The 43828-nt window shown below is 71.7% G+C and carries 22 protein-coding genes and 1 pseudogene; 2 read left to right on the forward strand and 21 right to left on the reverse strand.

The window, feature by feature from the left end; genetic code table 11:
• Positions 1–61 precede the first annotated feature (61 nt).
• The 4 genes from ADBZ5U_RS00980 to ADBZ5U_RS00995 all read right to left on the reverse strand — a co-directional run bounded on the left by ADBZ5U_RS00980 (position 62) and on the right by ADBZ5U_RS00995 (position 4411).
• Positions 62–628, reverse strand: a complete 567-nt coding sequence (locus ADBZ5U_RS00980) for a hypothetical protein (RefSeq protein WP_526261437.1) — start codon at positions 626–628, stop codon at positions 62–64.
• Positions 629–643: 15 nt separating this feature from the next.
• Positions 644–2128 carry a flavin-containing monooxygenase gene (locus ADBZ5U_RS00985; RefSeq protein WP_526261439.1) on the reverse strand — a complete coding sequence of 495 codons (1485 nt, stop codon included), beginning with the start codon at positions 2126–2128 and terminating at the stop codon, positions 644–646.
• A 9-nt stretch (positions 2129–2137) separates the two neighbouring features.
• Positions 2138–3529, reverse strand: coding sequence for a hypothetical protein (locus tag ADBZ5U_RS00990; RefSeq protein WP_526261441.1), 1392 nt, complete (start codon positions 3527–3529; stop codon positions 2138–2140).
• A 99-nt stretch (positions 3530–3628) separates the two neighbouring features.
• The gene (locus ADBZ5U_RS00995) at positions 3629–4411 is read right to left on the reverse strand and encodes an alpha/beta hydrolase (protein ID WP_526261443.1); all 783 of its coding nucleotides are present in this window, start codon (positions 4409–4411) and stop codon (positions 3629–3631) included.
• Between the two features lie 41 nt (positions 4412–4452).
• On the opposite strand from ADBZ5U_RS00995, the gene ADBZ5U_RS01000 reads away from it, so the two are divergent.
• Positions 4453–5244, forward strand: a complete 792-nt coding sequence (locus tag ADBZ5U_RS01000; RefSeq protein ID WP_526261445.1) for an SDR family NAD(P)-dependent oxidoreductase — start codon at positions 4453–4455, stop codon at positions 5242–5244.
• A gap of 4 nt (positions 5245–5248) precedes the next feature.
• Here the strand turns inward: ADBZ5U_RS01000 and ADBZ5U_RS01005 are convergent, their stop codons facing one another.
• The 3 genes from ADBZ5U_RS01005 to ADBZ5U_RS01015 form a co-directional block, all read right to left on the reverse strand.
• Positions 5249–5896: a nitroreductase family protein gene (locus tag ADBZ5U_RS01005; protein ID WP_526261478.1), complete on the reverse strand. Its 648-nt coding sequence runs from the start codon at positions 5894–5896 to the stop codon at positions 5249–5251.
• Between the two features lie 90 nt (positions 5897–5986).
• Positions 5987–6496, reverse strand: a complete 510-nt coding sequence (locus ADBZ5U_RS01010; protein WP_526261447.1) for a DUF2505 family protein — start codon at positions 6494–6496, stop codon at positions 5987–5989.
• A 2-nt stretch (positions 6497–6498) separates the two neighbouring features.
• Positions 6499–7176 (reverse strand): flavodoxin family protein, encoded by a 678-nt coding sequence (locus tag ADBZ5U_RS01015; protein ID WP_526261449.1) that lies wholly within the window; start codon positions 7174–7176, stop codon positions 6499–6501.
• Between the two features lie 76 nt (positions 7177–7252).
• Here ADBZ5U_RS01015 and ADBZ5U_RS01020 point away from each other — a divergent pair, with 76 nt between their 5' ends.
• Positions 7253–8083 carry a class I SAM-dependent methyltransferase gene (locus tag ADBZ5U_RS01020; protein ID WP_526261451.1) on the forward strand — a complete coding sequence of 277 codons (831 nt, stop codon included), beginning with the start codon at positions 7253–7255 and terminating at the stop codon, positions 8081–8083.
• Positions 8084–8085: 2 nt separating this feature from the next.
• On the opposite strand, the gene ADBZ5U_RS01025 is transcribed toward ADBZ5U_RS01020, so the two are convergent.
• The 14 genes and pseudogenes from ADBZ5U_RS01025 to ADBZ5U_RS01090 form a co-directional block, all read right to left on the reverse strand.
• On the reverse strand, positions 8086–9330 hold the full coding sequence (locus ADBZ5U_RS01025) for a phthiocerol/phthiodiolone dimycocerosyl transferase family protein (protein WP_526261453.1): 1245 nt from the start codon (positions 9328–9330) through the stop codon (positions 8086–8088).
• A gap of 23 nt (positions 9331–9353) precedes the next feature.
• A complete protein-coding gene (locus ADBZ5U_RS01030) occupies positions 9354–10118 on the reverse strand; it encodes an ABC transporter permease (protein ID WP_526261455.1) in 765 nt (254 codons plus the stop codon).
• On the reverse strand, positions 10115–10927 hold the full coding sequence (locus ADBZ5U_RS01035; protein ID WP_526261457.1) for an ABC transporter permease: 813 nt from the start codon (positions 10925–10927) through the stop codon (positions 10115–10117). The genes ADBZ5U_RS01030 and ADBZ5U_RS01035 overlap by 4 nt, the downstream gene beginning before the upstream one ends.
• Positions 10924–11913: an efflux ABC transporter ATPase subunit, DrrA-related gene (locus ADBZ5U_RS01040; RefSeq protein WP_526261459.1), complete on the reverse strand. Its 990-nt coding sequence runs from the start codon at positions 11911–11913 to the stop codon at positions 10924–10926. The genes ADBZ5U_RS01035 and ADBZ5U_RS01040 overlap by 4 nt, the downstream gene beginning before the upstream one ends.
• A 33-nt stretch (positions 11914–11946) precedes the next feature.
• The gene (locus ADBZ5U_RS01045; protein WP_526261461.1) at positions 11947–16368 is read right to left on the reverse strand and encodes a type I polyketide synthase; all 4422 of its coding nucleotides are present in this window, start codon (positions 16366–16368) and stop codon (positions 11947–11949) included.
• Entirely contained in the window at positions 16365–21749 is a 5385-nt protein-coding gene (locus ADBZ5U_RS01050; protein ID WP_526261463.1) for a type I polyketide synthase, read from the reverse strand. The genes ADBZ5U_RS01045 and ADBZ5U_RS01050 overlap by 4 nt, the downstream gene beginning before the upstream one ends.
• Positions 21746–27076: an SDR family NAD(P)-dependent oxidoreductase gene (locus tag ADBZ5U_RS01055; RefSeq protein WP_526261465.1), complete on the reverse strand. Its 5331-nt coding sequence runs from the start codon at positions 27074–27076 to the stop codon at positions 21746–21748. Before ADBZ5U_RS01055 ends, ADBZ5U_RS01050 begins: the two co-directional genes overlap by 4 nt.
• A gap of 5 nt (positions 27077–27081) precedes the next feature.
• Complete coding sequence (locus ADBZ5U_RS01060; protein ID WP_526261467.1) at positions 27082–31839, reverse strand: beta-ketoacyl synthase N-terminal-like domain-containing protein; 4758 nt, start codon at positions 31837–31839, stop codon at positions 27082–27084.
• Positions 31836–33545 carry a fatty-acid--AMP ligase gene (locus ADBZ5U_RS01065; protein ID WP_526261469.1) on the reverse strand — a complete coding sequence of 570 codons (1710 nt, stop codon included), beginning with the start codon at positions 33543–33545 and terminating at the stop codon, positions 31836–31838. The genes ADBZ5U_RS01060 and ADBZ5U_RS01065 overlap by 4 nt, the downstream gene beginning before the upstream one ends.
• Positions 33542–35260: a fatty-acid--AMP ligase gene (locus ADBZ5U_RS01070; protein WP_526261471.1), complete on the reverse strand. Its 1719-nt coding sequence runs from the start codon at positions 35258–35260 to the stop codon at positions 33542–33544. The genes ADBZ5U_RS01065 and ADBZ5U_RS01070 overlap by 4 nt, the downstream gene beginning before the upstream one ends.
• Positions 35261–35279: 19 nt before the next feature.
• Positions 35280–40709 (reverse strand): type I polyketide synthase, encoded by a 5430-nt coding sequence (locus ADBZ5U_RS01075; protein WP_526261480.1) that lies wholly within the window; start codon positions 40707–40709, stop codon positions 35280–35282.
• Between the two features lie 8 nt (positions 40710–40717).
• Positions 40718–42451 (reverse strand): fatty-acid--AMP ligase, encoded by a 1734-nt coding sequence (locus ADBZ5U_RS01080; RefSeq protein ID WP_526261473.1) that lies wholly within the window; start codon positions 42449–42451, stop codon positions 40718–40720.
• A 142-nt stretch (positions 42452–42593) separates the two neighbouring features.
• Positions 42594–43292 (reverse strand): thioesterase II family protein, encoded by a 699-nt coding sequence (locus ADBZ5U_RS01085; protein WP_526261476.1) that lies wholly within the window; start codon positions 43290–43292, stop codon positions 42594–42596.
• A gap of 149 nt (positions 43293–43441) precedes the next feature.
• Positions 43442–43828: pseudogene (locus ADBZ5U_RS01090) on the reverse strand (arylsulfatase); the annotation flags it as partial.

Raw genomic sequence — 43828 nt, forward strand, 5'->3', positions numbered from 1 at the left:
ACCGGTTCGGTCTGTGCGACGAGGAGACCCTGGTGGAGGTTCAGGCAGAGCCGGGCTGCTCCTAGCGTCCCAGGACGGCGTTGACGGAGCAGCGGACCTCGTCGCGGTCCTTGGCCGGCATCCGGAACTTCGGGTTGTCCTTGGCGACGGCGGAAGCCTGCTGATAGACGTCGATGCACGGCTTGGGCACCGCACGATCGTTCGCGGCCTTGTTGACGTTCAGGCTCCAGACGGCGAGCAGCGGAGCCAACAGAGCCAGCAGCAGCGGAACACCCGCCGCGCGCGCGTACCCGCCGGCGCCGCCGGCGTACTCCCGGTCGGCGCGCCGCTGAGCCACCGCGTAGAAGATCAGTGCCAGGCCGGCGAGCAGGCTGGCCAGCATCAGCAGCAGCGAGATGGTGGCGGGCACCGACTTCGCGAAGAACCAGGTCGGGAATCGGGCGACGACGAAGATGTCGGCGATCAGGAACACCACGCCGGCCAGCAGCGCGAGCGCGGACAGCGGACTACGGCGCGGGAAACGGTGTGCGGCGGTGGACTTCTCGCTCCCGATCACCACCTGTTCGACCTCGACGTCCGCATCCAATTCCGCGGCAAGGCCCCTACCGAGATCTCCTGAGTTGGTCATGCAGCAAATCCTATCTCAGGCGATCGCGTAGTCCTGCAACGGGAACCGGTCCTGCTCCCTGACTGCGCTGCGGATCGAGGTGGGCCGGAACAGCGGCGCCTCGCCGGAACCGTTGAACCAGTAGGAGCGGGATCCGGCACAGCTGCCCAGCACGAAGACCGAGTCGCCGAGCAGACCGGTCATCCGATCCAGGAAGCGCGAGTTGGCTTCCTCGGTGACCTCGAATGTACTTGCGCCGCAACGCTGTAACTCACCGAAGAGCCGGTTCATGTGACGCATCTGGCACTCGACGGTGTCGAACCAGGACATGCCGACCCACGCGTATGGACTCGACAGGGACAGGAAATTCGGGAAGGCCGGGATCGAAAGCCCCTCGTAGGCCTGGAATCTGTTCTCCCGCCACCACTTCCCGAGATTACGGCCGCCCCTGCCGATGATCTCGATCGCCGGCAGGTTCGCGTTCCACACATCGAAGCCGGTTGCCAGCACCAAGGTGTCGATGACGCGCTTGGTGCCGTCTTTGCCCACCACCCCGTCGGACTCGATGCGCTCGATACCGGCCGTCTCCAGGTGCACGTTGGGTTGATTGAAGACGCGGTAGTAGGTGTTGGACAGGGTGGGCCGCTTGCAGCCGTACGAATAGTTCGGCTTCAGCGCGCGGCGGACTCCCCGGTCCCGGATCGAGACGAACCGGTGCACTGCCGCCACACCGCCCACCAGTCGGCTGACCGGCTTGAAATAGCGGTACTTCCACATCGCCAGCAGAACCAGGATGTCGGTGAAGTTGTCGGTGGAGCGTCGCAGCACCTGTTGCGATCTCGGCGCGCGGGCGAAGGTCCGCTGCACCGCGGGCGCGAAGCCGAAGTCCAACTTGGGCATCACCCAGATGGGGGTGCGCTGATAAACGGTCATCTCCCCGGCCACCTTGGCCAGTTCCGGGATGAGTTGCACGCCGGTAGACCCGGTCCCGATCACCGCTATCCGCCGGCCGTCCATCGAGTAGCTGTCGTCCCACCGTGCGGCATGCACCACCTTGCCGCCGAAGGTGTCCAGGCCGGGAATGTCGGGCATCCGGGGCTGGCACAGGTAACCCGTTGCGGCGATGAGGAATTGCGCCCGCAGCGTCTCACCGCCGGCCAGCGACACCACCCACAGTCCGGCGTCCTCGTCCCACCGGGCGCTGTCCACGGTGGTGTTCAGCCGCAGGTAGCGGCGCAGGTCGTACTTGTCGGCGACGTGCTCGGCGTACCGCTTCAGTTCCACCCCCGGGGCGTACAGCCGTGACCAGTACGGGTTGGGTTCGAACCAGTAGGAGTACGTGGTGGAGGGGACGTCGACGGTCAGACCGGGGTAATGGTTCACATGCCAGGTCCCGCCCAGGTCGTCTTCGCGGTCGACGATGGCGATGTTGTCGTAGCCGAGCCGGTTGAGCTGGATTGCGGCACCCATCCCGCCGAAACCGGCGCCGACGATGACCGCGTCGAGCTGATCGGTAGTCACACCGGAAGGCTAGTCGGCGGCCTGGGACCGGGCGTCCTTGCCGGCGGCCCGGGCCGACCGCTGCGCCCCCGGCCGCTGCTTGCCGGAATCCGGCGTATCGGCCGCCGCCTTGGGCGCCGGGGCGGCGACTGCGGCCGCCGCGCGGGCCTTCGCGCGGTTCTTGTCCAGCCCGGCCGGGGCGTCCGGAGCGTCCGGAGCGGCCGGTTCGACGTCGGCCTTGGCGGCCGGGGCGGTCGGTTTCGGCGTGTCCGGGGCGTCCGGGGCGTCCGGGGCGTCCGGGGTGGTCCGTTTCGCGTCGAGCGACGGCGCCGCGGCCGCGGCCGCGGCGGGAACCGGCGCGGCGGCTTCCGCCGGAGCCGGCGCCACCTCGGTGGCGGCAGCGCTGACCAGGGTCGCCGTCGGGGTGGCGGCGGCCGGCGGCGTCACCTCGTCGAGTCCGGGACCGCCCGGATTCGCCGGGTCGCAGTCCGGGCACAGCTGCCCGATGAACGGCGTGAACAACGGGGTGAGCGCGGTGTAGGGCCAGCCCTTGAGCAGGAAGCTCTTCGGCACGAACGGATAGAAGCCCAGCCTCGACGCCGCGCCGAACCGGCCCAGCGCGGCACCGACCTCGGCACCGGTGACCGGCTCGGGGGTGTTCAGGGCCGGGTCGGCGTTGAGGTAGTTGGCCACCGAGTTGAAGGGGTCGGCCGGGTTGAGCTTGACGTAGGCGCCCGACCACGGCAGTTCGGCCCCGGTCGAGCCCGGGATCTCCTCGCCGACGGCGCCTTCCTCCTCGCTGATCGGGTCGTAGATCGTCGGGAAGGTGTAGCCCGACGTCAGCTTGCCGATCGGCGCTTTGAACATGACGTTGAGGATCGCGCCGAGGTCCGCGCAGGTCGGGCCGACGTTGCCCGTGCAACCGGGATTGGTCGGCAGGTTCGCCCGCGCCCACCAGGACAGCTGGTCGCCGAGCGGCTGGGACAGCGCCTTGAAGGGAATCGCCAGGTTGACCAGCGCCGCGGCCTTGAGCGGATCGGCCGGGTCGAAGCCCAGCGCGTTGGTCGGCGTGTAGACCCACCAGCTGCCGGTCTGCTCGAGCGCGTAGGACAGGTCGTTGAGCCCGTCGACGAGGGCCCGCGGGATGCTGGCGACCGCGGTGACGATGTTCGCCGCGATGTTGGCCGCCGAGATGGCGTTCTGGTTCAGGGCGACGGCGGTGTAGGTCTGCGGGGCCCAGATGTCACAGCCGTCGGTGTGGTAGCCCGAGCACGGCTGCCCGGCCGCGGCCAGGCTCACGGCCGCCCGCACGACGCGGGTCTCGGCCTCCTGAAGGGGCGGCGCCAACTGGGCGGCGGTCACAGCGAGGGCGCCCGCAAGGGCCGCGCCCGTCGAGACGTAGGAACGCGCAACAGCAGGCATGAAGGGGGCCTCCCCGGGACTTTGGTGAACAGGCGTCAGCTGGGACTCTAACGAAATTTTCAGAATCCGGCAAACCGCGGCGCGCCCGTCCGGCGCGCTTCAGAGCCCGCGGCCGGCCAGCCACGAGTCGATCCGTTCGGCCACCGCCGGCCATCCCGGTTCGAGCATCATGTCGTGCCCCATTTCCGGGAAGAAGACCGGTTCGGTGCGGTACGCCCGAGCGGTGGACCTGACCTCCTGCGGGGTCACGGCCCCGTCCGCCAGCGCGCCGAGGACCAGCATCGGGGCCCGCACCAGGTGCGGTCTGGGCAGCCTGAGCAAACCGTCCAGGCCGGACCTGGCGCTCTCCTCCTGCAGCCGTGCGGCGTACCGGCGAACGAGCGCCTCGGGGGTGTGCGGGGAGAAGAACCGCTCCCGGGCCAACTCCGGGGTGTTCACGTACCGCAGCGACGCCCCGGTGGCGGTCAGCTTGGCGAAGTGCCACGGATGCCGCCGGGCCCACCGCAGCCCGGAACGCAGGTATCCCTGGGGTGGCATCGAGGCCATCAGCACGCCGGCCGGGGCGTCGCGGGATTCCAGGTACTTCTGGACGATGACCCCGCCCATCGAATGGCCGACCAGCACCGGCGGGGCGGGCAGGGTACGGGCCACCGAGGTGAGGTCCTCGACGTAGTCGGCGAACGACCAGTCCCGCGGGCGCCCGGTGGCCGGGCTGTTTCCGTGGCCGCGGAAGCTCAGCGCCAGGGCGCGGTAGCCGCGGTCGGCGAAGTAGCCCAGGAAATGCTCGTCCCAGCACCAAGCGCCGTGCCAGGCCCCGTGGACGAAGAGCAGCGGGACGGGATGCGACGCACCGGCAGATCCCCTGTCGACGACTTCAAGCATTGCCGGCAGCCTACGTGGCGGGGCATAGGATCGACCGCACTATGAGCCTTCCCCCGCCGGACCCGGACAGGCCCGTCGTCGTGACCGGCGCGTCCTCGGGTATCGGCGCCGAGATCGCCCGGGGCCTGGGCCGCCGCGGCTACCCGCTGCTGCTGGCGGCGCGGCGCGCGGACCGACTGCGCGACCTGGCCGCCGAACTGGCCGGCCGGTACGCCACGCACGCCGAGGTGCTGCCGTTGGACCTCGGCGACGGCGCCGCGCGCGGCGAGTTGATCGACCGGCTGTCCGGCGCGGCCCCGGCCGGCCTGGTCAACAGCGCGGGCTTCGGGACCAACGGCCTGTTCCAGGATCTCGATGCGGGGCGGGAGAGCGAGCAGGTGCGGGTCAACGCACTGGCCCTGATGGAACTGACCCGGGCCGTTCTGCCCGGGATGATCGCGCGGGGATCCGGTGCGGTGCTCAACATCGGGTCGATCGCCGGATTCCAGCCGCTGCCCGACGCGGCGGTCTACTCGGCCACCAAGGCATTCGTGCAGACCTTCTCCGAGGCGGTGCACGAGGGGCTGCACGGGACCGGGGTGTCCTGCACGGCGCTGTGCCCGGGCCCGGTGCACACCGAATGGTGGCAGGTCGCCGGAGCCGCCCGGTCCGGACTCGGCGCGGTGACGACGCCGGTGGGCGAGGTGGCCGAGGCCGCGATCGCGGGGATGCTGGAGGGCAGGCGGGTGGTCGTGCCGGGCCTGGCCCCCAAACTGATGGGCGCCGGCGGGCGGTTCGCCCCCCGGGCCCTCCTGCTCCCGGCCCTGCGCCGGGCCGCGGCGCGGCGGCCCTAGACCGTCAGCGGTCCAGCCAGGCGCGGTTGCCGTAGCGGTCGAGGTGGACCACCTCGTTGACCGGACGGCGGGTGGTCGGGCCGTAGCGGCCCCGCGGCCATCCCAGCGGCACGATGCAGCACGGCGTCACCGACGTCGGCAGACCCAGCGTCCGGCGCGCCGAGGCCAGGCTCCACAGCGGCAGGGTGATCAGCGAGGCCCCCAGTCCCATGCTGCGGGCCGCCAGCATCAGGTTCTGCACGCTCGGGTAGATCGACCCGAAGAACCCGGACTCCGCCGCGTGCGGCATCGGCAGGTAGGGCACCCGGCCCTCGCGGACGGTCAGCCGCAGGCACGCCACCACCAGGACCGGGATCTCGGTGAAGTGGTCGACCTGCCACTGCACCGCGCGCGCCGTCTTCGCCATCGACTCGTCGGTCTCGGCGACCGCGCGAACCACGCTGCGGTAGTAGATGTTCCAGGCCTGGCGGTAGCGCCGCGCGAGCTTGGCCTTCACCGCCGGATCCTTGACGACGACGAACTCCCAGTTCTGCCCGTTGGCGCCGGTCGGCGCGCGCAGCGACAACTCGATGCACCGCAGGACCAGGGCGTCGTCGACCGGGTCGGGGCGCACTCGCCGTACCGCCCGCTGGGTCATCATCGCCTCGACCATGGTCCGGTCCAGCCGCGCTAGGGCCTCCGCGGTGGTGGGCACCGGCCCGGACCCGTCGGCCAGTGTCGGCTCAGCCACGCTCAGCCACGCTCAGCCCCGCTCAGCATTGGCGAGAATCCATCTGGTCGTGAAGCCCTGCACGCCGGGGATCTCGTCGTGGATCTTCGAACTGATGAATCTCTCGATCTGACCGCCGATCAGCGGCACCTTCGCCTGCACGTTGCCGGCGAACCGAAGCACCGATCCCCCGGCGGTGGGCGACACGGTGGCGTCCGCGGCGCCGGAGATGGGCGCCCCCGAGGCGGTGATGACGACGTCTCCGTGCAGGGTGCCGCCGGCCAGCCGCCAGGTCTCCTTGCGGACCACCGTGAGGTCGCCCCGGACCGCCTTGGCGATCAGGCCGGGCAGCGCCTGGTTGCGCATGTCCTGGGTGGTGGCCACGTACAGCGAGGCGTCGTCGAGGACGAGGGAGTCCAGTCTGATGCTGCCGCTGCCGTATTCGGTGAGCCGGGCCTGCCAGTAGCCCGGGTCGCGGAACGCGGCGTGCACCTGCTCGACAGTGGCCGGGGAGGCGGTGGAGACGTCGAACGGCCGGGGCATCGCTACCTCTCCGGCAGCCGGTCGGCGAGTCCGGCCGCGAAGCGGCGGGCCTCGTCGAGCTGCGCCGCGCTGATGTTGGTGGCCGGAATCCGCATGCCCAGGTAGCGCTCGCGGTATTCCCCCGAGCCCAGGTAGCTCGTCAGCGACAGCATCGAGCGCACCTGGTCACCCGGATACCCGAAATGGATGCCGCCCTGGTACCGCCCGCCGGCCTTCTCGGCGAGCTTGCGGACGGCATTGAGGTTCTCCCGCCAGTAGCGGCGGCAGACCACGAAGACCGCGAACGGCGTGCCGTTCAGCAGCGGTCGGGCCTCGCCGGACTTCAGGAACGACCGCAACGGCATGCTGACGTCGCGCCACCATGTCGGCGAGCCGATGCAGACGAGGTCGTAGTCGCCGCGACGCACCTCGTCGGGCGTGCGGATTCCCCCGGTGGCCTTCCGCGTCTGGGCGGGCAGCATGCCGATGAAATCCCGCCACACGTGGGTCATCGGGAACCGCGAGAACCGGTCCGCGTAGCGCGGGTCGGTGAACTCGATCGGCGCGGTGTGCACCTCGAAACCGCGCTCCCGGAAGACCTCCCCCGCCGCGTCGAGCACCTTTCGGGCCTGACCCGTGTAGCTGTAGTACAGCAACAGAACCCGGCGCGGCCGGTCCGGCTTCCCGGCACCGTCGGTCACGGGCGGACCCCCTCTCGCGGGTGTGGACGTTCGGGGGATTTCGCGCGCCCCGGCGACTACGCATACTCTCACACGGGTGAGCGACAGAGTTGCCGTGAACCTCACCGGCCCGGCCAAGACGATGCTGTCGACGCTGTACCTCAAGGCCCTCGACGCCGACCTCGAGCGCCCGGTTCTGGCCGACCGGTACGCCAGGGAGGCGATCGCCCGTATCGACTTCGACTGGAGCGAACTGGACATCAGCGGCGCGTGGGCGCCGCTGTGCACGGTTCGCACCGCGCAGTACGACATCTGGGCGCGCCGGTTCCTGGCCCGGCACCCGCACTGCACGGTGGTGCACCTCGGCTGCGGGCTCGACCCGCGGGTGTTCCGGATCGACCCCGGGCCCGACGTCGAGTGGTACGACGTCGACTTCCCGGAGGTGATCGCCCTGCGCGAGCAGGTGTATCCGGCCCGGCCGCACTACCACCTCACGCCCACCTCCGCCACCGACCCGTCCTGGCTCGACGGCATTCCGGCGGACCGGCCGGTGCTCTTCCTGGCCGAGGGCATCAGCATGTACCTCACCGAGGACGAGGGCATCGCCCTGCTCAACCACGTCGTGGATCGCTTCCCGGCCGGCGAGATCCAGATCGACTTCTTCAACTGGCTCGCCATCAGGTCACAGCGGACCCAGACGCTGGTCCGCAATTCCGGGTCGACGCTGCACTGGGCCGTCAACTCCCCCCGCGAGGTGCTGAGCCGGGTCCCGGGACTTCGGCTCCGCGAATCGGCCACCTTCTTCGACGCCAGCACCTTCGCGCGGGTGACGGCCCGCTACCGGGCCGTCAAACGGGCGGCCCGGCTGGCGCCCGCGCTGCGCAAGGCGGCCCAGTACCACGTCTACGAATTCGGCGACCTCGGCTGAGATCAGCTCTGCCGGCCGGCGACCTCGCGCAGCAGGGATTCGATTGCCGCGGTGCGCGTTTCCGGTTCCGGGCCGTGCGAGTGGTACTCGATGGTCAGCCGGCCGGCGAAGATCTTGCCGGTGTAGATCTCGATACCGGAGCCGACGGCGAAGTACAGCTCGCCGTGGCTGCCCGTCAGGGTCATGTCGGGAGGCGTCGGCATGGGCGGGACGACTCCGTTGTCGGTGAACATCACCACGTCCGGCAGACCGGGCGGGTTGCCGACGTACTGCGGGCTGAAGTGCAGGAAGGACTGCTGGATCACACCCTCGGCGATGTCGTTCTTGAAGGTGTCGTTGATGTCGCGGGCCAACTCGACGATGTCGGTGTCGCGGCGGATCTCGGCGAGATAGGTCGCGATGCCCACCGGGTTGGTGCACTCGGTGGCCGAAACCGGAGGCGACAGCAGGTAGCGCAGATCCACCGGGTAGACGTAGGGAACCGGGATGGTCGGGGTGTCCCGGACCCGCCACTCCGCGGTCAGGACCACCGCCGACAACAGCGCGTTCAGGCCCAGCTTGTTGGCCCGGCAGAAGGCGATGATGCGCTCGGTCTCCGGCTCGCCGAGGGTGCACGAGACCATCGGAACAAGCTGTGGCACAGCCGGATCGGGGACGTCGTTGGCACGCCGCGACGGGGGCAGGTCGTAGGCGAACATCGCCCCGAGCATGCGCTCGAGTCCCGAGCGGTTCTTCTTCTCCACCCCGCGGTCGGCCAGGATCTTCTCCATCGGGTCCGGCGCGGGATGCACGGCGACCGGGCTGGTGCTGCCGGTGGTCACCAGACGGGTGTAGGTGGCGAACAGTTCCTCGATCAGGCTGAACTGGTGGTGGCCGTCGGCCAGGCTGTGGTGGATGTAGAACGTCGGCTGGGCCTGGCCGTCGCGGACGAGCACGCGCAGGTGTGCCAGCGCGGCGGTCTGGTCGAACAGCGGCGCCGGCGGCCGGGCGTCCGGACCGTCGAGTTCGACCACCTCGATGCCCGGGTGCAGCAGGTCGTCCAGGACGATCTCCCAGCGTCCGTCCGGGTCCTTCTCCAGGTGCCCGCCCAGCACCGGATGGGAGTGCAGCAACTGGTCGAAGGCGTCGGACAGGGCGTCGATGTCGACGGGCCCGTCGACGTGGGCGGCCAGACCGACGAAGTTCTGCGTCTCGGCGAACATCTCCTCGCTGCGGGCGAGCTTGCGGATCGCCGACGACGGAAACACGCTCTGCCTACCTCCCCCGGCGATCAGTCACGCCTGCTGGCCCTTCGGTATCCGGCCGCCAGCGGGATCGCGATGACGGCGGCTATTCCCGCGGACCATAGCAGCGTGCCCAGCACCGGCCGCAGCACGGGTCCGCCCATCGACAGCCCGCGCATCGCCTCGACGACGTAGCTGCACGGCTGATGTTCGGCGAAGGGCTGCAGCCATTTCGGGAACTGGTCCAGCGGCACGAAGCCGGTGCTGAAGAAGAACATCACCGCCGCGATCACCTCGGTGGCCTGCGGCACCAGGGTGTTCTGCGCGTACAGGGCGATGGTCATCACCACCGCCGAGAACGCGACGCCGAAGATCGCGGGCATGAACAGCCAGGCCACGGCCTGCGGGAAGCCCTGGGTGAAGCGGAATCCCAGCAGCAGTCCGACGCACAGCACCGCCGACGTGATCAGGACGATGCGGACACCCTCGGCGACGAGCCGCGACAGCAGGCCCGACGCGCGGTGCGACGGGACGACCCAGAACCGGGACAGCAGGCCGTCGTCACGCTCCCGCATGACGCCGACCGCGACGATGATGGCCCCGGACGTCGCACCGATCAGGGACACCAGCGGAACGCTGCCGTAGAGCGCGCTGTGTCCGGTCACCCGTTTGACGCCGTCGCCCAGAACGACGTTGAGCGCCACCAGGAAGAAGGCCGGGAACAGCAGCGACTGGGCCACCGTGGCGGCGTCGCTGCTCCACCGCCGCAGGATGCGTGCGGTCAGCAGGGAGGTCTCGCTGATCAGGCTCACGGGCGCCTCGCCACCCGCGCGTGCAGCCAGGTGAACACCACGATGATGCCGGCCACCCAGGCCAGCGCCGGGCCGATGACCGACCAGGTGACCGGCGGAGCGGCCGGGGTGGAATCGCCGGCCAGCGCGCGCAGCGCGTTCAGCCACTGCGACAGCGGTTGGTCGCGCACGAACGGCTGGATCCAGTTCGGGAACCGCTCGACCGGTTGCAGGCCGACCGAGGCCAGACCGAGGGTCACCTGCGGCACCAGCAGCAGCGGTGCGGTCGCCTCCGGGTTGCGGGTGGCCGCCCCGATGAAGTCGCCCATCAACGCCAGCGCGGCGCCGATCAGCAGCGTCAGTCCGATGAATCCGGCGGTGTGCCAGAGACTTCCGTGGAATCGGAAGCCGATGATGTGGCCGCACACCAGCGACACCACCAGTGCCACCACGCAGCGGTACATGCTCGCCGTCATCCGGGCGGACAACGGCGTCAGCCGGTTCATCGGCATGGCCCGGAAGCGCCGGTTGATGCCGGCCAGGGCGTCGATCGCCGACCGGAACGCCGCCGAGACCGCCGCGAAGAAGATGGCTTGCAGCACGATCAGCGGGGTCAGGTACTGGGCGTAACTGCTCATCGGCTGCACCGCGCCGAGGATGTTCTTCAGCGGCAGGTAGAACCCGACGGTGAAGACGATCGAACCGATGACCTGGGTGGCCAGCTCGCCGTTGGCCAGGGTCGGGGCGATCATCCGGGTGGTCAGCGTCCACCACTGCCCGCGGGTGGACGGCACCGGCCGGACCGCCGAGGGGATCGCGCCGGCCGTCATGCCGGGACCCCGGCGTCGACGGCGGCGTGCCGGCCGTCCTCCTGGCCGGTCAGGCTCAGGAATACCTCGTCCAGCGACGGCCGCCGCAGCGCGATGTCCAGCAACTCGATGTCGGCCGCGCCCACCAGGTTCAGCGCCGCGATCAAGGTGTTGGCGCCGTCCGGGGCGGGCATCGAGACGCGGTCGGAGGCCTCGGTCAGCGCCGCCCGGTTCTCCTCCGGCAGCAGCGAACCGAGCGCGGCTGCCACCGCCGGGACGTCCTTCATGTCGCGCGGGACGATTTCGCAGTACGTTCCGCCGGTGCGCTCCTTGAGCGAGTCCGCGGTGCCCTCGGCGATGATGGTCCCGCGGTCGATCACGATGATGCGGTCCGACAGCGAATCGGCCTCCTCCAGATACTGCGTGGTCAACAGGGTGGCGATGCCTTCGGACTTGAAGTCCGACACCAGATCCCAGATGGCCATTCGGCTGCGCGGATCCAGCCCGGTGGTGGGCTCGTCGAGGAACACCACCTCCGGTCGCACCACCAGGCCGCAGGCGATGTCGGTGCGCCGGCGCATGCCACCCGAGTAGTTCTTCACACTGCGGTCGGCGGCGTCGACGAGGTCGAAGCGTTCCAGCAGTTCGGCCGCCCGGGACCGGGCCTCGGCCTTTTTGAGCCCCTGCAGGCGGCCGAACATCACCAGGTTCTGCCGGCCGGTGAGCATGTCGTCGAGAGCCACATGCTGGCCGGTGAGCGTGATCGCCCGGCGCACGCCGCCGGGATCGGTGCGCACGTCGCAGCCGGCGACCACCGCCCGGCCGGAATCCGGCGTCGCCAGCGTGGAGAGGATGTCGACCGTGGTGGTCTTGCCGGCGCCGTTCGGGCCGAGCAGGCCGAGAACCTCCCCGCGGCCCATCTCGAAGCTGATCCCGCGCAGCGCGGACACGGATCCGAAGGACTTCCTGAGGTCGTCGACGACGACGGCTTTGTCTGTGGCGGACATGGTTCTATGCGGCCTTATCTGGTGTCGAGTTTTCTATGCGGTGTCGATGGACGACAGGTCCACGAGCGCCAGTTCGTCTTCGGCGGAATCGATCTCGTTCTCGATGAACGCCTCTGCGGTCAGTTCCAGCAGCGCCGCCGAGAAGTGCCGGGACAGCGACTCCACATCGGCGCGGCTCAGTCGGCGGGTGTCGTACCACCAGTCGACGTGCAGCACGCCGGAGTGACGGTACGCCCGCAACTCGATGGCATGGCCCAGACCCGGCACCGCCTCCCGGACCGGCAGCGCGAGGTCCGGATCGAAACGGACCGGGGCCTCCGGCGACTGCCCGGGCGGCAGATCCGGGATGGTGCCGAGGTGGGAGAAGAAGATGTCGGCCGGCCGGCCGGCGCCGAACAGTCGCGCGGTCGGCGCGTAGACGTAGCGCAGCAGGCCGTAGCCGATCCCGTGGTGCGGGACGGCTTTCAGGGTCGCGGCGATGTCGTCGAGCAGTTCCCGCGCGCCGGCCTCCCGGGCCGTCGCGCACGGGATGGTCACCGGGTAGACGGTGGTGAACCAGCCGACGGTCCGGGCCACGTCGACGTCGGGCCGCAGCACCGAGCGCCCCTGTCCGCCCAGTTCGACGGCGACCCTGCCGTGGCCGACTGTGGCGCCGACGGCGCGGCCGAGTGCCGCCAGCAGGATGTCCTCGGTCGGCACCCCCAGCCGGCGCCGCAGGTCGTCGACCTCGCCGGTCTGCTCCGCGGTCAGCACCGAGGGCAGCCGGGCGAGGTCCCCGGCGCCGGGGGGTTCCGGTGCCGGTTCGGCCACGCTCAGCGAGGCCTCCCGCACGACGCCGAGCCAGTGGTCCCGGCTTTCCAGCACCGCCGGGTGCAGGGCCAGCCCGGCGCACTGGTGCAGCCAGTCCCGCCACGGCGTGCGCACCGGCTCGAGAACGATCGGATCCCCGGCCAGCCGCTGGCCGAAGGCGGTGAACACATCGGTGAGCAGGATGTCGCGGGAGGGGGGGTCGGCGGCGACGCCGTGCAGCCCCAGCATCAGGTACGCCCGGTCCTGCGCCCCGACGTAGGCGGCGTTCAGCGGTGAGCCGGGCAGGTGCTGTGCGCGCATCTGTTCGGAGAGGACGGCCATCACCGCTTCGCGCTCGGCGTCGCTGCCCGCTTCGATGCCCGCCGGCAGGGTGTGGGTGCTCAGCGCGGTGAACTCCTCGGGCCCGCCGAGCCGCTGATCCCAGTTCGTTTTTTTCGGCGTTCCGCCGTGATCGACGAGCCGAAGCCGCAGTGCGTCATGGTGATTCGCCACCGCGGTCAGCACGGCGCGGACGTCGTCGACGCTGACGTCCGGGCGCAGTTGGAGCACCAGGGGGACCCGCCAACCGCCGACGTCGCGCAGGCCGTGCTCGAGGAAGTGGGCGACGTTGGGCGGCACCGGCGGATGGCCGGAGTCGCCGCGGGTGCGACGGGCGAGGCTGCCCTCGGCGTAGCGGGCGGTGACCGCGCGGGCCAGTGCGGCGGGCGTCTGGTTCTCGTAGAGGTCCTGCGGGGTGAGGTCCAGGCCCTCCTTGGCGGCCGTCATCGCCACGCTGATCGCCACCAGCGAGTCGCCGCCCACCTCGAAGAAGTTGGTGTTGCGGTCGACCCCGGAGACACCGAGGCACTGCGCCCAGATCCGCAGCAGGGCGGCCTCCACCTGGGAGGTGCCCGAGACCGGCGCGGCGACGTCGGCGGCGGCCGGGGTCTCCCCGGCCGCGCCGGACATTCCGGCCGCGCCGGCCCGGCTGGCCGGATTGTGTTCGATCCAGTGCCGTTGCCGCTTGAAGGGATACCCGGGAAGCGACACCAGGGTCGGCTGGGCGCCGATGCGCGGGGTCCAGTCGACCTCGACGCCGGCCGCCCAGAGTTGGCCGAGGGCGAGCAGGAAGGTGTCGCGGTCGCTCCGGTTCTGCGCCTGGTGGCGCATCAACCGGACGGCCCGGTGCCCGGCCGCCCAGGCCGGGTGGCGCATGGCGGAGGCGGTCAGCGTCCCGCCCGGACCCACCTCGACCAGCACCCGGGCCGGGTCGGACAGCAACACGCCCAGTTCGTCGGAGAACCGGACGGTCTGGCGGATCTGCCTGGCCCACATCGACGGGTCCGTCGCCTCGGCGTCGGTCATCTGCGTCCCGGTGACGTTGGAGAGCAGCGGGATCCGCGGTGCGCGCAGGTCCAGCCGGGACAGGAACGCGGTGAACTCGGGGATCACCGGGTTCATCAACCGGGAGTGGAAGGCGTGCGCGGTGCGGACCCGCCGGGCCACGATGCCGCTCTCGGCCAGCCGGGCCTGGAAGTCGCGGACGGCGTTGTCGGAGCCGGCCACCACACAGCTTCCCGGGTCGTTGATCGCGGCCAGATCCACGTCGGCGGTGAGGTGTTCGGCGATGGCGTCCGGACCGAGGGCGACCGCCACCATCACGCCCCGCGCGGAGGCGTGCATCAGGCGGGCGCGCATCGAGACCGCCTTCACCGCGGTCGGCAGGTCGAACACCCCGGCCAGCGTTCCGGCCACCCATTCGCCGATGCTGTGCCCGGCCAGCGCCGCCGGCCGGATACCGTAGGACTCGGCCAGCTTGGCCAGCGCGTACTCCACCGCGAACAGCGCGGGCTGGGCCCGGTCGGTGCGCTCGAGGTTGCGGCCGCTGCCGTCGAAGACCTCGGCGCGCAGGTCGAACCCCATCTCGGCGCCGAAGGCGGCCGCACAGGCGTCGAAGTGCTCCCGGAACACCGGTTCGCACTCGTGCAGACCGCGGGCCATGCCGATGTGCTGGGCCCCCTGGCCGGGGAAGACGAAAACCACCCGGTCCGAGCTGTTCTGGGCGCCCGAGCCGGGCGCGGGGGCCTCGCCGACGAACACGTTGTCGTGCTCGGCGGCGCCCAGCACCGACGCGGCGTGCTCCTGGTCGTTGACCACCGCCGCCATCCGGACCAGTTCCCGGCGCCGGCGGGTCAGGGTGTAGGCGGCGTCGGACAGGCTGACCTCGTCGGCGTCGGACAGTTCGGCCGCCAGGGCGTGCCGGGCGCCGTCGAGGGCCTCGGCGGTGCGCGCCGACAGCAGCAGCACCTGGGGGGCGTCGTTGACCTCCGACTTGGCGACGGCGGGCGCCTCCTCCAGCACGATGTGGGCGTTGGTGCCGCCGACCCCGAAGGAACTCACACCGGCGCGCAGCGGTCCGTTCCACTCCCACGGCCCGTCCTGGCCGCGGATGGCGAACGGTCCGCGGTCGATGTGCAGTTCGGGATTGGGGCTGGTGTAGTGCAGCGTCGCCGGGATGGCCCGGTGCTTGAGGCAGAGGATGGTCTTGATCAGTCCGGCGATGCCGGCCGCGGTCTCGAGGTGGCCGATGTTCGACTTGACCGATCCGAGGTGGCACGGTCCCTGCCGGTCCTCCTCGGAGATCGCGAACGCCTGCCGCAGGCCCTCGATCTCGATCGGGTCGCCCAGCGGTGTGCCGGTGCCGTGCGTCTCGACGTAGCTGATCGTCGAGGCGTCGACTTCGGCGACCGCGTGCGCCTCGGCGATCACCTCGGCCTGGCCGGCGGCGGTGGGCGCCGCGTAGTTCATCTTCGTCGCGCCGTCGTTGTTCAGCGCCGAGCCCCGGATCACGGCGTGAATCCGGTCCCCGTCGTCGAGGGCGTCCTGCAGCGGCTTGAGCACGACCACACCCACTCCGCTGCCGAAAATCGTTCCGTCCGAACGGATGTCGAAGGGACGGCAGCGCCCCGTCGGTGACACCATGGACCCCGGTTCGTACCAGTAGCCGACGTGGTGCGGAACCCGGATGGAGGCGCCGCCGGCCAGCGCCATCTCGCACTCGCCGTTGAGGATGCTCTGACAGGCCAGGTGGACGGCCACCAGCGAGGACGAGCAGGCGGTCTGGACCGCCAGCGCCGGGCCGCGCAGGTTGAGCAGGTGGGCGACCCGGGTGGCCAGGTGGTCCTTGTCGTTGCTCAGCGACATCGCGACCATGTCGAAGCTCGCACCCTGCCCGATGACCATGGCGGGGTCGTAGTGCGACATCACGTTGTAGAGCAGGTAGCCGCTGGTGGAACTGGTCCCGAACACACCGACGGTCTTCTCGGTGTCGGACGGGTCGAAGCCGGCGTCTTCCAGGGCGTGCCAGGCGGCCTGCAGGAAGAGCCGGTGCTGGGGGTCGAGCATGCGCGCGGCCTGCGGGGTGAATCCGAAGAAGTCGGCGTCGAACTCCTCGATGCCGGGCAGCAGCGCCGCCCGCCGGACATAGGCGCGGTTGGCCAGGGCCTGCTCCCCCACCCCGGCGTCGATCAGGTCGTCCTCGGACAAATCGACGATGGATTCCACGTCGTCGCGCAGGTTGCGCCAGAACTCCGACACCGAGGCGGCGCCGGGGAACCGGCCGGCCATGCCGACGACCGCGATCGCGTTGGGACTGACGGTGGTCACGGTCGCTGTCTCACCTTTCGCCGCGCCGCCGCCTGTTGGCGGGCGGCGGCTCGTTGTTGGGCACGGTCACGAACGGCGTTGGGACGTTCGGTGGTGGCCTCGGCGAGGCCGAGTTGACGGATCAGGTCCACGGCCAGGTCGGCCAGCGTGGCGCCTTGCAGGATAAGCGCCACCGGCGGTTCGACGCCGAAGTCGGACCGGATGGTGTTGCGCATCCGCACCGCCATCAGGGAGTCCATCCCCAGCCCGGTCAGCGGCTGGTCGGCCGCGATGGCGCCGTCGGCGGAGAACCCCATCACCGCGGAGATCCTCTTGCGCAGCCGTGCCGTGACGATCCGGTCGACCTCCTCGGCGGACATCCCGCGCAGCGCGTCCGGCCCGGCCCAGTCGTCGTCGGCGTCGCCGAGGTCGAGTTCACCGGCCAGGTTGGCGAAGAAACCGAGTTCGCCGATCTCCGGGAAGGCCTCCGCGGCACGGTCCAGGCGCAACCGGGCGACGCCGACCTTGCCCAGGTCGCCGGCCAGGACGGCCTCCAGCGCCTCCAGGCCCTCGGCCGGGTCCATCGGGTCGAGCACGCTGAAGGTCAGTGCCCGGGCCAGACCGACGTCCGCCCACTGTCCCCAGTTGATCGCGGTGGCCGGCAGGCCGGCCGCCCTGCGCCATTCGACCAGCGCATCCAGCCAGGCGTTGGCGCAGGCGTAGGACAGCTGCCCGGGCGAACCCAGCAGCGAGGCCATCGAGGAGAACGCCGCCCACCAGTCCAGTCGCCGGCCGGTCCCCTTCTCGTCCAGGGCCTGGTGCAGCCGCAGCGCGCCGGCGGCCTTGGGTGCCCAGATCGCCTCCAGGCTGTCCCTGGTGAGGCCGCCGACCAGTTCGTCGGCCAGCACCGCCGCGGAGTGGATGACGCCCCGCAGCGGTCTGCCGTCCGCTTCGGCCGCCGAGACCAGCCGTTGCGCGACCCCGGCCTCGGCCAGGTCGCCGAGTTCGACGACGATCTCGGCGCGCTCACCCAGTCCGGCCAGCACCGCCCGCGCGGCCTCGGTGGGAGCGCTGCGCCCGTTGAGCACCACCCGCCCGGCTCCGCCGTCCACCAGCCAGGCGGCGACCTTCAGGCCGATCCCGCCGAGTCCGCCGGTGACGATGTAGGAGCCGTCCGGACGGACGACGGGGTCGATGCGGCGCTCCGGTTCGGCCGCCCGGGCCAGCCGTTCGACGTAGCGGCGCCCGCCGCGCCAGGCCACCACGTCGTCGGCGGTCGGCGAGGCCAGTTCGATGGTCAGCGCCGCCGCGGCGTCGTCGTCGGCATCCAGGTCCACCAGCGTGGTGCGCAGCGCCGGGTGCTCGTAGGCGAGCACCCGGACCACGCCCCGCAGGGTGCCGGCCACCGGGTTGCCCGCGCCCGGACTGCCGTCCACCACCAGTCCGCCGCGGGTGACCAGCCACAGCCGCGGTGGCCTGCCGTGCCAGCCGCCGATGATGCTGCGCACCCCCGCGGCCACCGACCAGACCAGGTCCCGGGCATGGGTCAGGGCGGCCTCCGGGTCGCTGTCCTGAGCCGGATCGGCGGCCAGGAACACCACCCCGGCAGGCGGCAGCGCGGGGTCGCCGGCCACCTCCGCGAAGGCGTCCTTGACTTCGGACTCGTTGTTGAGGTCGGCGGTGATCACCCGCCGCCGCGGCGAGAGGAACCCCACGGCGAATTCCGCCGCGGCCGAGTCCGGACCGTCGGTCAGGACCAGCCAGCTGCCCTGCGGCTCGGTGCCCGACGGGGCAGGCGTCTCCTCCCACACCGGCCGGAACAGCTTGCGGGACAACGGCAGTGGAACGGTCTGGCGCTGAACGCGGCGCAGGTAGACACCGGTCACCTCCGCGGTCGGGGTGCCCGCCTCGTCCATCAGGGTGATCCGCCCGACCGCGTCGCCGGCGCCCTCGGCGATGCTGACGAGTTCGGCCCGGCACCGGGCCCGGCGGCCCACGTCGCCGAACACCCGGATGGATTCCATCGCGACCGGCAGATAGGTGACGTCCCCGGAGTCGGCGAGGATCTCGGCGGGCATCGCCGCGGCCAGGCTCTGCAGCGCGGCGTCGAGCATCACCGGGTGCAGCACGGCCCCCCGGTAGGGGGTCGCCTCATCGGGCAGCACGATCTCGGTCTCGGTCGCACCGCCGGCGGTGCGGACGATCCGGGTCAGCGCGGCGAAAGCCTGTCCGTGATAGGCGCCGGTGCGGCGCAGCGCGGTGTAGAAGTCGTTGGGCGCCAGCGTCGCGCCGCCGCCTCCCGTCCCGGCCGCCGCCGGCGCGGGGGCCGCCGCGGTCACGGCGGCGATCCGGGCGACCGCGTGGCGCTTCCAGGTACCCGACGCCGAGCGGGAGTGGATCTCCACCCGGGCGCCCTCCCCGTCGGAGGCCAACTGGGTGGTCAGCCGGGTCTGGTCGTCCAGTGGCAGCATCTGCTCCACCTCCAGGCGGGTCACCTCCAGGTTCCGCGGCGCCACCCCCAGTGCCTCACAACCGGCGGCCAGGGCGATCTCGGCGAAACCCGCGCCGGGCATGACCGGCTGGCCGTGCACCCGGTGGTCCTGAAGCCACGGGTTGGCCTCGGTTCCCACATCGGACTGCCACACGTGGCCCGTCCCGGCGGGCAGTTCGACGTGGACTCCCAACAGCGGATGCGATCCGGCGAATTCCCTTCCCCCCGAGGGTGTCTGCATCCAGTAGCGGGTGTGCAGCCAGGGCGTCGGGGGCAGGTCGACGAGCAGGTCCCCGCGTTCGGCCGCGGCCCTGTCCACCGGCGGCCGCACCAGGGCCAGCTGGGTGTGGAAGGTCAGCGTCTCCGGGTGGTCGCGATTCACCGTGCCGGAGACCCGGGCGTTGCGCCGGCCCAGCGTCTCGTTGAGCGCATGGGTCAGCAGCGGGTGCGGGCTGATCTCGATGAAAGTGCTGTGGTCGGCCGCGGCCTCTGCCACCGCCCGGCTGAACCGGACCGGGTTGCGCAGGTTCGCCACCCAGTATTCGGCACCGAAAAGCGTTGTGCCCCCAGGATATTCGGCGGTATTGATCACCGGGATCGTCGGACCGACCGGCGACAGGTGCTGCAGCGCGGTCCGCAACTCGGTCAGGATCGGGTCGACGGTGGCGTGGTGCGATGCCACATCGACCTCCACCCGCCGGGCCAGCTTGCCCTGGGCGTCGACCTTGGCGACGAGCTCGTCGACCAGTTCCGGCGGCCCGGCGATCACGGACTGGTTCGGCGAGGCGTACACCGCGACCGAGATCTCCGGGTAGTCCGAGATCAGCCGCTCGGCGGCCGGGGCGTCGAGTTCCAGCAGCGCCATCGCGCCCTGACCGGACAGCCGCGACATCAGCCGGGACCGGGTGGCGATCACGTCCAGGCCCTCGGCCGGGGTCAACGCGCCGGCCACCACCGCGGCGGTGACCTCGCCCATCGAGTGGCCGATCACCGCGTCGGGCTCCACCCCGTAGGAGCGCCACAGCTCGGTCAGCGCCAGCTGGATCCCGACCAGCACCGGCTGGATCCGGGCGATCCCGGTCAGCGGCTCCCCCACCTCCAGGACGTGCCGCAGCGAGAACCCCACCTTGTCGACGAACGCCGGTTCCAGCGCGTCGACCGCCGCCGCGAAGGCCGGCTCGTCGACGAGCAGTTGCCGGCCCATCCCGGGCCACTGCGCGCCCTGACCGGAGTAGACGAAAACCGTGCCGGGCCCGGGCGAGGCCTCATGGCTGGCGGTCACCCCCGGACCGGGCCGGCCGCCGGCCAGCGCCCGCAGACCGCTGACCGCCTCGTCGTGGTCGCGTGCCGAGACCGTGGCGACGGTGCCGTAGCGGCTCCGGTGGTTGAGCCCCGCGGCGACGTCGGCGATCGGGATCGACGCGCCGGAACCGGCCATCCAGTCGGCCAGCACGCCGGCGGTCGCGGCGACCCGCTGCGGGGTCTTGCCGGAGACCACCAGGGTCGTCACCGCCGGGCCCGCCGCCGACGGCGGCCGCGGGGCCGGACCCTGCTCGAGCACCACGTGCGCGTTGGTGCCGCCCATCCCGAACGACGACACCGCGGCGCGGCGCGGACCGTCGCCGGCCGGCCACGGCACCGGTGCGGTCGGGATGAAGAACCGGGTGGCCGAGGGGTCGATCGCCGGATTCCACTCGGTGAAGTTCAGGTTCGGCGGGATGACGGAATGCCGCAGCGCCAGAACCGTTTTGATCAAACCGGTGATGCCCGCGGCAGCCTCTAGATGACCGAAGTTGGTCTTCACCGCCCCGAGCGCGCACGGAGATTCGCCCCGGCCGTAGGCGGCGGCGAGTGCGTCGAATTCGATCGGATCGCCCAACGCGGTCCCGGTTCCGTGGGTTTCGACGAAGTTCACCGACGACGCCGCGACGTCCGCCGAACGCAGCGCCCGGGCGATCACGTCCCGCTGGGCCGGGGCATTCGGCGCGGTCAGACCGTTGGACCGGCCGTCCTGGTTGACCGCCGACCCGCGCACCACCGCAAGGACCCGGTCACCGTCGCGGACGGCATCGGTGAGACGCTTGAGCACGACCATGCCGGCGCCCTCGCCGCGCACGAAGCCGTCCGCCTGCGAGTCGAACGCGTTGCACTTGCCCCGCGGTGACAGCATCCCCCATTTACCCAGTGCCAGTTGGGTTTCCGGGCGCAGCGCGAGGTTCACCCCACCGGCCAGGGCCAGATCGCTCTCCCGCATCCGCAGGCTCTGGCAGGCCAGGTGCACCGATACCAGCGACGAGGAGCACGCGGTGTCGACCGCCACCGCCGGACCGCGCAGACCGAGCAGGTAGGCGATCCGCCCGACCGTGACGCTGTGCGCGTTACCGGTCGCGGAGTAGGCGTCGATGGTGTTCGGGTTGTCCCCGGCGATGGTCTGGTACTCGTTGTAGTAGACGCCCAGCATCACCGCGGCGCGGGTCTCGGCCAGCTTTTCCGGCGCCAGGCCGGCGTTCTCCAGCGCTTCCCAGGCCACTTCCAGGGCCACCCGCTGCTGGGGGTCCATCGCGACGGCCTCGCGGGGGGAGATGCCGAAGAAGTCCGCGTCGAAACCGGCGACGTCGGACAGGAAGGCGCCCCACTTGGTGGGCATCCGCCCCGGCGCCATCGGATCGGGGTCGTAGAACGCTTCGGCGTCCCAGCGGTCCGGGGGCACCACCTTCACCGCGTCGGTGCCGTTCTCCAGGAACTCCCAGTACTGCTCGGGCCCGCTGATCCCGCCGGGCAGCCGGCAGCCGATGCCGATCACCGCCACCGGTTCGGCGCCGGAGATCCGGGCGGCCTTCTCGAACTGCTCGGCCAGCGTTCCGCGCTGCTCGGCCGTCATGGCCGAGATCCGATCGAAGGTCGTCTTCATCGGGCTTCACCTTCCACACTGTCGAAGAGAGCGTCCAGCACGCTGAAGGCGTCCTCGGACGCCTCCTCCGCGTGCTGCTCCTCGGGTTCGGACGCCGGGATCAGCAGCCCTGCGACATGTTCGGCGAACGTGCTGAGGGTCGGGTGATTCCACAGCATCGTCGCCGACAACTCCAGTTGCACCAGCGCCTTGGCGTCGCGCAGCAGAGTCATCGCCATCATCGAATCCAGTCCCAGCTCCGGGAACGGCCGGTCGAAGTCGACCGCGGACTCCGGCATGCCCAGTTCGCGGGCCAGGATGCCGCGCAGCCTGAGCTTGAGTTCCTCGACGACCTGATCGCCGGTCATCGTCGAGAAGTCCGGCACGTCGACCGGCGCCGCCGCCGGTGCGGACTCGGCCGGGCCGGCCACCGAATCCACCTGCGCGAAGCGCAGGCCGCGGATGTCCAGGCACGCGGCGCCGTCGGCGCCCCGCGCGGTCAGGTCGACCACCAGCTCGCCGGGCGCCCCGGCGCGCCGCCGGACCTCCACCACGGCCTCGGCCGCCGGCTCCGCCGCGACCTCGACACCGTCGATCGCGGCGGGCAGCATCAGCGACTCGCCGCCCTCCAGCAGGCGGGCCAGGTGAACCGCGGCGTCGATCAGCGCCACCGCCGACGGCTCGGGCAGGCCGACGGCGGCCCGCAGACCGCCCGGCGCCGGCTCGCAACTGTGCACCGACCAGTCGAACGGCTGCCCCTCGACGCCGGACTTGCGCTGCAGTTCGGTGATCGCCGACGCGTCCCAGGCCGGTGCCGCCCCTTCGGCGGTCTCCCCGTCGGCGCACGGGACAGGCTTCTCGGGCAGCACCGCGGCGACCGCGGCGCTGCAGTGCCGCGTCCAGCGGTCGGCGGGGGTGTCCGGCCCGGCGCTCGAGGACAGCGTGACCGCGTCCCCGTCGGCCATGACCTGGATGACGCGGGGCTGCTCGGCGACGACCGGGTACTCGAACCGGACGTCGCCGAGGATCGCCGGGCCCGACCGGCCCGGTCGGGCCGTCACGAGGGTCTGCAGCAGCACCGAGACCGGCACCACCTCGACACCGCGGACCCGGTGCCCGCCCGGGTACGGTTTCGCACCGGGCAGCAGCGCGGCCCGCCAGTGGCCGGCGCCGACCGCCTCGCCGAGCAGCGTTCCGGGGTCCGGCCCGGGCACCGCGCCGATGTCGGCCGCGTCACCGCCGGCCAGCAGCCGGCGGATCACCGGCAGCGGCGCCCGCATCTGGTAGGCGTCGGCCAGCCGCTGCCAGTCCGCACCGGCGACGACGCACTGCACGCCGGCGTCGGGACTGAGCACCGCGGGCAGCATCCGGATGGCGACGTCGTTCGGCATCGGTTGCAGCCCTGCGGATTTGGTCGACGGCTGGGCATCGGCCCAGGTCTTCCACAGGCCCCACTCGACGACCGTCGCCGCCAGGCCCATGGTCCGCCGGGCATAGGCCAGACCGCCGAGGAAGGTGTTTGCCGCGGTGTAGTGGCCCAGCCACCTGGATCCGATGATCCCGGTGATCGAGGAGAACAACACGAAGCGGCGCACCGGGTTTCGCAGCGTGAGGCGGTGCAGCACGGCCGCGGCGTCCAGTTTGGACCGGAACATGGTGTTGACGTCGGCGTCGCTCATCTCGGTCAGCAACGCCTCGCCGCCGGCCAGCGCGGCCAGATAGACGCCCTCCAGGGCCGGCAGGTCCGCCCCGAACCGCGCGAACAGGCGGGTCATCGCGGCCTCGTCGGCGGCGTCGGCGGCCACCTCGACCAGCGTGCATCCCGACGCCTTCAGTTCCTCGGCGAGTTCGGCGGATTGCCCTGCGCCACTGCGGGATACCGCAACGACGGTGCCGGCGCCCATCTCGGCGAGCTGACGGATCAGGTACGGTCCGACGTTGCCCGTCGCGCCGATCACCAGGTGGCTGGTGTGCCCTTCGAACCGGGTCGGCACCACCGCGGGAGCGGTGTGCGGCTGCAGGCGCGGCACATGGCGCCGGCCCCGGCGGTGGACCGCCTGGTCGTCGTCGCCGGCGCCGTCGGCCTCGGCGGCCAGGATCCGGGCGACCAGTTCGGCGGGAACCGACTCGTCGACGTCGACGATGCCGGCCCAGATCTCCGGGTGCTCCAGCCTGATGGTGCGGCCCATCCCCCACAGCACGGCGTGCGCCGGGTCGGCCCGGTCGCCGTCCTCGATCGGCTGGCCGTTGCGGGTCAGCACCATCAGCCGCGGCGGCTCGGCCATCCCGGCCAGCACGGTGAGCAGCCGGCGCGCGGAGTTGAACAGCCGGTAACCCGCGGCGGCGTCGATGCCGGTCAGCGGCGGCGGCGCGTAGAGGACGTAGTCGACTCCGGTGAGCGCCGCGTGCGAGGGGGCGCCGGCCGCCAGGTCGGCGATGTCCAGGGCGCGGGAGTCCCCGCCGAGCAGCGCCGCCAGTTCCGCGGCCTGGCCGGGGTCGCCCAGCACCAGCCAGCTGCTGTCGCCGGCGCCGTCCGGCAGGTCCCGGACCGGCCAGTCGAGCCGGAGGAACCAGTCCCCGGTCCCGCCGGCGCCGCCGGACCCCGCGGCGGGTGCCGCGGCCGGCTGTTCCGTCGGCGTCGCCAGCCAGTGCCGGGTGTGGTGCCACGGGGTCGCCGGGAGGGCCGGACGCGGCCCGCAGACGTGCGGCGCCTCCGGCGGGCGCACCGTGCGGGTGGCGTTCAGGCCGGCCCGGAAGCTGAAGGTGTCGTTGGTGTCGCGCTGCAGAGTGCCCAGGGTGTGGTGGTGGGTGCCCTCGAGACTCTGGTCCACCGCGTAGCCCAGCAGCGGGTGCGGGCTGACCTCGATGAAGAAGGTGTGCCGGGCGCCGGCGGCCGCCACCGCCTGGGTGAAGCGCACCGGGTTGCGGAGGTTGTCGACCCAGTGTTGGGCGTCGAAGGCGGCGCTGCCGTCCCGGCCGCCGGTGGTGACGAACACCGGGATCGCCGGCGGCCGCGGGGACAGGTCGGCCAGTTCGGTGCGCAGGTCCGGCAGTACCGGGTCGATGATCGCGTGGTGGGAGGCGACGTCGACGTCCACCCGCCGGGCCAGCCTCTCCTGCGCGGAGACCACCGCGATGACCGCGTCGACCTGATCGGGCGGTCCGGCGACGACGACCTGGTGCGGCGAGGCCTCCACCGCGACGGTGACCCCGGGGTGAGCGGCGAGCAGCTCTTCGGCGGCGGCGCCGGACAATTCCAGCAGGGCCATCGCACCCTGCCCGGACAGCCGGGCCATCAGGCGCGACCGGGTGGCGATGACTTTGAGTCCGTCGGCCGGGCTCAGCGCCCCGGCCACCACCGCCGCGGTCACTTCGCCCATGGAGTGCCCGATCACCGCGTCGGGGGTGACCCCGTGCGCCCGCCACAGCTCGGTCAGCGCCAGCTGGACACCCACCAGCACCGGCTGGATCCGGTCGATGCCGACGACGGCCTCGCCGGATTCCAGGATCTGGCGCAGCGAGAACCCGGCCGCCTTGACGAAGGCCGGCTCCAGGTCGTCGACGGCGGCGGCGAACGCCGGTTCGTCGGCCAGCAGCCGCCGGCCCATCCCGGCCCACTGCGAACCCTGCCCGGAGTAGACGAACACGGTGCCGGTCCCGCACGGACCGGCGTGCGGGGCGACCACGCCCGGCGCCGGGTAGCCCCCGGCCAGCGCGCGCAGGCCCGCCACCGCCTGCCCGCGGTCGCAGGCCGTCACGGTGGCGAAGACCGGGTAGCGGGCCCGGTGGTGGTCGAGCGTGTGGGCCACTCCGGCCAGGTCGACGTCGGTCGCCTCCAGCCAGCCGGCCAGCCGCTCGGCCGTCGCGGCGACCCGCTCGGCGGTTCGGCCGCTGACCACCAGGGTGCTGACCGGCGGCTCGGGTTGGGCCGGCGCGGGCCCGGTGACCGGCGCCTGCTCGATGACGACGTGGGCGTTGGTGCCGCTGACCCCGAACGAGGACACCGCGGCCCGCCGCGGACGGCCGGCCTCCGGCCAGTCCAGCGGCTCGGCGGCGATGACGAACTTCGACGCGCCCGGCCCGGCCTGCGGGGTGAGCTTGGTGAAATGCAACTGCCGCGGGATGTGCCCGCGGGACACGCTCAGGACCGTCTTGATGAACCCGGTGACGCCGGCCGCCGACTCCAGGTGGCCGAGGTTGGTCTTCACCGAGCCCAGCACCAGCGGCGCCGAGCCGTCGCGGTCGCCGTACACCTCGGCCAGCGCGTCGAGTTCGATCGGGTCGCCCAGCCCGGTGCCGGTGCCGTGCGCCTCGACGTAGTCCACCTCCGAGGGCGCCAGTCGCGCCGCGTGCAGCGCCTGGCGCATCAGCGCCTGCTGCGCGGGGCCGTTCGGCACGGTCTGCCCGCTGCTGGCGCCGTCCTGGTTGACCGCCGACCCGCGCACCACCGCCAGCACCGAATCGCCGTCGCGCAGCGCGTCCTCCAGGCGCTTGAGCACCACCACGCCGCAGCCCTCGCTGCGCACGTAGCCGTTGGCGTCGGCGTCGAAGGTCTTGCAGGTCCCGTCCGGCGAGAGCATGCCGAAGCGCGAGCAGGCGATGCTGTTCTCCGGGCTCAGGATCAGGTTGACCCCGGCCGCCAGCGCGGTGTCGGTCTCCCTGCGGCGCAGGCTCTCACACGCCAGGTGGATGGAGACCAGCGACGACGAGCATGCGGTGTCCAGGACGACCGCCGGGCCGCGGGCGCCGAGGAAGTACGACAACCGCCCGGCGGCGAAGTTCGGCGCGTTGCCGAACGGGATGTAGGCGTCGATCTGCTCGCGGCGCAGCTTGCCGGCCACCGAGTGGTAGTAGTCGTTGGTGGTCAGGCCGATGAAGACACCGGTCTGGGTGCCGCGGATGGTCTGCGGGTTGATCCCCGCGTTCTCCAGTGCCTCCCAGGTGACTTCGAGCAGCAGCCGTTGCTGGGGGTCGATCGCCGCCGCCTCCCGGGGGGCGATGTTGAAGAACTCGGCGTCGAACTCGTCGGGCTGCCAGGAGGTCAGGAACCCGCCTTCGCGGTTGCAGATGGTGCCCGGCACGGTGTGGTCTTCGGAGTAGTAGGCGTCGGCGTCCCATCGGTCGGCCGGCACCCGGATCACCCCGCTGGCGCCCTCGCGCAACAGCGTCCAGAACTCCTCGGCGTTGCCGACCCCGCCGGGCAGCCGGCAGCCGATGCCCACCACCGCGATCGGCTCGGTGGAGGCCTTCTCGGCGATCGCCAGGCGCGCGGTCAGATCGTCGATCTTGCGCAGCGCCTCGGTGATGATCGCGCGGCGGTCCGGCGGCGGGGCTGACGGGGTGGTCATGGCGGTTAGCTCAGTCTTTCCGATAGTTGCCGCAGCAGTTCGTCCTCGGCGAGGTCACCGTAGTCATCGCCGTAGTCTTCGCCGTCGGCGGCCTCGACGCCAGCAGCGGTCTCCGGCAGCCGCGCCGAGAGGTAGCCGACCAGGTCGTCGACGGTCGGGTAGTCGAAGATCACCGACGCCGGCAGTTCCTCGCCGAGAGAGTCGCTGAGCGATCGCCGGAGCGCGACGCTCATCAGGGAATTCATCCCCGATTGGAAGAATCCCGCCGAACGGTCCACCTCCTGCGGCGCGGCCAGGCCCATGGCCTCGGCCACCAGTGCGCACACGTGCTCGGTGAGCACGGCCCGCCGCCCAGCCGGCTCGCCGTCCCGCAGGGCCGAACGGAACGGCGTCTCGGCGCCGGCGGGATCGTCGGCGCTGGTTTCGGACACCAACTCGTCGACGATGTGCAGCGAGGCCCGGGTGCGGTAGGCGGCGGCCAGCCGGCCCCAGTCCGCGGCGACGATCGCGCAGCAGACCGGCGCCTCGGGGCCGGTGAGCACCGACAGGGCGCGGATGGCGGTGTCGTCGGGCATCGGCAGCAGCCCGGAGTCCAGGGTGACCTGGCGTTCGGAGTCGGACTGGGCGTCGGCCAGGGACTTCCACCAGCCCCACTCGACGGCGGTGGCCGGCAGCCCGGCCGCCCGCCGCGCGTGAGCGAAGGTGTCCAGGAAGGTGGTGGTCGCCGCGTAGTGGCCCAGCCACCTCGAACCCAGCAGCCCGGAGATCGACGTGAACAGCACGAACTGGCGCACCGGGTGCTTGAGCGAGAGCCGGTGCAGCAGCCAGGCGGCGTCGATCTTGGGGCCGAACATGGCGGCGACGTCGTGATCGGTCATGTCCCGCAGGGTCGTCGGGCCGCCGCCGAACGCGGCCAGATAGACACCGGCCAACGGGGGAAGGTCGGCGCCGAAACGGTCGAACAACGCGGTGAGCGCGGCTTCGTCACCGGCGTCGGCGGCGACGGTCACCAGCCGGATTCCTTTGAGCGACAGCGCTTTTGTCAATCCGTCCAGCCGGGAGCCGGGGTTGCGCGACACCGCGACGATGGTGCCGGCGCCCTGACCGGCGAGGTAGCCGATCAGGTGCGGGCCGATGTTCCCGGTCGCTCCGATCACCAGGTGGCTGCCTCCGGGGTCCAGTCGCACCGACGACGAGGCGGCGGTGGCCGTCTGACGAAGCCGGGCCACCCGCCGAACCCCGGCGCGGTAGAGGACCTGGTCCTCGGACCCGCCGGCGCGCGACTCGGCCAGCACCCAGGACGCGGCCAGTTCGGCGGGCACCGACTCGTCGACGTCGATGACGCGGCCCCAGATCTCGGGGTGTTCCAGTGCCAGCGTGCGGCCCAGTCCCCACAGCACCGCGTGCGCGGGGTTGGCCCGGTCGCCGGCCTCGATCGGCACCGCGTTGCGGGTCAGCATGGTCAGCCTCGGCGGCAGCGGACGATCGGCCATGGCCACGGCCAGGTTTCGCGCCGCGGTGAAGATCCGCGTTCCAGTCGCCGGATCCCAGCACGCGGCTTCCTGCGGGGCGTACAGGACGTCGGTGACCGCGCCGAGTCCGGCGATGACCGCCTCGGGGTCGGCGGACAGTTCGGCGGGCTCGACGACTGTCACCGCCGGCCCGCCGCCGAGCAGTCGGCCGATCTCGGCGCCGACGGCGCGATCGGCGATGACCAGCCAGGTCTGCCCGGCGTCCGGCGCCGGGTCGGCGGCCGCCGGGCGGGCCGGCCAGTGCAGCGTGCACACCCACTCGGCCGGCACCACCGAGGCGACCGGAAGGCCGCGGGACGCGGCGGGGTCGGTGGCGCGGCGGGCCCGCTTGGGCACCCAGTGGGCGCTGTGCCGCCAGGGCGCGGCGGGCAGCGGGGTGTGCGGGCCGGGCGGATGCGGGGTGGCCGGCGGGTGCGTGGTGTGGGTGGCGTTGAGGCTGGTGTGGAAACCGCGGGTGTCGTCGTCGTCCCGGACCAGGGTGCCGATGGCGTGGTGGTGGGCATCGCCGAGGGTGGCGTCGATAGCGTGGGTCAGGATCGGGTTGGGACTGATCTCGACGAAGGTCGCGTGGTCGGCGGCCGCCGCGGTGACCGCCTGGTGGAAGCGCACCGGCCGGCGCACGTTGGCCACCCAGTAGTCGGCGTCGAGTTTCGGGGCCGCGGTCGGGTCGGCCACCGTGGAGTACATCGCGATGCCGGGCACCCGCGGGACCAGGCCGGCCAATTCGGCGCGCAGCGGCTCGCAGACCGGGTCCATCAGCGCGGTGTGGGAGGCCACCTCCATGTTCACCCGGCGGGCGAACCGGTTGGCGGCGGCCGCGGCGGCCAGCATGGCCTCGATCGGGGCGACCGGACCGGCCACCACCGTCTGGCGGGGCGAGAGGTATCCGGCGATCTCGACCCCCGGGTAGTCGCCGATCAGGTCCGCGGCGGCGGCGGAGTCGGCTTCCAGCAGCGCGACCGCGCCCGGCCCGGCCAGCCCGGCCATCAGCCGGGACCGCGCGGCGATGACGTCGAACCCCTGCTCGGCGGTCAGCGCGCCGGCCGCCACCGCGGCGGTGACCTCACCCATCGAGTGCCCGATGACCGCGTCGGGGTGCACCCCGTAGGAGCGCCACAACGCGGTCAGCGCCAGTTGCAGGCCCATCACGACCGGTTGCACCCGCGCGTCGCCGACCACCGGTTCGCCGGACTCCAGCACCCGGCGCAGCGAGTAGCCGACCCGGGCGGCGAACGCCGGTTCCAGCTCGTCGACCGCGGCGGCGAAGGCCGGCTCGTCGACCAGCAACCGCCGGCCCATTCCGGCCCACTGCGAACCCTGTCCGGAGTAGACGAACACCGTGCCCGGCCGGCAGGACCCCTCGTGCGGCCCGGACACGCCGGGGGCGGACCGGCCCGCGGCCAGCGCCGACAACCCGGCCACCGCCCCGGCCCGGTCCCGGGCGCAGACGGTGGCGAACGCCCGGTGGCGGCTGCGGTGGTGGTTGAGGGTGTGGGCCACCTGCTCCAGGCCGACCGCGGCGCCGGCGCCGGAGAGCCAGTCCGCCAGCGCCCCCGCGGTGGCGGCGATCCGGGCCGGGCTCTTCCCGGACACCACCAGCGTGCTCACCGCCGGCGCCGGATCCCCCGCCACGGCCTGGGCCGGCGGCGCCTCCGGAGCCTGCTCCAGAACCACATGCGCATTGGTGCCGCCGAACCCGAACGAGGACACCCCGGCGATGCGCGGGCGGCTACGGTCCGGCCAATCAGTCTGCTCGGCAACGACTTTCAACCGCAGTTTGTCGAAGGGGATGTGCGGGTTGGGGTTCTGGTAGCCGCGGTTGGCCGGGATGACTCCCCGACTGACCGCCAGCACCGCCTTGGCCAGACCGGCCACCCCGGCGGCGGCCTCCAGGTGACCCAGGTTGGACTTCACCGACCCGATCAGCAACGGTTCGCCGGCCGGCCGGCCCTTGCCGAGCACCGTGCCCAGCGCCCGCGCCTCGATCGGGTCGCCCAGCAGCGTCCCGGTGCCGTGTGCCTCGACGTAGTCGACCTCGCGCACGTCCACCCCGGCATCGGCGTAGGCCGCCCGCAGCACCGCCATCTGCGCGGCCGGATTCGGCGCCATCAGGCCGTTGGACCGGCCGTCCTGGTTGACCGCCGATCCGCGCACCACCGCCAGCACCCGGTCGCCGTCGCGCAGCGCATCGCCCAGGCGCTTGAGCACCACCACCCCGGCGCCCTCGCTGCGCACGAACCCGTCTGCCGCGGCGTCGAAGGCATGACAGGAACCCGAGCGCGAAAGAACCTCGGCCACATCGAAACTGCGCGTCGGAGCCGGGGACAGCACCACGTTCACCCCGGCCGCCAGGGCGAGGTCCGACTCCCCCGACCGCAGGCTCTGACAGGCCATGTGCACCGCCACCAACGACGACGAGCACGCCGTGTCGACGGTCACCGACGGACCGCGCAGGTCGTAGAAGTAGGACACCCGGTTGGCGATGATGCTCAGCGCGGCGCCGGTCCCCGACCAGGCGTCCACCGCGGCCAGATCGGCGGTGGCGATCGGCCAGTACTCCGCCGAGCAGGCCCCGGCGAACACCCCGGTCCGGGTCTCGGCCAGCGCGTCGGCGGGGATGCCGGCGTGGTCGAGGGCCTCCTGGGTCACCTCCAGCATCAGTCGTTGCTGGGGGTCCATCTTGTCGGCCTCGCCGGCCGGGATCTCGAAGAACTCGGCGTCGAAGTCGGCCAGCGCCTCCAGGTACCCGCCCCAGCGGGTGGTCTCCGCGACCACCGCCGCGTCTTCCGGCGGGCCGTCCTCGAAGTCCGACCAGCGGCCCGGCGGCACCTCCCGCACCCCGGACCCGCCCGCCGCCAGGAATTCGGCCAGGCCGTCCAGATCCGAGACTCCGCCCGGGAACCGGCAACCCACCCCGATCAGCGCGATCGGTTCGCGCCCGAGGCCGCCGCGCGGCAGGCCGGGTCCCGTTCCGACCGGCTCCACCTCCCCGCCGGTCAGGAACCGCGCCAAGGCCTCGACCGTCGGGTACTGCCAGAACTCCACCGGCGCGACGACCCGGCCCAGCAGTTCCGAGAGCCGCCCGGTCAGCACCACCGCATCCCGGGAACCGACGCCCAGATCGTGCATCGACGCGCCCCGGTCGATCTGCTCCCGGCTGCAGCCCAGGCCGTCGACCAGATAGTCGACCAGCCAGTGCCGGAGGGCCTCCTCGTTCCAGTCTGAGGTCATGGACTCAGGTCCAATCGCCGGAATTCGCCGGAGCGGTACAGCTCCCTGGACGCCGAACGGCGCACCTTCCCGCTCGTCGTGACCGGGATCGAACTGCCGCCCACCAGAACCAGGTCGGCGACCCGGACCCCGTGAGCCTTTGAAATCGCAGCTGTCACTTGAGGTTTGAGCCCGCACAAGGCGTCGGCGTCTTTGGTCTTGGTTTCGGCCACGACGACGAGTTGCTCGTCGGCGCCGTCCGCGACCGCGATCGCGACAACCCGCCCGCCGGTGATCCTGGCGACGGTCGCCTCGATGTCGTCGGGGTAGTGGTTGCGCCCGTCGACGATCAGCAGATCCTTCATCCGGCCGATGATGTAGAGCTCTTCATCGAAGATCACCGCGAAATCCCCGGACCTCAGCCACGGGCCGGCCGGAACGCCCTGCGCCAGTTGGCCGTTGAAAACCTGCTCGGTCAACTCGGGGTTGCGCCAGTACCCGGCCGCCACCTGGGGACCGTGGACCCAGAGTTCGCCCACCTGGCCGGCCGGCTTCTCCACCCGGGTCACCGGGTCGACGATCCGGAAGTCACACGACCGCGGCGGGCCGTGGCTGACCAGTTCCGACCCGCCCGACTCGCACGGTTCGGCGTGCCCGGCCGTCAGCTTGTCGGTGTCGAAACGCAGCACCGCCGGTGGCCGCCCGCCGGGCGAGGACGCCACGTAGACCGTGGCCTCGGCCATCCCCCAGGTGGTGCGTACCGCATAGTCCGGCAGGCCGAACCTCGCGAAGCGCTCGTTGAACCGCCGCACCGTCGATCCACGCACCCGCTCGGCTCCGTTGATCATCACGGCGGTCCGGCTCAGGTCCAGGCCGGCCATGTCCTCGTCGGAGGTGCGGGCCATGACCAGCTCGTAGGCGAAGTTCGGGCCGGCGGTGTAGGCGTTGGGATTGGCGGCGATGTGCTGAAGCCAGCGCACCGGCTTCTGCAGGAACGAAACCGGGCTCATCAGCACCGCCGGGCATCCGCTGTAGAGCGGGATGAAGACGCCGACGACCATTCCCATGTCGTGATAGAAGGGCGCCCACGAGACCACGGTCATCTCCCGGGCCGGGTAGTCGAAGGCCTCGAGGTAGTCGGGAAACGCCTGATCCAGGTTGGCGATGACGTTCGCGTGGGTGATGGACACCCCGGCCGGCCGGCGGGTGGACCCGGAGGTGTACTGCAGATAGGCGATCTTGGGGGCGCCCTCGACCACCGGGGGGGTCGCGGGCGAGTAGAAGTCCAGGGCGTCGATCTCGATGACCTTCGGGGGCCGCTGGGCGGACTTCGCCTGGGTGTACTTGCGAACCTCGTCGACCACGGCCGAGGTGGTCAGGACGGCCACCGGTGTGCTGTCGTCCATCGCTCCGGCCACCCGCTCGTCGTGCTGACCGGGTTGCGGCACCGACAACGGCACGGCGACGAACCCGGCCCGGACCGCGCCGAGGAATCCGACGATGTAATCCAGGCCCTGCGGTGCCAGCACCACCGCCCGCTCACCGGGGGAACCCAGTTCGGCGAGCCGGTCGGCGACCACGTTCACCCGGTCCCGCAGCTCCGACCAGGTCAGGCTCTCGGCCACCCCGGCCGGGTCGGACTCGTAGTCGACGAACGTGTACGCCGGGTCGTCCGGCTGCTCCTGCGCCCGGCGCTCGATCAGCTCCGCAATGGTCGGTTCGCTCATGCCGGTCCACAGTCGTCGAGGCGGCGCAGCTGTCCGGTCCGGTACAGCTCCAGGGAGGCCTTGCGGCGCACCTTGCCGCTGGTGGTGACCGGCAGCGAACGCGGGGCCACGAACACCGCATCGCTCACCCGGACCCCGTGGGTCCGCGAAACCGCGGCAGTCACTTGCTGTTTCAGCGCGGCGAGCTCCTCGGGCCCGCCCTGTTTGACTTCGGCGATCACCACGAGCCGCTCGGTGGTCTCATCGGGGAGGGAGACCGCGGCCACCCGGCCACCGGTGAACGCGACGACGGTGGCCTCGATGTCGTCGGGGTAGTGATTGCGCCCGTCGACGATCAGCAGGTCCTTGAGCCGGCCGATGATGTAGACCTCGCCGTCGAACATCACCGCCAGGTCCCCGGTCCGCAGCCAACGGCCCGGGTCCGCGGCGGCCTGCGCCAGTTGCCCGTTGAACGTGCGATCGGTGGCCTCCGGGTTGCGCCAGTACCCCGAGCCGACCTGCTCGCCGCGCATCCACAGCTCCCCGACCTCGCCGGCCGGCTTCTCCAGCAGCGTCTCGGGGTCGACGACCCGCAACTCGCAGGTTCTCGGCCGGCCGGCGGTGACCAGCTCCGAGCCGCCCTCGGCGCACACCTCGGCATGCCCGGCCGCCAGTTTCTCGGTGTCGAAACGCACCATCGTCGGCGGCCGCCCGCCGGCCGAGGTGACGACGAACACCGCCGCCTCGGCCATCCCAAGGGTCGGGCGCATCGAGGAGTCCGGCAGTCCGTAGGGGCCGAACCGGTCGGCGAACCGCCGCACGGTGGTGGCCTGGACCCGCTCGCCGCCGTTGATCATCACCAGGACCCCGCTCAGGTCCAGGCCTTCCAGGTCGGCGTCGCCGCACCGGCGCGCGGCGACCTCGAAGGCGAAGTTGGGCCCGGCGGTGATCACACTCGGGTGGGCGGCCATCTGCTGAATCCAGCGCACCGGCTTCTGCATGAACGCCACCGGGCTCAGCAACACGCAGGGCCGGCCGGTGCCCAGCGGCATGAACACACCGAGGATCAGGCCCATGTCGTGGTAGAGCGGGGCCCAGCACACGACCGTCATGTCCTCGGGCGACCGGTCGAGGTTCTCGAAGTACTCGGTGACGGCCTGGTCCACGTTGACCAGGGCGTTGCGGTGGGTGATCTCAACCCCGGCCGGCTGCCGGGTCGAGCCCGAGGTGTACTGCAGATAGGCGATCTTCGGATACGTCTCCACCGCAACGGGATTCACCGGGGAATCGAAGTCCAGGGCGTCCACCTCGATCACCCGCGGGTGGCGCTGCCCGGACTGCGCCTGGGCGTACTTGCGGACTTCGTCCACCACCGCGGAGGTGGTCAGCACGGCGGCCGGCGAGCAGTTCCGCAGGGCGCTGGCCACCCGCTCGTCGTGCTGACCGGGTTGCGGCACCGACAACGGCACGGCGATGAAACCGGCCCGGATCGCGCCCAGGAAACCCACGACGTACTCCAGTCCCTGGGGCGCCAGAATCGCCGCCCGGTCGCCCGGGGAGCCGCACCCGGCGAGCCGGCCGGCGACCACGTTCACCCGGTCCCGCAGCTCCGACCAGGTCAGGCTCTCGGCCACCCCGGCCGGGTCGGACTCGTAGTCGACGAACGTGTACGCCGGGTCGTCCGGCTGCTCCTGCGCCCGGCGCTCGATCAGCTCCGGGATGGTGATCTGGCTCAACGTGCGGCCCCTTCGCGTGTCAGGACGTCGACTCGACGGTGTCGAACAGGGAGTCCAGCACGCTCCCGGCCGAGTCGTCGGTGTCGTCGAGGTCGTCGGTGCCCGCGCCCGGGACCAGCCGGATCGCGAGATAGTCGGCGAAGCTCGTGATGGTCGGGTGGTTGAACAGCATCGTCGCCGACAGTTCGATCCCCACGAACTGCTCGAGCTGGCGCCGGATCGAGATGGCCGTCACCGAGTTCAGGCCCATCTCGGCGAACGGCAGGTCCACCTCGACCCGGTCCTCGGGAACCCGCAGTTCGGCCGCCAGGATGGACCGCAGACCACGGTGCAGTTCGGCGCGCAGTTCCTCCGGCGACATCGAGGCCCACGCCGTCGCCGCGGGGGCCACCTGGGTCTCGGCGGCCTCCGCACCCTCCCGCAGCGGAGCCATCACCACCTGCGCCGCGTCGTGGCGGCTGGCGTACTCCCATGCCGCGGAGGCCTCGCCCGGCCGGACCGGCCGCGACCCCGCCCGCTCGAGTTCGTCGACGACGATCTGGACGTCCCTGCCCAGCCCGAGCCCCTCCCAGACCACCCAGTCCAGGCTGACGGTGTTGTCGCCCTGCCGGTGCCGCGAGCGGGCCAGCGCGTCGAGATAGGCGTTGCCCGACGCGTAGGCGGCCTGGCCGGGCACCCCGAATACCGACCCGGCCGAGGCGATGAAGTACATGAAGTCCAGGCGCCCAGGCGGGAACGCGCGGTGGAGCACCTGCGCGCCGGCGATCTTGGGCCACACGGTCTGCCGGACCCGTTCGGGCTCGAGGTCGGTCAGCAGTTGCCCCTCGGTGATGCCGGCGGCATGGATGACGCCCAATATCGGTGCGGCACCGGCTTTTTCGCGATCAGCAAGAAGGGTCTGCATCGCCTCGGCGGAACCGGAGTCGATGGCGACGGTTTCCACGGACACCCCGCGCCGCCGCAGTGCCCGGATCGCGTCGAGCCGCCGGCCGGCGGCCGGATCCGCGGCCGCGTCACCGCCCGACGGCAGCCCGCTGCGGCCGAGGAGGACCAGGCGGCGCGCGCCGCGCTGGGCCAGCCAGCCGGCCATCAGCAGGCCGAGGTCGCCCAGCCCGCCGGTGATCAGGTACGCGCCGTCGGGGCGGCAGCGCAGTGCGGGCCGCGCGGCGGCGCCGGGGAACGGTCCCAGGCTGGATTTCAGCAGCGTCGAGTCACGCAGCAGCAGCACCGACTTCGACGACGTGTGCAGCACCGGGGCCAGGGCGCTCGCGCAGCCGGCGAGATCGTCGGCGGGACCGACGTCGACCAGCCCGCCCCACACCTGGGGCTGTTCGGCGCCGATGACCCCGGCCAGCGCCCACAGGCAGCTCTGCCGCTGGGCGGACTCGGTGCCCGCCTCGTGGACGCCGCGGGTGACGATCCACAGCGCGCCCGGGTTGCGGGGATCCCGATCGACCAGGTCCGACACCGCGTCGCCGACCTCGCAGACCAGCCGGGCGGCGGCGTCGACGTCGTCCTCCGGGCCGTCGGCATCGGGGACGTACACGACGTAGCGGGCGTCGCCAGGTTCGGCGGCCGGGAACCCGAGGCGATCGAGCCCGTCGCGCAGGGCCCGCGCCGCGGCGGTGTCCCCCAGCACCGCGACCGGGGCCGGTGCGGCGGGTTCGGCGCCCGGATCCCACGGCTGCCACTCGATGACGTGGGCGACGCTGCGGGGGTCGGCGGTCGGGGCGAACGTGTGCACCGCCTGGTACCGGACCCCGCGCAGTTCGGCGCAGGTGAGCCCGTCGGCGGTCCGGACGGTGATGTCGACGACGAGGTCCTCCCCCGTGCCGCCGCGCCGCCGGACGTCGATCGCGCCGCGAGAGTGCGCGGGCGCCTCGGCGGCGAGGTGAACACTGTCCGCGGCCACCGGGAGCATCAGCGAATCGGGCCCGCCGACCACCCGGGCCAGGTCCATCGCCGCGTCGAGCAGCGCGGCCGTCGGGTCGGCCGGGCCCTCCGGCACGACGACCTCGGCCCGTAGCCGGCCCGGCGTCGACTCGTGCACGTCCAGCGACCATTCGTAGGCCCGGCCCTCGACACCCCAGCCGCTCATGAGTTCGTCGAATGCCGACGGATCGTGGACCTCGGCGCCGTCGGGATCGGCGTCGTCGGTCGGACCGGGGGCGATTCGGGCGCAGACCCGGGCAGTCACGTTCCCGATCCACCGGTCCTCGGCTGGGGCCGAGGAGATGGTGACCGTCTCCCCGTCGGTGAACACCTGGACCGCGCAGGGCTGCTCGAAGGTGAGCGGGCTGTCGAACCTGACGTCCTCGACACCGGCGGCGCCGCACTCGGCGGCCGCGGCGGCGAGGGTCCGGACCAGCACCGACGGCGGGACCACCTCGACGCCGGCGATGCGCCGGAAGCCCGGGTACGGCCCGAAGCCGGGCACCAGTCGCGCCTGCCAGAGGTGCCCGGCGGTGGCCCCGGCGACGGTGGTGTGGGCGCCCAGCAGGGTTCCGGCCGCCGGCGCCGACGCACCGCTGTGCCGCGGCGCGGGAGCCGGAATCCAGTGCCGGGTGTGCTGCCACGGGGTGGCGGGCAGCGGGATGTGCGGTTCGGGCGGATGCGGCGTCTCCGGTGGGCTGACGGTGTGGGCGGCGTTCAGGTTGGCGTGGAAGACCAGGGTCTCGTCGGCGTCGCGGGCCAGGGTGCCCAGCGCATGGTGGTGGGTGTCGGCGAGGGTGTCGTCGATGGCGTAGGTCAGCACCGGATTGGGGCTGACCTCGATGAACGTGGCGTGGTCGGCGCCCGCCGCGGCCACCGCCTGGTTGAACCGGACGGGGTTGCGCAGGTTGGCCACCCAATGCTCGGCGTCGAACGCCGCGTCGGCCGGGCGGCCGCCGGTGGTGACGAAGACCGGGATGCCCGGGGGCTGCGGGCTCAGGCCGGCCAGTTCGGTCCGCAGGTCCGGCAGGACCGGGTCGATGATCGAGTGATGCGAGGCGACGTCGACGTCGACGCGGCGCGCCAGCCGGTCCCTGGCCGCCACCTTCGCGATCAGGTCCTCGACCTGCTCGGGCGACCCGGCGATCACCACCTGCCGCGGGGAGGCCTCCACGGCCACACTCACGTCCGGGTAGTCGGCCAGGAGATCCTCGGCCTCGGCGCCGCCGAGTTCCAGCAGCGCCATCGCGCCCTGCCCCGAAAGCCGGGCCATCAGCCGGGACCGGGTGGCGATCACCTTCAGCCCGTCGGCCGGACTCAGCGCGCCGGCCACCACCGCGGCGGTGACCTCGCCCATCGAGTGCCCGATCACCGCGTCGGGGCGCACCCCGTAGGAGCGCCACAACGCGGTCAGCGCCAACTGCACACCGACCAGAACCGGCTGAATCCGGTCGATTCCGACGACCGGCTCGCCGGAGTCGAGGATCCGGCGCAGCGAGAAGCCGGCCTGCTCGGCGAACACCGGCTCCAGCTCGTCGACCGCGGCGGCGAAGGCCGGCTCGTCGGCCAGCAGCCGCCGGCCCATCCCCGCCCACTGCGACCCCTGCCCGGAGTACACGAACACCACACCCGCGCGACACGAACCCTCGTGCGCCCCGACGACACCGGGCGCCGACTGGCCGTCGGCCAGCGCCCGCAGGCAGGCCACCGCCTGAACCCGGTCCCGGGCGCACACCGTGGCGAAACGCCCGGACCGACCGCGGTGATGATTCAGCGTATGCGCCACCTCCGCCAGGCCCGCACCGGCGCCCTCGGCCTCCATCCAGTCGGCCAGCGCCCCCGCCGCCGCCGCGATCCGCTCACCGGACCTGCCCGTGACCACCAACGTCGTCACCGCCGCCGAGACCTCCGGCTCCGACGGCGGGGGCAACTGCGCCGGGGCCTGCTCGAGCACCACATGGGCATTGGTCCCGCCGAACCCGAACGAGGACACCCCCGCCCGCCGCGGCCGACCACGGTCCGGCCAATCAGTCTGCTCGGCAACCACTTTCAACCGCAGCTTCTCGAACGGGATGTGCGGATTGGGGTTCTCATAGCCCGCCGTGGCCGGGATCGAACCCCGATGCAACGCCAACACCGCCTTGGCCAGCCCCGCCACCCCGGCCGCCGCCTCGAGATGACCCAGGTTCGACTTCACCGAACCGATCAGCAACGGGGCATCGGCCGGCCGGCCCTTACCGAGCACCGTGCCCAGCGCCCGCGCCTCGATCGGATCACCCAGCAGCGTCCCGGTGCCGTGCGCCTCGACGTAGTCGACCTCACGCGCGTCCACCCCCGCCGCCGCGTAGGCCGAGCGCAACACCGCCATCTGCGCCGCCGGATTAGGCGCCATCAACCCGTTGGAGCGGCCGTCCTGATTGACCGCCGAACCCCGCACGACAGCCAGCACCCGGTCCCCGGCAGCAAGCGCGTCACCGAGCCGCTTGAGCACCACCACCCCGGCGCCCTCGGAGCGCACGAAACCGTCCGCCGCGGCGTCGAAGGAATGACAGGAACCCGACGGCGACATCGCCCCGACGACGTCGAAAGTCTTTGTGGGCGCGGGTGATAGCAGTACGTTGACTCCGGCGGCCAGCGCGACGTCGGACTCACCCGACCGCAGGCTCTGGCAGGCCATGTGCACGGCGACCAGAGACGACGAGCAGGCCGTGTCCACCGTCACCGAGGGGCCGCGCAGATCGAAGACGTAGGACAGCCGGTTGGCGATGATGCTCAGCGCACCGCCGGTGCCCGACCACGGATCCACTGTCGTGAGGTCGGCGGCGGACAGGTACCCGTATTCGGCCAGGCAAGCGCCGGCGAAAACACCGGTCTGGGAGTGGCGCAGCGTCTGGGCCGGGATGCCGGCGTTGTCGAGGGCCTCCTGGGTCACCTCCAGCAGCAGCCGCTGCTGGGGGTCCATCTTGTCGGCTTCGGCGGCCGCGATCTCGAAGAACTCGGCGTCGAAGGCCGCCACGTCACCGAGGAACCCGCCCCAGCGGGTGGTCGAGGCCAGTGCCGCCGACTGCGCCGGCGAGCCGTCCTCGAAACGGTCCCAGCGCCCTTCGGGCACCTCCACGACACCGGATCGGCCCGCGACCATGAAGTCCCAGAAGCCGTCCGGGCCGCTGACACCACCCGGGAAACGACACCCCACCCCGATCACCGCGATCGGCTCGCGATCCCCGGACGCGCTCCGCTCCTCGCCGCCGTCGGGCAGCGGAACCGGTTCCACCTCTCCCCCGGTCAGATACTTCGCCAGCGCGTTGACCGTCGGGTACTGCCACAGATCCACCGGCGACAGTTCCCGCCCGAGCAACTCGGAGAGTTCGCCGATCATGACGACCGCGTCGGCGGACCCGACCGCGAGGTCCTTCAGGGGCGCGTCGCAGTCGATTTCGTCGGGGCTCAGGCCGATCGGGTCGACGAGGTAGTCGACCAGCCAGCGCCGCAGGCCGTTCTCGTCCGGGGGCTGCATGTCCGGACTCACTGGGCATCCACCCGGCTGAAGCGGTCCAGCCGGTACTGCTCGCCGCAGGACGACCGCCGAACCTTCCCGCTGGTCGTGATCGGGAGCGCGCCCTGACCCACGAGAACCAGGTCGGCGACCCGCACACCATGCACATCCCGGACGGCCGCGGCGACGCGTCGTTTGAGGTCCTTGACCGCCGCGGCGGCCTCGTCGGGTGCGCCCGCCGGTGGTCTGATCTCGGCGATGGCGACGAGTTTCTCGGTGGTGTCGTCCTGGATGGAAACGGCCGCCACCCGGCCCATGGTGATCTCGCCGATGGTGTGCTCGATGTCTTCGGGATAGTGGTTCTTCCCGTCGACGATCAGCAGGTCCTTGATCCGGCCGATGATGTACAACTCGTCGTCGAAGACCGCTCCGAGGTCACCGGTCCGCAGCCAGGGTCCGCTCGGGGTGCCCTCCGAGGGGTGGGCCAACCGGCCGCCGAAGGTCCGCGCGGACAACTCCGGATTGCGCCAGTATCCGGGCGAGACCTGTTCGCCGTGCACCCAGATCTCGCCGACCTTGCCGTCGGGCAGTTCCACGGCGGACTCCGGGTCGACGATGCGCACGTCGCAGGTCCGGGGTCGGCCGCAGCCCACCAGCTCCGAACCGCCCTGAGCGCACACCTCAACGTGGCCGGCCGCCAACTTCTCGGAGTCGAAGCGCACTTCGGTCGGCGCCCGGCCGCCCGGGGAGGAGACCACGTAGACCGTCGCCTCGGCCAGTCCGTAGGACGACCGCACTGTCGAGACCGGCAGCCCGAACCGCGCGAAACGCTCGTTGAAGCGGTGCAGCGTGCCGGGGTGTACTCGTTCCGCACCGCTGATGATGCCCAGACAGCCGCTGAGGTCCAGGCCGGCCATGTCGGCGTCGGAGGTGCGCCGCGCCGAGAGTTCGAACCCGAAGTTGGGTGCGGCGCTGAACGCGCGCGGGTTCAACGCCAGCTGCCGAATCCAGCGCGAAGGTCTGCCGAGGAATCCCATCGGGCTCATCAGCACACCGCGGCGGTTGACCACCAGCGGACCGAGCACGCCCATGACAAGGCCCATGTCGTGGTAGAAGGGCAGCCAGGACACCATGGTCGCGTCTTCGGGAGCGCCGCCCGGAATGTGTTCGACGTAGTCGGTGAGGATCTGGTCCAGGTTGGCGGTCACGTTCCGGTGGGTCAGGACCACTCCGGCCGGCTGGCGGGTCGAACCCGAGGTGTACTGCAGGTAGGCCGCCGCCGAATCGGGCACTCCCGCCGGGGCCGGCGGCACCGGGCCGGAACAGGGGTCGACGGCGTCGATCTCGATGACCTCGGCGGCGGATCCGCCGGGCTGGGCGCCGGCGTAGGGCACGATCGCCCCGACGACCTCCGAGGTGGTCAGGATGGCGGTCGGGGCCGAATCGCGCAGGGCGCCGACGACTCGTTCGTCCAGTCCGCCGGGCGCCGGAACCGGCAACGGGACGGCGATGAATCCGGCGTGCATGGCCCCGAAGAACCCGGCGATGTAGTCCAGGCTCTGCGGGGCCAGGATCGCGGCCCGGTCGCCGGGCGACCCGGACTGCAGCAGGCGCGCCGCCACCGCCTGTACCCGCTGGTACAGCTCGGACCAGGTGAGCGTTTCCGCGAATCCCGCGGGGTCGACGTCGTAGTCGAGAAACGTGTACGCCAAGCCGTCGGGCATCTGCTCCGCCCTGGCTTTGAGAAGTTCAGGAATGGACAACTCACGTCTCCGGCATCAACTAAGCCCCCCGGACGACGTCCGGCAGGCTGACAAAAGTATGGAGCTCAAACGCGTCACGCCATGCGTTCCTGAGAGAAAGCTTACATCCTGCATGGCAAATTCTTGGTTTCCGCGTTCTACCTCAGGTTTCGCAGTACTCCTTGATCTTGGCCTCGATATCACCGACCAGTTCGGGCAAATGATCGTTGAGGTAGAAATGGTGGCCGGGGAACTCCCGCATGGTGAACTCGCCGGTGGTGCGCTCAGCCCACGGCCTGACCTTCTCCGGCGTGGCGATTTCGTCCTCGTCCCCCAGGTAGGCGGCGATCGGGCAGGACACCGTGGCCTCGGCCGGGCAGTCGTATTTCATGATGGCCTTGAACCCGCGCAGTGTCGGCAGAATCCGGGCGGCGAACTCCTCGTTCTCCAGGAACTCCGGGTTGACACCGGTCGCCTCCTGCACCGCGTCGAGCAGGCCGCGGTCGGACTCGGGGATGTAATCGGACCCGATCCGGCCGGGCGCCGCGGACGCCGACACGAACATCGCCGCGACCGGCCGGCCGGCCTCCTCGAACCGCCGCGCGACTTCGAAGGACACCAGCGCGCCCATGCTGTGCCCGAAGAAGGCCACCGGGCCGTCACTGGCGGGCAGCAACTGAGCCACCCGTTCGGCGAGGTCGCCGATCGTGCTGAACGAACCCAGGTCGTGGCTGCCGTCCCGGCCCGGGTACTGCACGGCGATCCGTCTGACGTCACTGTTGAACGCCCTGGAGAACGGGACGTAGTACTTCGGCGACCCGCCCGCGTGCGGGAAGACGTACAGAGTGGTGGGCCCTGGCATCGGATCAGATTACCTTTGCCGCCGGCGCCGACCCGCCACCCGCGCGCCCAATCTGTGGCGCCTGGTGGTTCCGCATGGTGTGGCCGACATGGAAGGGGCCTGAACCTGATGCAGGTTCAGACCCCTTCCGATGTCTTGCGACATCACACCTAATCGGTGGCGTAGGCCGCCTCCGCATCGCGCTCGAGGTCCACGTAGGCCTTGTCGCTGACGTCGATGGCGACAGCCTGGATGGTGCCGCCGGTGAACGTTCCCGGCGACTTGTACTGCTCGGAGACGTTGTCACCGCTGTCATAGCCGACGCACAGACCATCCCCGGACAGGGTGAACTTGCCGATCTGGGCCCTCATCGGGCCCTTGGCCACCTCTTTGCCGTCCACGTAGAGCACGGTGGTGCCCAGCGACTCGCCGTGTTTTCCGGCCCGTTCCCGCTTGAACTCCATGCCCAGCGTGTGCTTGCCCGGGCTCAGCGGCGGCGAGACGAAGTCCTGCTCGGGCTTGATCCCCAGGAAGTTGTAGACGTAGTGCAGCCGGCC

The organism is Mycobacterium sp., from assembly GCF_040398885.1.
In the GTDB taxonomy this organism is placed as follows: Bacteria; Actinomycetota; Actinomycetes; order Mycobacteriales; family Mycobacteriaceae; genus Mycobacterium.

What these genes read in the sequence shown, in the direction of transcription:
- ADBZ5U_RS00995 (WP_526261443.1), bottom strand. Translation starts at nt 4,411, where the DNA reads ATGCTTGAAGTCGTCGACAGGGGATCTGCCGGTGCGTCGCATCCCGTC.
- ADBZ5U_RS00990 (WP_526261441.1), bottom strand. Translation starts at nt 3,529, where the DNA reads ATGCCTGCTGTTGCGCGTTCCTACGTCTCGACGGGCGCGGCCCTTGCG.
- ADBZ5U_RS00980 (WP_526261437.1), bottom strand. Translation starts at nt 628, where the DNA reads ATGACCAACTCAGGAGATCTCGGTAGGGGCCTTGCCGCGGAATTGGAT.
- ADBZ5U_RS01000 (WP_526261445.1), top strand. Translation starts at nt 4,453, where the DNA reads ATGAGCCTTCCCCCGCCGGACCCGGACAGGCCCGTCGTCGTGACCGGC.
- ADBZ5U_RS01075 (WP_526261480.1), bottom strand. Translation starts at nt 40,709, where the DNA reads ATGCAGCCCCCGGACGAGAACGGCCTGCGGCGCTGGCTGGTCGACTAC.
- ADBZ5U_RS01050 (WP_526261463.1), bottom strand. Translation starts at nt 21,749, where the DNA reads ATGAAGACGACCTTCGATCGGATCTCGGCCATGACGGCCGAGCAGCGC.
- ADBZ5U_RS01055 (WP_526261465.1), bottom strand. Translation starts at nt 27,076, where the DNA reads ATGACCACCCCGTCAGCCCCGCCGCCGGACCGCCGCGCGATCATCACC.
- ADBZ5U_RS01085 (WP_526261476.1), bottom strand. Translation starts at nt 43,292, where the DNA reads ATGCCAGGGCCCACCACTCTGTACGTCTTCCCGCACGCGGGCGGGTCG.
- ADBZ5U_RS01005 (WP_526261478.1), bottom strand. Translation starts at nt 5,896, where the DNA reads ATGGTCGAGGCGATGATGACCCAGCGGGCGGTACGGCGAGTGCGCCCC.
- ADBZ5U_RS01040 (WP_526261459.1), bottom strand. Translation starts at nt 11,913, where the DNA reads ATGTCCGCCACAGACAAAGCCGTCGTCGTCGACGACCTCAGGAAGTCC.
- ADBZ5U_RS01035 (WP_526261457.1), bottom strand. Translation starts at nt 10,927, where the DNA reads ATGACGGCCGGCGCGATCCCCTCGGCGGTCCGGCCGGTGCCGTCCACC.
- ADBZ5U_RS01065 (WP_526261469.1), bottom strand. Translation starts at nt 33,545, where the DNA reads ATGAGCGAACCGACCATTGCGGAGCTGATCGAGCGCCGGGCGCAGGAG.
- ADBZ5U_RS01010 (WP_526261447.1), bottom strand. Translation starts at nt 6,496, where the DNA reads ATGCCCCGGCCGTTCGACGTCTCCACCGCCTCCCCGGCCACTGTCGAG.
- ADBZ5U_RS01060 (WP_526261467.1), bottom strand. Translation starts at nt 31,839, where the DNA reads ATGACCTCAGACTGGAACGAGGAGGCCCTCCGGCACTGGCTGGTCGAC.